This window comes from Epilithonimonas hispanica, from assembly GCF_003385395.1.
Lineage (GTDB): Bacteria > Bacteroidota > Bacteroidia > Flavobacteriales > Weeksellaceae > Epilithonimonas > Epilithonimonas hispanica.
This window is the reverse complement of sequence record NZ_QNUG01000020.1, coordinates 1-57,671: the sequence shown is the minus strand read 5'-3', so window position 1 is coordinate 57,671 and position 57,671 is coordinate 1. Positions and strand designations below refer to the sequence as shown.

Sequence of the window (57,671 nt, the reverse complement as noted above, 5' to 3'; positions counted from 1 at the left end):
AGGTGAAAGTTCAAATTGGCTTCAAAGGTTCTTTGGAAGAGTTTCTAAATTATGTAAAAACCGACCCAAAAGCAATGCCTTTCAAAACTTCGCAGAAAGTTCTGGGAGCTTTTCAATCAATTCTTGATAAAATCACTCCGAAGTTGAATACGATGTTCAATGTAACACCAAAAACGCCTTTTGAAATTCGTCAAACAGAAAAATATCGTGAAGCCAGTGCTAGTGCAGAATATATCCAAGGAAGTCCGGATGGAAAACGTCCCGGGATTTTTTACACGCCAATTCCTGACCCAGAAAAATTCAATGTGACTTCTGGTATGGAATCTCTTTTCCTTCACGAAGCGATTCCCGGTCATCATTATCAGATTTCTCTTCAGCAGGAGAATTTGAATTTGCCAAAGTTTATGAGATTTGGTTGGATTGGTGCTTATGGCGAAGGCTGGGCTTTGTATTGCGAATCGCTCGGACCAGAGTTTGGACTTTATACAGACCCGTATCAAAAAATGGGTTCTTTGAGTGATGAGATGTTACGCGCAGTTCGTTTGGTTATCGATACAGGAATTCACACAGGACAGATGTCTCGCGAAGAAGCGATTAAATATTTCTTGAGCAATGTGGCTTATGACGAAGCTGGAGCAACGGCAGAAGTGGAGCGATATATGGCTTTGCCTGGACAAGCATTGAGTTACAAAACCGGAGCGATGAAAATCCGAGAATTAAGAAACAAATATCAAAATGAGCTAGGTAAAAAGTTCAACTTAGCATCTTTTCATGATGAAGTTTTGAGTCAGGGTTGTCTTCCATTGGAGGTTTTGGAAAGAAAAATGAATCTTTGGGCGAAAGGCGTGAAATAATGAGAAAACATATCAAAAGAAGACTGAGACACACCAAGTATATCTTTTATCAGGAAACGCTAATTGATTTCAAAGACCACTTTTGGTCATTTCTTGGTGCTTTTTTCGGAATCGGATTGATTGCTTTTTTACAGTCTCAACATTTTTCGGAGATTGAAAATGTTTTTCTAATTGGTTCATTTGGCGCATCAAGTGTTTTGATTTATGGCGCTGTTAATAGTCCTTTGGCTCAACCACGCAATCTGATTGGCGGACACGTTTTGTCTGCTTTGGTTGGTGTTACGGTTTTTAAATTTTTACCAGAAATTCTTTGGCTGAACGCCTCTGTTGCAGTCGCTTCTTCAATTGTTATTATGCAAATCACAAAGACAATGCATCCGCCAGGTGGAGCGACCGCTTTAATTGCGGTTCTTCCTTCAGATAAAATTCAGGAATTGGGATATTGGTATGCTTTGTCGCCTGTTTTAAGTGGCGCATTGATTTTATTAATTGTAGCCTTGATTTTCAACAACATTCCGAAAGGTCGAAAATATCCGCACCAAATTCGTCAATCCAAATATGTTCATATGAGGAGAATGATGAAAAATAAAGATTAAAATTATGATAATAGAAAGTCTAAAATCGCTTTACAATAGAGATTTGAATAAATTAAAATTTGAAAATTGAGTCATATAAAAGTGAAGATTCAATCTAGAAAATCGATAAAAATATTTCGAATTCTGCAGGTAATCTTTGTCTTCATTTGGTAGAAAATCTCAATACTTACATTGGTGTAGAGTTGGGAAAAACTGATATATCAGAAATCGTGAACTCGAATTCTCTTTGAAAAATATTCCCAGAACAGAATTGATTGAAAAAGTTGAATCTACAATAAAAATGATTGATTCTGCATTGGATAAATTATCGCAAGGAGATTTAGAAAAAGATTATCAAACAGAAGCTTTAGCTTACAAAATGACAACCGGATATTTTCTAATCCATTTACTTTCTCATCTTAATTATCATTTGGGACAAATCAATTATCACAGAAGATTATTGGATTGATTATTTCTCAAACAACATTTTAGTCAAAAAATCTTTCTCCTGATTTCCTCTCGCCGGAGAATATTCTCGTCCGTAAAAGATGATTTGAAGATGTAATTTGTTCCAGACACTTTCGTTCCAAATACTTTTCGCATCACGTTCGGTTTCGACAACATTTTTCCCTGATGTCAGTTTCCATTGTGTCATCAATCTGTGAATGTGAGTGTCAACCGGAAAAGCCGGAAAACCAAATCCCTGACTCATCACAACAGAAGCGGTTTTGTGACCAACGCCAGCCAAACTTTCCAATTCTTCATAAGTTTGAGGAACAACCGAATTGTATTTTTCCACGAGGACTTCCGCCATTTTTTTAAGATTTTTCGCTTTAGAATTGGTTAATCCAATTTCTTTAATCAATTCTCGGATTTCTTCAAAGCTCAATTTTGCCATTTTTTCAGGTGTGTCAGCAACTGCAAAAAGCTTTGGTGTGATTTGATTCACTTTTTTGTCCGTTGTTTGTGCGGAAAGTGCCACTGCAACCATCAGAGTATAAGCGTCTTTGTGTTCCAAAGGAATCGGAACTTCGGGATATAATTTTTCTAATTCTTCCTGAACAATTTGGGCTCTTTGCTTTTTCGTCATTTTGATGCTAACTTTGTCGTACAAAAATAGAAATTATGTTGAAGGTTGGCGATTCTTTACCGGAATTTATCGGAACAAATCAAAACGGAGAACAAATCGATTCTCAAAAACTGAAAGGCAAAAAACTCGTTGTTTTCTTTTATCCGAAAGCGAGCACGCCCGGTTGTACGGCGGAAGCTTGTAACTTGAGAGACAATTATTCCGTTTTGAAAAAGAAAGGTTTTCAATTACTTGGAGTGAGTGCGGATTCTGTGAAACGCCAGAAGAATTTCAGTGATAAAAATGAATTGCCATTTGATGTGATTGCGGATGAGAATCACGATGTTATAGACAAATTCGGGGTTTGGCAGTGGAAGAAGTTTATGGGAAGAGAATTTATGGGAATTGTGAGAGCAACTTTTGTTTTTGACGAAAACGGAATTTGCATTCAAGTAATTGAAAAAGTAAAAACCAAAGACCACGCTTCGCAGATTTTGGAAAATTAATTTTCATAATACATCAATTCTGCGTCATCATTCGGGATTGTTATTATTTTTTGGAATTTCAAGCCTAGTTTTTCGATTAATTTTTGAGACGAGAAATTATCTTTTGTAGTAATCGCAGATAATTTTTTGACTCCGAAATCTATTGCTGCAACTTCTTTCAGTCTATTTGCTGATTCGTAGGCATAGCCTTTTCCTTCGTATTTCTCGAGAAAAGAAAATCCAATATCAAGAACATCCAAGCCTTCTCTTTCAAAAATCCCGACAGCACCGATTTTTGTGTTGTCTTCTTTTAGTATCACAACATAATTTCCGAATCCCAATTTCTGAAACTGCGGAAGGAATCTGTTCAAGATATAGTTTTCTGCATCTTCTTTGGTGCGAAGATTTCGGTCGCCGATGTATTGGATGAAGGATGGCGTATTGTAAAGTTCAAGGAAGAAATCCGCATCGTCTAAGTCTGCGAGTTTCATTATTAATCTTTCGGTTTCGAAGGTTTTCATTAATTAACAGTTTGTTTTAAATTATTAAACACATAGACACACAAGTTTTTGATTTAAGATGAAATAGATTTGAATGAATTCTATTTTACCTTTTTAAAGCTTAGTTGTATATATTTCTTCTATGTGTCTATCCAGTTTTTATCAATTCCTATAGAGAATTTAAAGATAAAATTTTAAGGAACAATCACAGTAAAAATATAAGCGAAAAGATTGACCAAAAGAACAACGCCGTAAAGAATGTTGGTTTTTCCTCGATTCAAAGAAAGCATCACAGTATAAAGTGACAATGCTAGCAAAACCATTGATTTGATATCAAGACCTAATAACAAAGGCATCTCGTAAATAATCGAAACCACAGCAACACAAGGAATCGTCAATCCAATACTTGCAATTGCAGAACCAAGCGCTAAATTCAAGCTGGTTTGGAATTGGTTTCTTCTAGCGGCTTTCAAAGCGGCCATTCCTTCAGGTAACAATACAACTGCGGCAATTATGACACCAACTAAAGCTTGTGGTGCACCAAAACTATGAACCATATTTTCTATCTGTGGAGACAGTGCTTTTGCAAGAAAAACTACGACACCCAAACAAATGATTAGAAATATCAAACTCATTGTACTTTCGAAGTTCGTTGGTGGTTCGGCGTGTTGTTCATCATCATTTTCGGGAAGGAAATAATTTCTGTGTCTCACCGTTTGAACCATCAAAAATGTGCTGTAGATGATTAAAGAAGCAATTGAGAAGAATATTAATTGAGCCTTGCTAAAGGTTGCGGAAAGTTCGGTTGTGGTATAATTAGGCAAAATTAATGTCATTACAACAATCGCAACGAGACTTATCAAAGCCATATTTCCAGAAGTTCGGGCAAAAAACTGTTCTTTGAATTTGATTCCGCCGAGAAGAAGACAAGCGCCGAGAATTCCATTTAAAATCAACATTACTGCTGCGAAAACTGTGTCTCTGGCTAGTTTGTCGGTTTCTTTTCCGCCTGCAACCATTAATGAAACAATCAATCCAACTTCCAAAACCGTAATTGCAATCGCTAAAATAATAGTTCCGAAAGGTTCGCCTACTTTATGAGCTACAACTTCGGCGTGATGAACTGCACCTAAAACAGATGATATTAATAAAGCACCTCCTAAAATTGCAAGTAAAGGACTGTTGTCAGTAATTCCGAGTGAATAGTAAACAACTGATAAAATCGGGAAAATATAGGACCAGTGAAATAGTGACTTTAAATTCATAGAAAATGATTTCTCTAATTTACAAAAAAAATATGGAAAACGATTTCCAGAAATTTGAGCAACAAAAAAGCTACCAAATCTTGGTGGCTTTCAATATATTAATGATAAATTATTTTACCAAAGTCAATTCGCTGATGATTCTTTTTGCGCCAGCATATTTGTCGATAATCCAAAGAACATAACGAACGTCAACGTTAATTGTTCTCTGTAAGTTAGGTTCGAAAACGATATCGCCGCTCAAAGCTTCGCTGTTTCCATCGAAAGCAAGACCGATAAGATTTCCGTGTCCATCGATGATTGGAGAACCAGAGTTTCCACCTGTGATGTCATTATTAGACAAGAAATTGATTGGCATAAATCCATCTTTGTCTGCATATTGACCGTAATCTTTTTTCTTAGCAAGGTCTAGGACTTTTTTAGGAAGGTCAAATTCTTCGTCGCCTTTTTTGTATTTGGCAACCATACCATTGATATCGGTATAATAGTTTTCTTTGATTCCTTTGTAGTTTCTGTCCTCTCTTACAGGAAGTGTTTCTATAGTTCCGTAAGTTAATCTCATCGTAGAGTTAGCATCAGGATAGAATTTTTTGTCTGGCTGAGCTTTTCTAAGTCCATCTAAGAATAATCTGCTGTTTTTAGCAAAGTTCTCGTCAACTTTAGAATATTTCTCGATACCCAATTTTTGGTCTTCAACAATTCCGTTGGCGAATTGTCTCAATTTATCAGCATCGATTTTCAGTCTGTCAGGATTTTCTACGAAAGTCAAAGCAGCTTTTTTATTAGCGAAAACTGAAGCATAAGCCAAGTTAGAAAGGTTTGCTACATCAGCTTCCAAAATAGTTGAAGAAGCAAATTCCTTAGCTACTTTTGTTTTGTAAAGGGAAGTCAATTGAACTAGCATATCGCCTTCTACATTATCGTGAAAACCATCATAAGCTTTTTCGATAGCCTCAAGAACTTTAGGTTTCATAGAAGCTTTTCCAGCTTCGTCTTGGTCAGCATACGTTTTGAAAAGACTTCCTAATTGATAAGCTGTAGAGATGTAGTGTGCATTTCTTTGCAAAATAGAAGCGTAATTTCTTTCTACATTTCTTCCGGAAACTTGATTGTAATAAGCTTTAATTTCAGGCAAAACGGAGTAATAAGATTGCTCGTTTGGACTTTGAGCCGCCCATTGATTATACTTTTCTTCAAGTTTTTGTTTCTCACCAACTGTTCCGTTTTTCTTTACAGCATCAATAGTTCCTTGTCTGTTTTTCCAGTAGTTAGCAACACTTGCATACTGAGAAGCATAATCCAACTGAGTTGCTTTGTCTTTATCCATATACTTCTTCATCACATCCATCGCCACTTTAGAAGCTTCTACCCAAGCTGGATAATCTTTGTCAACCATTTGCTCGATTCCATAAGAAGTCAAGTAACGGTTGGTTCTTCCAGGATAACCAAGAATCATTGTGAAATCTCCAGGCTTGTATCCTTTAAGAGAAACAGGTAAATGGTGTTTTGGTTTCAAAGGAACGTTGGTTTCAGAATATTCTGCAGGATTACCGTTTGTATCTGCGTAAGCACGGAAAACTGTGAAATCTGCAGTGTGTCTTGGCCATTCCCAGTTATCTGTATCGCCACCGAATTTTCCTAAAGATGAAGGTGGAGCTCCAACCAATCTGATGTCTTTATAGTCTTGATAAACAAAATAATAGAACTCATTCCCATTAAAGAAATCTCTTACCACAACAGTGTATTTTCCGTTTTCAGAATTTTCTGTTTGGATGGCTTTGTACTCAGCATCGATAACAGCTTTTCTGTCTGCAGCAGACATATTGTTATTCAGTTTTGCGTTGATTCTTGCAGAAACGTCATCCATTCTTACAAGAAATCTTACATAAAGACCTTTAGCATTGAATTCTTCATTCGGTTTCATTGCCCAGAATCCGTTCTTAAGATAATCTTTTTCTGGAGTAGAAGCCGCAGCAACTGCATCGTAGCCACAATGGTGATTAGTAAAAATCAAACCTTGGTCAGAAACCATTTCACCAGTACAGAAACCACCGAAACTTACGATAGCGTCCTTCAAGCTGGAATTATTTACAGAATAAATTTCTTCCGGCGTCAAGTGCAGACCTTCTTTCTGCATATCAACTCCGTTCAGACGTTTTACAAGCATCAGAAGCCACATTCCTTCGTCAGCTCTCATCTGAGCATAACCCAAAATCAGGGTTAATGCTAAAAATATTTTTTTCATAGAGAATTATTTTAATGGGCTAATTTAATCATTATTTTAAATCTAAGTGGTACGAATTTAGCTAAGAGATTGAGTAAAAATTTAGTAATGAAAAATATCAGAGTGATTGGGATTTTATTAATGACAATGTTTTTAATTTTTTCCTGCAAAGCCAATAAAACTATGACTTCAACGGAACAAAATATTCACAGAAAATGGATGCTTTTTGAATATAAAGATTTTACAAAACAAGAGCTGACTAAACTGGAAACTTATATGGATTTGACCAAAAATGCGGAAGCTCCTAGTAGATTTGGTGCAAAAATGGGTTGTAACGGAATGTTTTTCACAGCCGAATTTGATAAAGGAAAAGCAAAATTTTCTGGCGTTGGTTCAACAATGATGTATTGTGACGGAAGAATGAAGTTGGAAGAATTATTTGGAAAAGAATTACCAACAATGAATCAATACAAAATCGAAGGACATTTCTTAACTTTAACAGACGGAAAATCAACGATGAAGTTTGTTGCTGCAGATTGGGATTGATAAAGAAACAAGAGAAAAGTAAAAAGATTCAAACAATATAAATCCAAAATAAAATTAATTATGAAAAGAAGTGCAAAAGCAGTCTGGAAAGGAACAGTAAAAGACGGAAGCGGAGTTTTAACGACTCAGAGTACAACGCTTAATGAAACTCAATATTCCTTCAAAAGCAGATTCGAGGAAGGAGTTGGAACTAATCCAGAAGAATTGTTGGCAGCAGCTCACGCAGGTTGTTTTACAATGAAAACTTCGGCTTTGTTGACAGAGGCTGGCTACAATCCTGAAACTTTGGAAACAGATTGTAAAATCAGTTTGGTAGATGGGAAAATTACTTTGTCAGAATTGACATTGAATGCCAAAATCCCCGGAATCTCAGAAGAAGAATTCCAAAAAATTGCTAAAGATGCTAAAGAAAACTGTCCAGTAAGTCAGGCTTTCAGTTTTGACAAAACATTGACGGCAAATCTTATCAATTAAAACACTTGGAACTACTGATTTATTAAAGTCAGAAATTGTAAAACCAAAGAATACCTTTGGTTTTTTTGTCGAAAAATAGTACCTTGTCAAAATCAGAAATATTATAAATTTTAAATGTTAGAAAAAAAAGAACATCAGTATGAACAAGCGGTTTTGGTGGGCTTAATTACCCAAAATCAAAGCGAAGATAAACTGATAGAATATATGGACGAATTGGAGTTTCTAGCCTTCACAGCAGGAGCAACAGTTGCCAAACGTTTTACCCAAAGATTGACTCAACCGGATTCCAAAACATTTGTAGGAAAAGGAAAAATGGAGGAAATCCGAGATTATGCAAAAGAACATAATATCGGAACGGTTATTTTCGATGACGAATTGTCGCCTTCCCAATTGAAAAATCTGGAGCGTGAAATGGAAGTCAAAATCCTTGACAGAACCAACTTGATTCTCGACATTTTCGCACAAAGAGCTCAGACTTCTTACGCAAGAACTCAGGTAGAATTAGCTCAATATCAATATCTTCTTCCTCGATTGACAAGAATGTGGACTCACCTTGAACGTCAAAAAGGGGGAATCGGGATGCGTGGACCCGGAGAAACGGAAATCGAAACCGATAGAAGGATTATCCGTGACCGAATCACATTGTTGAAAGACAAACTGAAAATCATCGATAAACAGATGGGAACTCAGAGACAAAACCGAGGTAAAACTGTGAGAACGGCTTTGGTTGGTTACACCAATGTTGGAAAATCGACCTTGATGAATGCTTTGTCAAAATCTGAAGTTTTTGCTGAAAATAAACTATTTGCAACGCTTGATACAACGGTAAGAAAAGTTGTGATTGGGAATCTTCCTTTTCTTTTAACGGATACGGTTGGATTTATCAGAAAATTGCCGACTCAATTAGTAGAATCTTTCAAATCCACTTTGGATGAGGTGCGTGAAGCAGATTTGTTGATTCACGTTGTTGATATTTCTCACGAAAGTTTTGAAGACCATATTAATTCTGTGAATGAAATCCTTCAGGAAATCGATGCGCATCGTAAACCGATGATTATGGTTTTCAATAAGATTGATGATTTCAGTTATGAGAAAAAAGACGAAGATGATTTGACGCCTGGTTCAAACAAAAATATTTCTCTAGATGAATGGAAAAAAACGTGGATGGCGAAGTCCAAATTCCCAACGGTTTTCATCTCAGCTTTGACTAAAGAAAACTTTCCAGAAATGAAGAAACTGATTTATGATGAGGTTCTAAGGATTCATATTTCCCGTTTCCCTTACAACGATTTGTTGTTTGAATATTTCGATGATGAAGAGGAAAAATAAAATGTAAGCTTAATTAAATAAGTTGATTATGTTGTAGAATTTGCAACTATCAACAAAAACAATATCAAAAACAAAAATGGAGTTATATTACTCATTCTCAGTCTTAATCGTTCTCGCGTCTTTATTTGCATATATCAATTACAGAGTTCTCAAATTACCGAGTACAATCGGAATAATGGTCATTGCAATTATCGTTTCTGTAACTTTGGTTGCTTCAGGCGAAAATTTCTTACCGAAAACTACAACTCATTTAACTGAGCTCGTCCACAACTTAGACTTTACCGAAGTTCTGATGGGAGCAATGTTGAATTTCTTATTATTTGCAGGAGGAATCCACGTTAATATCAAAGATTTAAAAGAGCAATTTGGTCCAGTTGTGATATTTTCTACGGTTGGAGTCATTATTTCAACTTTTGCAGTGGCTTTTGGAGCTTATTATCTATTACCATTAGTTGGTATTCAGATGCCATTTATCTACTGTCTAGTTTTTGGTGCATTGATTTCTCCTACTGACCCAGTAGCGGTTCTCAGTATTTTGAAGCAGGCGAATGTTTCAAAATCTTTAGAAACCAAAGTTGCCGGAGAATCACTTTTCAATGATGGGATGGCTGTTGTTGTTTTCACAGTTGTTTTGCAATTAGCAATCGGAAAAGAAATCGATTTGAATGTCGAAAATGTTGGACTTCTATTATTGAGAGAAGCTGGCGGAGGTTTGCTTTTGGGAGTTCTTTTAGGATTGTCTGCATCAAGAGCAATGAGAGTTGTGGATGATTATATTATTTCCGTATTAATCACGTTGTCAGTAGTTATGGGTGGTTATTTGATTGCTCACGAGATGCACATTTCTGCACCTTTGGCGATGGTTGCGGCAGGATTATTTATGGGAAATTTCAGTGAAAGTTTCAAAATGAAATCTGAGACGCAAGATTATTTGATTAAATTCTGGGAATTGATTGACGAAATTATGAACGCTGTTCTGTTCCTTTTTATCGGTTTTGAATTGCTGTTAATCAAAGATTTAAATGAATATCTGGTTGCAGGCGGAATTTGCATTTTGATTGTTCTTTTAGCACGTTGGGTTGCGATTTTTGTTCCGACAAAATTTATGGCTTTCAAATATCGATTCAGTCCGCAGACGGTGAAAGTTCTGGTTTGGGGGGGAATCCGAGGAGGTGTTTCGATTGCTTTGGCTTTGTCAATTCCTGTGAATGAATACAGTCAGATAATCATTAGCATTACTTATTGTGTAGTTGTATTTTCAATTATAGTTCAAGGATTGACGATTGCAAAAGTTGCCAATCCGAAGAAAATTGCTACCGAAGAAAAAATAATCGAACAAACGCTTGAAGAGACTCATTAAATGAAAGTTATCGATATAAAAAACTGGAAGAGAAAAGAACATTTCGAATTTTTTTCCGGAATGAAAAGTCCTTATTTCGGAATTGTAACCGAAGTTGATTGTACAGAAACTTACAAATTAGCTAAGGAAAGCAATGAATCTTTTTTCGCTCATTATCTTCATAAATCGATGAAAGCTGTTAATTCGGTTGAGGAATTTGGTTATAGAATTGTAAATGATGAGGTTATAGCGTTCGATATTGTTCACGTTGGTTCTACAATTGCAAGAAATGACGGAACATTTGGCTTTTCTTATTTCGAATATTCTGATGATTTTCAAATATTTAACCAGAATTTGCAAAAAGAAATTGATGAAGTTCAAAACTCTTCTGGTTTGAGAATCAGAAACGAAGAACTTCCACCAAATCATATCCGACATTCTACAATGCCTTGGACGCATTTTACAGGTTTGCTTCATCCGACGAATTTCGACCCAAAAGAATCAATTCCTAAAATTGTCTTTGGGAAATTTTCTGAGAAAAACGGTCGAAAAATGTTGCCTGTTTCTGTAGAAGGACATCACGGTTTGATGGATGGTTTTCATTTGGCTCAATATCTTGAAGTATTTCAGAATCAGTTAAATTTAAAATAAATGTCTCTTTCATCAGAAATAAAACAAGCTCTCGAAATCCTTTCTATTTCTGAAAAAGCGGAATTCTTTCCCAAATTTTTCAAAACGGGAAAAGGAGAATATGGCGAAGGCGATGTTTTTATTGGTGTAACTGTTCCAGACCAAAGAAGCGTTGCGAAAGAATTTTACAATAAGATTTCTCTTGAAGAACTTAGCGAATTGTTGTCTTCAAAAATTCACGAACATCGTTTGACGGCTTTGTTGATTTTGGTTTATAAATTTGAGAAAACCAAAGATAAAATCGAACAAAAAAAAATCATTGATTTTTATCTGAAGCATTCAAAACATATCAACAATTGGGATTTGGTTGATACATCCTGTTATAAAATTTTAGGTCGATATTGTTTTGAAAATCAAGATTCCAAAATCTTAGAAAAATTATCTGATTCCAAAAATATGTGGGAAATGCGAATGGCGATTGTCGGAACAATGCATCACATCAAAAAAGGACAATTTGAATTAACGAAAAACTTCGCTCTCAAGAATCTGAAACATCCACACGATTTGATGCACAAAGCTAACGGCTGGCTTCTTCGAGAAATGGGAAAAATGAACGAAAAAGAATTATTAGATTTCCTCAATCTTTATTACAAAGAAATGCCAAGAACTTGTCTCCGTTATGCGATAGAAAAACTTGACGAGGAACTTCGACAAGATTATTTAAAAGGAAGGATTTAAAATTATAAAGATTATCTTTGTTAACAACCAACTTCAATTCCTGTGAAAAATCTGATTAAATATCTCGCTCTGTTCATCACTTTCATTAGTTTGACAAGTTGTTTTGATATCATTGATAAAATGAGTCTGAAAGCTGATGGAAGCGGAGAATATTCCATCATTTTGAATGCGAGCAAAAGCAAAACCCGATTGCAATCTATCTCAAAAATGGAAACGATTAATGGTAAAAAAGTTCCTAAAAAATCGGAGATAGAAAGTAAGCTGAAAGAAGCTTCGGAAATATTTAAAACTGTTCCGGGAATCAGTCAAGTGAAAACGTCTTTTGATGCTGAGAATTATATTATTAAGCTCAGCTGTAATTTCAAAAAGATTGAAAATATCAATGCTGGTTTAGAAAAACTGAAAGCCAAAAATATGATTGGAAAAACCATTCCAACTCAATTATATAAGAATAATGTTGCTGAGAAAACATTTATAAGAAACAAGATTAATTCTTTCAAAAACGATTACAACAAACTCAGCAGTACGGATAAAGAGGTTTTCAATAATGCGACTTACACATCTATTTTGCAATTTGAAAGTGTTATTAAGTCTCAGACTAATAACACTTACGCCATTTCTCCGAATAAAAAAGCTTTAAAAATTAATAGCAATATTTTGGATTTTGTACTTGAAAAAAAGCAGGTTCAGAATACCATTTCATTACAATAAAAACTACATATGAAAACAGTTTTACACCAATTTCAGATTCTATATTTCCTTTTGCTGGGTTTCTTTTTTGCCAGTTCTCAAAGCAAGACGGAAATTCCCAAGAATGCGTTTTTTTATATGGAAATCAATTCCAAACAGCTCAACGAAAAAGTAAATTGGAACAAACTGAATCCGATTTTGCAAGACTTGAATAAGAACAATCAGGAGAAACCAACTTGGCAAGATTTCTCCAACATCGGAATCCAAAATGATGCGAAACAATACCATTATTTTTCTAATTTCAATGATTCTGTGAAAGCTTACACAGCGCATTTTATTCTTCAGGATTCTAAGAAATTTCTAGAATTCATCAACGTTTCTGCTAAAAAAGAATTGGAAGTGACGAAGAAAGACAAGTATTCTTATGTCAATCTCAATGACGAAACTTTTGTCGCTTGGAATGACAAACGTGCGGTTATTACTGGCGTAAGTTATACCAAATCTTACCCAAAATTTTTTGATGATGATAAAGCTGTGGATAGTGTAGCATCGGCGCTTATAGATTCAATTGCAATGAAAACTGATTCGACTGCTGTTGAACTAGACTCGGCTTATACGGAAGTTGAAAAACCGTTTGATTACAAAGAAGAAATCAAATACCTAAAGGACGAAATTAAATATCAAAAAGAAGATATCAAGGAACATAATGCAGAAATTGCACGTCTCCAAAAAGATATTAAGTATCTCGAAAAACATCATCAATATCCGCCACAACCGAAAACAGAAGAAGCTGTTGAAAGCGAAGAAGTTGCTTCTGCAAAACCAACGGAAGAATATGATGAAGAAGCGGAGGATTTGGCTTACAAAAAAGAAATGGATTCTATAAAAGCTGAAAATTTTAAGATTATAAAAGCTTTTGCTGAAAGGGAATTTGATAAACATTTCGAAGCCAATATTGAGATAGAAGTTCCAAAAGAAATGGTTGCGTTTCAAGACCCCAAATCTGATATTTTCATCTACACGAATTACGGAGAAGTCTTCAAAAATGGACCTTATAAAAAGTTGTTGAGCCTCTACAGTTACGGAAGTCTTTTGGATAATCTTTACAATTCCAATTCGACTTTTAATGTTTATTTTGAGAAGAATAAATTAAGATTTGTCAACAATTATCAACATAGAAATAAGGAAGCTCAGAAGAATATTTCGGCAGTTTATCAAGGCAAAAAGGATAAGAAATTGATGTCTTTGATTCCGGATAAAAGCATTGGATATTATGCGATTAATGTTGATGGATACAAGTATTTTGATATGTTGTACAGCTTGTTCGAAAGTAGCAATGACAACGAAAAATATCAAAAAGAAATCGGATTAATTATCGAAACGGTAAAAATCGTTCTGGATGAAAAAGCTATTTCCAAAATCGCTCCAGGAAACGGAATTTTTGTGTTGAATGAACTTAATACTAAAAAAGTAGAGTACACAGATTACGAGTTTGATGAGAACTTCAACAGCAAAGAAATCAGAAAAACCAAAGATGTTGCAGTTCCGGATTTCACTTTTGCTTTTGCGACGGATAACGATGATTATTGGAAACGTATTTTTGATGTGTTGACTTCTAACAAAGAATTGGCGCAGAAATTTGGAAAAAATGGAGAAATCTATTACCTGAAAAAAGACCCGAAAAACAGCAGTTATATGGACCAAATGTTCTTCACGGTAAAAGACGGAATCGTTTACTTGACAACTTCTCTTGCAAATTTAGTTCCAAAAAAACAATCCGGAATTTCTGAAAAATGGGCAAAAGAAGCTTCCAGAAATTCGCAGTCGGGAAGTTTCAATATGCAGAGATTGATGAACGGGTTGGAAAAAGAATTCAAAACTTTGCCGGAACAAAAAGCGCTTAACCTTTTCAGGAAAAATGCGGGCGACTTTGATTTTAAAACCAATGTGAAAGGCGAAAGTATTGAAACAGAATTCAATTATACAACGCCGAATTCCTCGGAAAACAGCTTGATGTATTTCTTTGACCTTTGTAATGATTTGATTAAAATAATGGAGCCAGTGAAACCAACCTCATTTTAAATGAAGAAAAGAACAATCTTTTTTTTACTGATTTTAATTGTCGGAATTACCTTTTTTTTTCTGTGGTTTCACAAGGATAAAGAATTGAAGTCTATTCCGAAAAATGCAGATGCTGTTGTTTTAATTGATGTTAAAGAATTAAAACAACAATACTTTTTAACTTTTTTAAAGAATCCATTTATTTGGTTTGGAGATTCAAAAATAGCATCAAAAAATAATGGACTTGTTATTCCGGATTATATCCAGATTTTCCATTTGAAAGATTCTAATTTTGCTGAATGGTATAGTTTTTTTGAGATTAAGGACAAAAATAGTTTGATTGAATTTTTGATAAAAAAAGGCTTCAAAATTTCAAAAAATAATATTTATACGAAAGATAGTTTTTCAATAAAAATTGAAGCTTTCAAATGTGTTGTAGGGTTTTCGAATCCGAATTTTGAGACTAAAGTTCAGCAGATTCTTAATTCTAAAAATAAACTATTAAACGCTGACCAGTTGATTAATAATTCGGTTGCGAGCGTGTCTTATTTTGCAAAATCTAAAATTCATAAGTTTGCTATTTATCTGAATGAAGACAATATCGAAATCAAAACCAAATCCGTTCAAGATGTTTTTTCCTCACAAATCTCGGATTTAGACAGACAAACTCAATTTCTGAAGATGAAATTAGATTCCAAAAATGCTAAAATCGTCTCAAATTTATTTAATGATAATCTAAGGGATTCGATTGACATCAATTCTGTTAGTGCAATTTCAGAATTAGAATCTGTTAATGACAAGATTGTGAGTTATGCTTATGATGATGATTTTAATGAAGTGGAAAAAGTCAGTTATCAGAAGTTGGTACAGCCAAGTTACAAGATTAATGTTCAAAGTCCAGAAACCGAAAAAGTTTGGTCTTATTTTCAAGATAAAAAATGGATTAATGCAGACGATCAGTTCACAGCAATTCCTTTTCAACCGAATCTAATAGAACAAAAAGGAAATGAAATTATCATAAAATCTTTAAGAAAACCAATTGAGTCCAATCAAAATCTTTTTGGAAATTATTTCTTTCTGAAAAACAGTCAACTGTTTGAAACTTTGTTAGGAACGATTTCAAAATCTGGATTGAAAACAATTTCTGATTTGGATTATGTTTTTTATGGCAACAAAGAAAATTATTATTACCTGAAACTGAAATTCAAAAAAGAAAAATTACCAATCCTATTACGCTAGAGAATGAATGTTTCCGATTTTATCACATTAAGAACAATAATCCATTATTTTTTACACTTTGGCTTTCCGGTTGTGTTAGCTTTCTTGTTCTTCAGAAAAGATTGGAAAAAAGCTTATTTCATAATGTTGGCAACAATGTTGGTGGATGCAGACCATTTGCTCAGTACACCGATTTTTGCTCCAGACAGATGCAGTATCAATTTCCATCCGCTTCATACTTATTGGGCGATTGGCGTTTATTTTCTCTTATTATTTTTTAAAGGAATTCCAAGGATTATTGGTGTTGGATTACTGTTTCATATGCTGACAGACTGGATAGATTACCAATTGCATCATCTTGGATTTTAGAAAAATCTAATTTCTCCTTGCATTCGCCATTTTGTGATTCATAATTCTTGCGATATTTAAAGCTCGGTTGATAGCATTTTCAGCGTTTTCTCCGTCAAAATTTTCGTGAACTGTTTTCTCCCAAATCTGCAACCAACGATTGAAATGCCTCTCTTCCAAAGCCGAAACTTCATTGATTGGGAAATGTTTTGCCATTGGATGACCTTCGTAAACGGGATTTCCTAAAAGAATACTTTCCCAGAAATTATACATTTTCGGAAGATGTTTATTAAGATCAATTTTCGCAACGTCTGTGAAGAAAAATCCGATGAGGTCGTCTTTTATCACTTGGTTATAGAATTCTTTTACAAGAAATTCTACGTCTTCTCTTGTTGTAATATCTTTCATAATTCGATATTTTAATTCTACCAAAGTTATTGCTTTTTGAATCAGTTTGAAATAAGATTAATGTCAGGTTTTGTTCAGAAAACCACTAATTTTGCAGAATGGATCTTGATTTCTATAAAAAACAAGCACAACAAAAACAGAAAGACCACAAAAAATTCTTGGATGGACTCAAAAAGAAACCGCCGAAGAATCTTGATTATTTGGTTGTAGAAAAACACGAAGAAACCTTTGAGGAAATCGATTGTCTCAGCTGTGCGAATTGCTGTAAAACAACTGGTCCACTTTATACAGAAAAAGATATTGAAAGAATCTCAAAACATCTTAGGATGAAACAAGCAGATTTTGAATCCAAGTTTCTGAGAGTAGATGAAGACAATGATAAAGTCCTTCAAAATTTACCTTGCTTTTTCCTGAATGATGACAATACTTGCTCAATCTATGATGTTCGTCCCAAAGCTTGTAGAGAATATCCCCACACAGATCGCAAGAAGATTTATCAAATCAATAATCTTACCATCAAAAATACTTTGATTTGTCCGGCAACCTATGTTTTTGTTGAAAAACTAAGACAAGTTTTAGAAAAGTAAGCTGTACTAAAGTTTTCCCAAAAATCTTATAGCTTCTTAAATTTAACATAATATGGTTTGGTGTTTGAAACTAATTATCTACACTAAATAAATTGTTATGAAAAAGTTATTGATAACGGGAGCATTTCTAATGTTTGGAACATTATTAATGAACGCACAAACGACTCCCAAAAAAGATAATATGAGGTCGAAAGCAGAAAAAAATCTGAAATCTACCGAAATGAAAATGGATACATCTTCTCAGACGATGGAAATGAATAAGAAAGATACATTCAATCTTGAACAAAGACAGAAAATAGAGGATGATAAAACCAGAAAAAGAATGCAACCGCCAAAAGATGGATTGAATAACGAGTCTTTAAAACCTCAAGAACCCGCACCAGGACAATTAGAATAAAAAAAGGAGCAAATTAATTTGCTCCTTTTTTTATGGTTTCCATTCAACCACCGCTTTTATAAAAGCTTCGGCATTTTCAATAGGAATATTTGGTAAAATCCCGTGTCCGAGGTTGACGATGTATTTATCTTTTCCAAAACGGTTAATCATTTCGTGAACCATTTTTCTAATCGTTTCTGGCTTCGAATGTAACCTTGATGGGTCAAAATTCCCTTGCAAAGTCACAGCATTATTCGTGAATTGTCTAGCTAATTCCGGCGTGATTGTCCAATCCACACCAACTGCGGACGCTTTAGATTTTGTCATCTCGTCCAAAGCAAACCAACAACCTTTCCCGAAAACCACAACGTGAGTCAACGGCGCAAGCGCTTCGACAATCTGATTGATATATTGCCAAGAAAATTCCTGATAATCTGCTGGAGAAAGCATTCCGCCCCAAGAATCGAAAACCTGAACGGCAGAAACACCTTTTTCCACTTTTCTTTTCAGGTAAGCAATCGTCGTATCAGTGATTTTTTGTAATAATTTGTGCGCCGCTTCTGGCTGTAGAAAACAAAATGATTTCGCAATATTGAAATCCTTAGAACCTCTACCTTCGATGCAATAACAAAAAATCGTCCAAGGCGAACCAGCGAATCCAATCAACGGAATCTCATTGTCCAGCTTTTCCAAAGTCATTTCTATCGCATCGAAAACGTAACCCAAAGTATCATTCACGTCAGGAACAATAACGTTATCAACTTGTTCAGCAGTTCTGATAGGTTCATCCAACCAAGGTCCAACCGATTCTTTCATTTTGAAATCGATTCCCATTGCTTGCGGAACCACCAAAATATCGGAGAACAAAATCGCTGCGTCCAAAGGAAATCTTTTAATTGGCTGCACCGTGATTTCCGAAGCCAATTCCGGCGTTTGGCATCTTGTGAAAAAATCGTATTTGTCGCGCAATGCGATAAATTCTGGCAGGTATCTTCCCGCTTGTCTCATCATCCAAACTGGCGGTCTTTCTACGGTTTCTCCGCGAAGTGCCTTTAAATATAGGTCGTTTTTAATCATTTTTATATTTTAGTCTGTAATTAGATTACAAATTAATTTTATCATTAATTCTTTATCGCTTGGATTACTTTGAGCAATCAATAGCGCTAAAGCAGTCAAAGCATTGTCGTTGATTTTTTTCTCTCCAGTTTTTTTTAGAAGATGTTTGTTCTTTTCTAAAAACCAAATGAAAATAAAAGCTCCAATTCTCTTGTTTCCATCAGAAAATGGATGGTTTTTTATTATAAAATATAGTAAGTTAGAAGCTTGTTCTTCAATACTTGGATATAAATATTGATTGTCAAAAGTTTGAGTAATACTTTTTAATATTCCTTCAAAAGTTTTATCTTTTTGATTTCCAAAAAGGTCGGAAGCTTCTTGCTTTTTTATTAATTCTTTTTTTAATATTTCAATCGCAATTATTGACTCTTGATAGTCAATTTCATAAGTGATATTTTCTTCAAGATGATTGAGTTCTAGTGAAAAACTGTCAAATTGATTAAGAAGAATAAAGCTTTTAGTGTAATTGTTTAAAATATTAAGTAAGCCTTTAGCTTCTGAAAGTTGATTGACTTCCGCAGACTCTGTACTTTCAATTATATTGACGATTCTTTCTAATTCGTTTAATCTTTTCTTGTTGATGCTTACACCTTCTAATAAATAGTCCTTAAGTCTTTGGGATGCCCAAATTCTAAATTGTGTTCCTTGTTTAGAATTAACTCTATAACCAACAGATAATATAGCATCTAAGTTATAGTAATCAACCTGATAGGTTTTGCCATCTTGAGCAGTTGTTGCATATTTTGCAACAACTGAATTTTTTTCTAATTCTTGTTCTTTAAAAATGTTAGAAAAGTGTCTAGAAATTACAGATTTGTCTCTTCCAAAAAGCTCAGAAATTTGATTTAAGCTCAGCCAAACAGTATCTTTCTCAAACTGAACTTCAATTTGAGTATCGCCATTTGTGGAAGTGTAAATTTCTATAGACTTCATTATTAATTATAAGCTTGAACTATTGCATATTTGCAACAGTTGATAACTTTAAATACTTGATTTAATCAAATTTAAAATATCAGCTAAAGTGTTTTTTGAGCTTGTAATTATTTTATTATCAGTTAGTTTTTCCAATTCGGAAGTTGTGGTTTTTCCAATCGAAAAAATCTTCATACCATCCAATTGATTAAACTTTGCAAAACTACGAACTCCACTCGGACTGAAGAAAACTATCGCCTGATATTTCTCATCGATTTTCGGGTAGAGTAGTTTGGTTTTATAAACAGGGATTTTTTTGTAATAAATATTTTGTAAAGGCAATTTCTCATCTAGAATATCTAGCGCAATATTGCCACAAAAATGCAGAAACTTTTCGTTCACAGAATTTTCTGTTATGAAATTTGAAAGTTCATTAGCATTCTTACAAAGTTTAAAAGTTCCGAAATTATGTTGTCTTAATTCCTTTTTGGTTTGCGAACCAACAACGTAGATTTTGTTGTAGTTTTTTGGTTCGGCAAAGTTCTCATTTGGAGAAAATCCATTTTCGAAAAAAGCTTTTACTCCATTCACGCTTGTGAAAATCAATGAATTGTTTTTTAAACCGAAAGATTTAGTTTTTAAAATTTCAGTATGAATGACTTCAACAAAATCCACCGAAAAATCTGTTCCCAATTTCTCGGAAACTTTTTCTTTGTCCAGTGATTTTGTAAAAAGGATTTTCATTGTGTGGATTTTTTAACACAAGGTTCACAAGGTTTTTTCACAAAGAACACAATATTAAAGATTAAAGCTTAATAATTCTATTAGTGAACATTGTGTAAAATCTTTGTGCCTTTTGTGGTTTAATATTTTACAGACTTTTTCGGATTTCGTCCATCAATTCCTTGCCTCCATTTTTTAGAACTTCCAGAGCAATTTTTTCTCCAAAGTTTTCAGAGTCGTTCCAGTTAAAAATCTCATCGGTTTCGATACAGTTTTTCCCATCAAGTGAACAAAGTCTTCCAAGAAATCTGATTTGTCCGTTAACCATTTCAGCTTTTGCGCCAATTGGAGCAGTACAACCGCCTTCAAGCGTTTTCAGGAATTCTCTTTCTATCGTTACGCAGATTTCGGTTTCTTTATGAGAAATCGATTTTAAAGATTCATTCAAAATTTCATTATCAGACAAACTTGCAATGGCAACAACACCTTGCGAAGGCGCCTGTAATAAGAACGGAATTTGTTCATAATTAATATCCAGATTCATTCTTTTGATTCCTGCCAAAGAAAAAACGGTAGCATCAGCGATTCCGTCATCCAATTTTTTCAAACGTGTTTGAACGTTTCCTCGGATGTCAGTGAATTCAGTTTCAGGAAATTCTTTCAACCAAAACGCACGTCTTCTCAAACTGCTGGTTGCGATTTTCAAAACGTTTAAATCCAAAGGTTGAGCATCATTATTTCTAACCAAAACATCTTCAGGAAAATCTCTTTCCAAAACCGCAGAAATCTGAATATTCTGAGGCAATTGAGTCGGAACATCTTTCAAAGAATGAACAGCAATATCGATTTCTTTATTTAATAGAGCAATGTCCAAATCTTTCGTAAACACACCTGTGATTCCCAATGCATAAAGTGGTTGGTTAAGATTTTTGTCTCCTGAACTTACAATAGGAACAATCTCGGTTTCGAAACCAAGGTTTTGTAATTTTGATTCAACTTCGTGAGCCTGCCATAGTGCAAGTGGACTATTTCGTGTTCCTATTCTTATTTTGTTCATTGGATTCTTGTTTATGAATATCCAGTATCTCTTCCATCAATTTTGTGATTTCATTAGCACGGGACGGATTTTCTAAGATATACTTTGCAAATCGGTTTGTGATTTTCTGCACCAGTTTGTTCGAGAGTTCCATATCTTCAATTTTTGCATAATTGAATTTTTTATGGATATTGTGCATCTCATTTTCCTCAATCTGTTTCAAAGAATTTTTGAATTGATTGATGTTGGGAGCCAGCTTTCTTTTCTTTTCCCAGTCGACAAAGTCTTTCGCCATTTCTTTGATGATTTCCTCCGCTTTCGGGATTTCCTTTTTTCGCTGTTCCATCGTTGCTTTGATGGTTTGCGAAAGTTGGTCAACGTCTATCAAAGTCACATTTTCCCAATTTCCCACTTCCTTCTGAACGTTGTTTGGAATTGATAAATCGATGACTAGCATTTCTTTGTCCTTAGGAAAGTTGGATTCGTCAATAATATATTTCTGAGCTCCCGTCGCAACAATCAGAACATCAGTTTGTTTCAGTTCCTCTGGAAATTCATTAAAATCAATTTGAGGAATATTGTATTTATCGGCAATTTTCTCAGCTTTCTCAAAAGAACGGTTCGCAATTTTGATTTTTGGTTGAAAGATATGTTTAACAAGATTCTCAATCGTGTTTTGACCAATTTCTCCCACACCAAGAAGCAAAATATTTTTCTCGTGAAGATGTCTCGTGTTGTTCAATATATAATGAACCGCGGCGTAAGAAACCGAAGCAGAACCAGTACTGATTCCTGTTTCGTTTTTAATTCTCTTCGAAATTTGAATCGAGGAGTTAATTGCTCTTTCCAAATATGGATTAGAAAAATCCTTATACTTTTTGAATCTGTGATAGGCATTCTTGATTTGAGAAACAATCTCAAAATCACCAATAATCTGGCTTTCCAAACCTGCAGCAACTCGAAAAAGATGAAAAAGCGCATCTTCTCTTTGTATAACATTCACATATTTCAAAAACTCAGAAAGATGAACACCAACTGTATTACAGTAGAGTTCCGCGATATGAAGGTAGTTTTTGGTTGTAGAATAAATCTCTGTTCTGTTGCAAGTGGAAACCACGAAAGCATCACCAAAATCCTGTTCATGAATTTGGTTGACGAAAGATTTAACGTGTTCATCAAAAAATGCAAATTTGCCACGAGTTTCTGCATCAGCTTTTTCGTAACTGATGCTTAGAACGGCAAAATCAGAAGTTTGATGAAATTTATTTTTTGGACTCATTTTTCAGTTTGCAAATTTACAATTTTTAAAACTAAGACTGTTTCTGAATATCATTTTGGAAAATTGATAAAATCTATAAGTTTTCTAAAAATTATAAACAGATTTTCAACAATATATTCCTCTTTTTGAAGTTTTAATATGAGAGATTTAGTTGAAGCGAAATTTTGGAATTTTGAATGATTATTCGAAGTGAAATTTTAAGGAAATTTTAACCAAAATATTTTTAATTCAATAATTAAAATGAGACTAAATTCCTATCTTTGTCAACTTAACAATTATTGAACGGAAATGGGTATATTGGATATGTTTACGCAAGAGATTGCGATTGACTTGGGAACGGCGAACACGCTTATCATACATAACAACAAGATCGTTGTGGATCAACCTTCTATCGTTGCGATAGAGCGTTCTTCTGGCAAGCCGATTGCTGTTGGGGAACAGGCAAAACATATGCAAGGGAAGACTCACGAGGATATCAAAACAGTTCGTCCATTAAAGGATGGAGTTATCGCAGATTTCCACGCTTCCGAACATATGATTAAGGAATTTATCAAACAAATTCCAGGTATCAAAGGAAAGCTTTTTCAACCCGCACTTAGAATTGTTATTTGTATCCCATCCGGAATTACCGAAGTTGAAAAAAGAGCGGTAAGAGATTCTGCCCAAAAAGTGAATGCTAAAGAAGTTCGTTTGATTTATGAACCAATGGCTGCTGCAATAGGAGTTGGAATTGATGTTCAAAAACCAGAAGGTAATATGATTATCGATATAGGTGGTGGTACAACGGAGATTGCTGTAGTTGCGCTTGGTGGAATTGTTTGTGACAAATCTGTGAAAATTGCAGGTGATGTTTTCACTAATGATATTGCTTATTATCTTAGAACGCATCATAATTTATATATCGGAGAAAGAACTGCTGAGAGAATCAAATTAGAAGTTGGTTCTGCTGTTGAAGAATTAGATGTTCCAATTGATGATATTCCTGTCCAAGGTAGAGATTTGATTACTGGGAAGCCAAAAGAGATTATGGTGAATTATAAAGAAATTGCGAAGGCTCTTGATAAATCAATCATCAGAATCGAAGATGCAGTAATGGAGACTCTTTCTTTGACTCCTCCGGAATTGGCTGCTGATATCTATAAAACAGGTATTTACCTTGCTGGCGGTGGTGCTCTTCTAAGAGGTTTGGCAGACAGGCTTCACAGAAAAACTGGACTTCCTGTTTTCGTAGCAGAAGATCCATTGAGAGCAGTTGTAAGAGGAACAGGGATTGCTCTTAAAAATATGGATAAATTCAATTTCTTAATTAAATAATCAATTTTCTATACAATTTGAATGTTCGGACTTTTGATGATATGTTTTGAGTCAAAGTCCAACATTTAATTTATCAATTATCATTCTATAGTTTAGATGGGTGCTTTGCTGAGATTTTTTTCCAAGAATGCGTTATTTGTGTTCTTCATATTCTTACAATTGGTAGCAATTGTGCTAATCTTCAGCAAGAACTCAATGCAACAAAGTTATTTGGCGGCAAAAACGGCTGCCTTTAATTCTTGGGTTTCCGGTTATATTGATGAAGGAACATCTTATTTGAAATTAAAACAAATTAATGAAGACCTTGTTGTTCAGAACAAAGCTTTGATGAAAGAGCTTTACGGAAAAGAAAAATTGGATAAACCGGTTTTCCGAAAAGTTTATGATACAATCGGAGGCGGACAGATTTATACTTTTGTTGACGGAGAAGTTGTTTACAATACGATAAACAGAAAAGATAATTATTTTACAATTAATAGAGGTCGTCTGCAAGGTGTCAGTTCCAAAATGGGTGTAATTGCACCACGAGGAATTGCAGGAATCGTCATCAATACAACAGATAATTATTCCTTAGTTCAATCGGTTTTGAGTACTAATAAAATCAAAATCAGTGCTTCGCTTAAAAAGTCAGGTTATTTTGGAACCTTGTCTTGGAAAGGTGATGATTCTAGAACGATGACGCTTTCTGATATTCCGAAATATGTTCCGCTTAAGGTTGGTGATACAGTTGTAACAGATGGAAAATCTTCAATTTTCCCTGCAGGAATCTTAATTGGAACAGTTGCCGGTTATCAAGTTGACAGCAAAACTGGATTCTGGGATGTTTCTGTAGAACTTAGCGAAAAAGTAGGAAAACTAAGCACGGTTTATGTTGTAAGAAATCTCAAAAAAGCTGAGGTAATGAAGATTGAAGATACTTTAAAAGCTCAAATTAAAAAAGATGGTCAGTAGAAACATTGCATCAGACTTGCTTTTAATAGCAATACTTACGGCTTTTCAGATTTTCATCTTGAACAGAATTGCTTTGTTTGGGCAATACATTCCTGTACTTTATCCTGTGTTCGTGATGTTTTATCCATTTTTCAGAAATCAATTTCAATTTCTTGGATTGAGTTTTCTTTTAGGATTATGTGTGGATGCTTTTTTAGGAACTTGGGGAATCAATGCTTTTGCTACAACAGTTATCGCTTATTTTAGAACAATCATATTTAGAACATCTACGGATACAACTACGGATTTCTTTTCTTTCCAAGGTATCCAGTGGACTCAGTTCATATTTTTCATCATAACAAGTATTTTTATCCATCAATTTTTGGTACAGTTCATCGAGTTTTTTAAATTCGATAGATTTTTTGAAATTTTATTTAATGTCATAGTAACTAGTTTAATATCATTTGTTTTTATATTAGCCTATACATTAGCATTTAAAATCAAGCAAAAAGTCTGAAACTTAAAGAATGTGTATAAAAACAACAACAAAATTTTCTTTGACATTGAGGTTACATATGTCCTCTAAAAAATAGAAATGCACATATGAAATCACAATATCTCAGAATTATTCTTGCTCTTTCTGTCATTGCATTAATTTTTATTGCAAGGCTTTCTTATTTGCAGTTGTTTACAGACAGATATGCTCTTAATGCTGCTAATACGTCCATTAAAATCGAATATGTCATTCCGCCAAGAGGTGTGATTTTTGATAGAAACGGTAAAATTCTTGTTGGAAATCAACCCGCATTTGAGATTTCTTATACAGCGGCACTTCTTAAACCTGATTTTGATACTATAGGTTTTTGTAAATTATTGAATATCTCCAAACCCGATTTCATCAAAACGATGAAAAATATTGAAAAGGAAAAATATTATTCTAAGTTGACGCCAATGACTTTTATGAAAAATCTAAGTCGTGAAGATATGGCGAGAGTTCAGGAATTGATTTTCAAATATCCAGCGTTTGCGATAGTTCCGCGTCCTCAAAGACAATATGAAATCAACACTTCTGGTAACCTTTTGGGTTATACCAATCAGGTAAATGATAACGATATTAAGAAAGATTCTCTTTATTATTTACCGGGAGATATTGTTGGGAAAAGTGGAATAGAAAAAGCTTACGAAAAAGATCTTCGAGGCGAAAAAGGGATGAAATATATCCAAAAAGATATTCGCCAAAGAAGTATCGGCTCATATAAGAATGGAGAGCTTGACAAGGAGGTTGTTACAGGAAAGGATTTGACTTTGACCATCGATTATGATTTGCAAAGAATGGCAGAAGAAATGTTGGTCAATAAACATGGTGCAGTTGTTGCTCTTGATCCAAATAATGGAGAAATCCTTACAATGGCAACGGGGCCGGATATCGACCCGAATCTTTTCACTGGTCCGAACAAGTCTAGAAATCTTTACAAATTAGCCAACGATACCATCTACGAGAACAAGCCAACATTCGATCGTTCTATTCAGGCAGCTTATCCTCCGGGTTCAACATTCAAATTGTTGACAGCCCTTGCTGCGATGGAAATGGGCGTGATGACAGACCAAACAATTTATCCTTGTGGAAGAGGATTTTTTTATCGTGGGAAAAGTATAAAAGGTCACGGTGGGGCAGACCCGTTGATTCCTTCGATCCAGGTGTCTAGTAACTGCTACTTCACTTATGCTTATATATCAATCATAAAAAAATATCCCGGTAATCCGTCAAAAGGAGTTGATGAATGGAAAAAAATTATCAATAGTTTTGGCGTTGGAGAGTTCCTTAATAATGATTTAGCGGTTGGTGCAAAAGGTAGAATTCCTTCTGGTGAGTTCTATGAAAAAAGAATGAAATCCATTTATAAAGCAAGTGGTTCTAAACGGACAGATTATAAAAACTGGGACGAGATGCCGACTGGTGCTATTTATAATGGTATGGGACAAGGCGATGTGCTTTTGACGCCTATGCAAATGGCAAATTTTGTAGCGGCGATTGCAAATAAAGGTTGGTATTATACGCCACACGTTGTTAAATCGATTGATGGAAAACCAAATCCAGACCCGAGATTCAAGAAGAAACATATGACATTGGTTCAAAATCCTCATTTCTATAATGTTATTCTTCAAGGAATGGAAGCTGTAATGTTGAAAGGAACAGGGAGAAGTTTGCTTTCAAAAGATTTTACACAATTAGCAAAAACTGGAACGGCACAGGTTCCTCAAGGAAAAGATAATTCGATTTTTGTATTGATTGCCCCTGCAGATAAACCAAAGATTGTAGTTGCTGCTGTAATGGAGCACGCAGGATTTGGGGCAACTTGGGCAGGACCAGCTTGTACTACCATTGCCGAAAAATATATCACTGGAGAACTTAAAAGAGAAAATCTTTACAAGAAAATGATTACCTCTAGCTTTATGCCAGAGTATAAACGACAATATGTCTCCGAAATGAAACGAAAAGGCTGGTACAAAGAACCTCCAAAAGATTCAATCCAATTAAAGAAAATTAAAGATAGTCTTAAAGCCATTCAAGATAAAAAATTAAAAAAAGACAGTTCCAAAGTTAAATCTGTAAAATCCAAAGTAAAATGAAGTGGGCAGAAGGTATAGATAAGTTGGGAATTGGGCTTTACATCCTGCTTTGTGTTTTCGCTATTGTGAATATCAATAGTGTGGATGAGAAATTGGGAAGCAAACAATTAATGTTCTTTGGAATCTCATGTTTCGTCGGGGTGATTATATTTTGTATGAGAACCAAGTTTTTCGAAAATATGGCAGCTATTCTGTATGTAGGAGGAGTGCTACTTTTGGTTGGATTATTCCCTTTTGGAACGGAAATTCTGGGTCAGAAAAACTGGTACAAATTCGGGGGATTTACGATGCAACCTGTAGAGTTCGCGAAGATAGGAACAGCACTTATGTTGGCGAATTATGTTTCCAATCCTGACTTTAATTTAAAAAATAGAAAAGTACTTTATACAGCTTTGGCAATTGTAGCAATACCAGGGATTGTTGTTCTAATGATTCCGGATGTTGGTTCGCTTTTAGTATTTTTTGCTTTTTTAATGGCACTTTATAGAGAGGGGCTTTCTGGTTGGTTGTTTGGTGTTATCTTTATATTTGCCGCAACATTTCTAGTCTCGCTTGCTGTTGCTCCAATTTATGTTGTGATTGCCATTTTGATTATCGTTGCTATTTTTGTTTTTTTCAATTTTTATAAAATTCAGGGTAATATAATTTTGATTATCGGAATTGTATTGTCGGTAGGTGTTTTAAGCGGGTTGTCTTATTCCTCAGAATATGTACTTTCTAAATTACCAAAACATCAGCGAGAAAGAATCGAAGTTCTTTACAAAGGCGAAAAAGCTTTCCGGGATACTTCGGGTTATAACCTACTCTATTCGAAAACTGCAATCGGATCCGGAGGAATGATGGGAAAGGGCTATAAGCAAGGATCTGTAACACAGGGAAAATTTGTTCCAGAACAAGAAACAGATTACATCTTTTGTACTGTAGGAGAAGAATGGGGCTTCGTAGGAAGTACCGTATTGATTCTCTGTTATGCTATTTTTATTGGTAGAATTTACTATTTGGCAGAAAATCAAAAATCGACATTTAATCGAGTTTTTGGCTACTGTTTCGCATCTGTTTTATTAATTCACTTCGGAATCAATCTTGGGATGGTTATGGGACTTTTCCCAACCGTGGGGATTCCCTTGCCTTTTTTTAGTTATGGAGGGAGCTCGCTTTTAGCTTTTTCGATGATGACTTTCATTTTTTTTAAACTGAATTACGCGGATAAAAACAGCCTTGTTTAGAAATTTGTTTAGGGTAATTTGCTCAAAATTGATAGTGCTTTTCAAAAAAAATAAAAGTGTAATCCTAAAAACAACTATTATGAAAATAACAATTATCTCTCTTTCTTCTTTTTGGGAACGGTCGGTTTTACGAATGCTCAATTTAATCTTGGAAGCGTAACAAAAGCTGCGGGGAAGGGTGTTTCTGCTTTAACATTTACCAATGCCGATGCAATCAAGTTATCCAAAGAGTTTGTAGATTATATTTGATAAAAACAATCCGGTTGCTGGTGCAAAAGATCCATATACAGTTTGCCTAAACAAACTTTTCGCAAAACACAAATCTCAAGACGGTCTGAGCTAAATTACAAAGTTAAAGTAAAAGATATCAACGCTTTTGCTTGTGCAGATGGGAGCGTGAGGGTATTTTCTTCTTTGATGGATATTATGACAGATGATGAACTTCTTGCAGTCATTGATCACGAGATTGGTCACGTTAAGAACGAAGATACAAAATATGCTATCAAATCTGCTTATTTGAAAGCGGCGGCATTAGATGCAGCTTCCGCATCTTCAAAAACTGTGGCAACACTTAATGATAGCCAATTAGGTCAAATGGCGAATGCCATTATGGTTGCTTCTCACAGTAAAAAGCAAGAATCGGAAGCGGATACTTATTCTTACGATTTTATGAAAGCTAATGGTTACGATGTTGTAGGTGCTTACAGTGCTTTCAAGAAATTAGCTTTATTGTCTGAAGGCGGAACTGCACAATCTGGTTTTCAAAAGATGTTCAACTCGCATCCTGATAGTAATAAAAGAGCTGAGGCTATTAAGAAAAGAGCTGAGAAAGATGGTCTTTGGAAAGATCCTGGAACTGTAACTTTGCCAACTACAAAGTTGACGAAATAGGTTTTAAAAAATACAGAAATGCCCCTAAGAGTTGGGGTATTTTCATTATAATTGTAAAACATAAAAAAGACTTATGTCAAATAAATAACAAGTCTATATTAGTAAAAGTAAAATACTTAATTCAACTAAAAAGAGCACTCCAAAACTTGGAATGCTCTTTTCTTTATTTTTATGATTAAGAATACATTTGCTCTTGTAATTCTTTAATTTTTTTGTCTGATAGATACTCGTCGTAAGTCATATCTCTATCGATGATTCCTTTTGGTGTCAACTCGATGATTCTGTTACAAACAGTTCCCAGCAATTCGTGGTCATGAGAAGACAATAGAAGATTCCCTTTGAAGTTGTTCAATGAGTTATTCAACGTTGTAATACTTTCCAAATCTAAGTGGTTGGTAGGTTCATCAAGCAAAAGAACGTTAGCTTTCTGAAGCATCATTCTACTGAACATGCAACGCATTTTCTCACCTCCGGAAAGAACTTTACAAGATTTAAGCGCTTCGTCTCCAGAGAACAACATTCTTCCCAAGAAACCTCTTATAAACTCCTCGTGACGCTCTTCATCATTCTTAGTGAATTGTCTCAACCAATCTACCAAGTTATAATCGCTTTGGAAGAAACTTGTATTGTCTAATGGCATATGAGATTGATTGGTTGTTACACCCCAAGCTACATTACCTTTGTCAGCTTCTATATTTCCAGCAAGAATTTCGAAAAATTCTGTGATAGCCAAAGAGTTTCTAGAAAGAACTGCTACTTTGTCGCCTTTTTTAAGATTAAGGTCAACGTTTGTGAATAGCAATTCGCCGTCTTTTGTTTTTTCAAGACCTTTGACATCAAGAATCTGGTCTCCAACCTCTCTTTCTATATCGAAAATAATTGCTGGATAACGACGAGAAGATGGTTTGATGTCATCAATATTCAATTTGTCAATCATCTTTTTACGAGCAGTTGCCTGTTTTGCTTTTGCAACGTTGGAACTAAATCTCGCGATGAAATCCTGTAATTCTTTTTTCTTATCTTCTGCTTTTTTATTAGCCTGAGCTCTCTGTCTCGTTGCCAATTGAGAAGCTTGATACCAGAAAGAGTAGTTACCTGTATATAAGTTAAGTTTAGAATAATCCAAATCTCCAATATGAGTACAAACTGTATCCAAGAAGTGACGGTCGTGAGATACGACGATTACTGTATTCTCATAATCTGCCAAGAAATCCTCCAACCATGCAATTGTAGCGATATCCAGGTCATTAGTAGGCTCATCCAGAATCAAGACATCAGGATTACCAAACAAAGCTTGTGCAAGCAAAACTCTTACTTTGTCTTTGTTTTCCAATTCGCCCATCAATTGATAGTGCATATCTTCTGTAATACCAACATTGGATAACAAAGTTTGCGCATCGGCTTCGGAATTCCATCCACCCATTTCGTCATAGATGACACCTAATTCTCCGGCTTTGATTCCATCTTCATCAGAGAAATCTTCTTTAGCATAAAGTGCATCCATTTCTTCTTTGATTTCGAAAAGTCTTTTATTTCCTCTAAGAATGGTTTCTAATACTGTGAAATTGTCATAAGCAAAGTGATCCTGCTCAAGAACTGACATTCTTTTTCCATTCTCTAGAGATACATTTCCGGAAGTTGGTTCTTGCTTTCCACTTAATATTTTAAGGAATGTTGATTTCCCGGCACCATTTGCACCGATAATACCATAACAATTGCCTTTTGTAAATTTTATATTAACTTCGTCAAAGAGAACTCTCTTGCCGAACTGTAATGATATATTAGATACTGTTAACATATAGTTTTGTAAATTTGTGCAAAAATACGAAAATAAGTTGGGATACTGAAGTTTCCTAATTTTATATAAATTTAGACTTAATGAAAGTTAAAATAGAAAAATCTGTTAATATTCTTAACAAACGTGCCCGCTTCGAATACGAAATCTTGGATGAATATGAAGCTGGTATTGTATTAACAGGCACTGAAATAAAATCGCTTCGTTCTTCCAAAGCATCCATTACGGAAAGCTTTTGTCAGTTTATTAATGATGAATTATACATTATTAATATGATGATTGATGAGTATAAGCTAGGAACTTTTTACAATCATAAAACAAAAAGGGAACGGAAGTTGCTACTGCATAATTACGAATTGCAAAAACTTAAAAAAAAGTTAAAAGATGTTGGGAATACTATAATCCCATTGAAGCTGTACATCAATAATAATGGAAAGGCCAAATTGCTTATTTCTTTAGCTAGAGGGAAAAAACTCTACGATAAAAGAGAGGCAATAAAAGATAGGGAGAATAAAGTAAACATCCAGCGATTGTTAAAGAAAAACTAAAAAAACTTTGTTTATAAAGAAAAATTATATTTATTTTGCATTATCAATTATTTAATCATTTAATTCTATGAAAAATCTAAAATTAGGAATTTCAGCATTAGCACTTACTGTTGCTTCTACTGTTTTCGCACAGACTACATCTAACCCATGGGTTATTGGTGTAGGTGCTCATGGAGTGAATCACGTTGCTCAAAGAAGTAATTTCAGCAATACGTTCTCATTCAAAAATTTCGGAGAAAACTTATTCGGAGTTTCTAAGTATTCAATTACACCGCCACTTTCTAAGTTGACAGTTGCAAGAAGCCTTGGGAAAGGTTTGGTTCTAGACTGGCAAACAACTGTAGGGAATGTTGATAACAAGAGATTTGCTATGGAGAAGGAATTCTTCTTGATGACAGGTCTAGGTGTTCAATTCAAAGCTGCAGGTTTGTTGTGGGATGAAGAGTCTTGGTTTGATCCGTACTTGAGAGTTGGTGCTAACTACCTAAGACATGATTATACAGGTCTTACTTTCCCTGCAACAGATACAAAGTCAGGAGAAGTTTACTCTTCTTATAACAAAGATGGTGATGTGACAGGTAAAGCTAACCACTTTACAGTAAGCACTGGAGCTGGTATCAATTTCTGGGTAACTAAGAACTTTGGTTTAGGTGTTCAAGGAGATTATGTAACTACACCAGTTGATAAATCAGGTGTTGCTAACTTCTGGCAAGCTTCTGCTTCATTGTTGTTCAGATTTGGTAATACAGATAGAGATAAAGATGGTATCCCTGATAAAGAAGATGCATGTCCAGATGAGCCAGGTTTACCAGAATTCCAAGGATGTCCTGATACGGATGGTGATGGAGTTCCAGATAAAGACGATCAATGTCCAGATGTAGCAGGTCCAAAAGAGAACAACGGTTGTCCTTGGCCAGATACTGATGGTGATGGAGTATTAGACAAAGATGATGCTTGTCCAGATGTTGCTGGTCCAGCTGAAAACAAAGGTTGTCCTTGGCCAGATACAGATGGTGACGGAGTATTAGACAAAGATGATGCTTGTCCTACAGTTCCAGGTCTTCCAGAATACCAAGGTTGTCCTAAGCCAGCAGGAGCTTATGCTACTGAAGCTACTGGAGCATTGACAAACATCTTATTTGATTTTAACAAAGCTACTTTAAGAGCAGAATCTGCAGGTAAAATTTCTCAAGCTGCAGAAATTCTTAAAGGTGCTAAAGATGCTACTTTCTTAGTAACTGGTCATACAGATGCTAAAGGTGCTGAAGCTTACAACTTGAAACTTTCTAGACAAAGAGCTGCTTCTGTAGTTGCTGCTTTAGAGGCTAAAGGTGTATCTCCAAGCCAATTGAAATCTGTTGGAGTTGGAGAAAGAGATGCTAAAGTTTCTGAAAAAGCGTCTGATGCTGAAAGACAAGCTGATAGAAAAGTTGTTGTAGAAGCTGTAAATGGTGCTGCTTGGGAAGCGCTTCAAAAATCAGATCTTCCAGTAGTTAAGAAGAAAACTGTAAAAAAAGCTCCAGCTAAAAAAAGAAGAAAATAATTAAACATTATTTCTAAATATAAATACCTCCAATTTTATTGGAGGTATTTTTTTTGTTTCTATAATTCAGTATTTTTGTAGAAATAAATTAATCACAAAATGGGAAGAGCGTTCGAATATAGAAAAGCTTCAAAAATGGCCAGATGGGATAAGATGGCCAAAACATTTTCAAAGATTGGAAAAGACATTGCTTTGGCAGTGAAAGCTGGTGGTCCTGATCCAGATTCCAATCCAGCACTTAAAAGATGTATCCAAAATGCCAAAGGTGCTAATATGCCAAAGGATAATGTCGAAAGAGCAATCAAAAAAGCAAGCGGTGCTGATGCTGAAAACTATGAAGAAATCACTTACGAAGGATATGGACAAGGTGGTGTTGCTTTCTTTGTAGAATGTACAACAAACAATCCTACGAGAACTGTGGCTAACGTAAGAGCTATTTTCAATAAGTTTGATGGAAATCTTGGTAAGAATGGTGAATTAGCTTTCATCTTTGATAGAAAAGGTATTTTTACAATCGATTTAGCTCAAATCAAAATGGATTGGGATGATTTCGAAATGGAAATGATTGACGGTGGAGCAGAAGATGTTGAAAAAGATGATGAAGAAGTAATGATTACTACGGCGTTCGAAGATTTTGGTTCATTGTCTCATAAGTTGGACGAACTTGGAATCGAGGCAAAAAGTGCCGAATTACAAAGAATTCCAAACAATACAAAAGGAATGACAGAAGACCAATTCAAGGCTAATATGAAAATGTTGGAGCGTTTTGAAGAAGACGATGATGTTCAGAATGTTTTCCATAATATGGAGTTCACAGCAGAACAATTAGAAACACTTTAAATTTCTAAAAATATAAACAATAAAAAATCCCAACTGAAAAGCTGGGATTTTTTATGTTATAAAACGCTGTTGATTATGCGTTTGGTTCAACAGAAACAAAAGATCTGTTGTTTGCTTTCTTTCTGAAAACTACAGTACCGTCAACAAGAGCGTGCAAAGTGTGATCTTTACCCATTCCTACGTTTTCACCTGGGTGGTGTTGCGTACCTCTTTGTCTGATGATGATGTTTCCTGCGATTGCAGTTTGTCCTCCGAAAATCTTAACACCTAGTCTTTTAGAATGAGATTCTCTACCGTTCTTGGAACTACCGACTCCTTTCTTGTGTGCCATTTTATTTTAAGCTTTTTGGGTTAAAAATTACTCAGCAGTTTCGCTGGTTTCTGTTACTTCAGCTTTAGCAGCTTTCTTAGGAGCAGCTTTTTTAGCATCTTTTTTCGCACCGTCAAAACCAGTGATAGAAACAATCTGGATTTGAGTTAATTGTTGTCTGTGACCATTTTTCTTAGCATAACCTTTTCTTCTTTTCTTTTTGAAAATGATTACTTTGTCAGCTTGAACGTGGTCAAGAATTTCTACTTCTACGGCGATACCGTTTACAGCCGGGGCACCAACAGTTACTGCACCGTTTACAGTAAGAAGAACTTTATCAAAAGAAACTTTCGCTCCTTTGTCTCCTTTCAAACGGTTCACAAACAACTTTTGGTTTTGCTCAACTTTGTATTGAAGCCCTGCTATTTCTACAATTGCAAACATTGTTTATAAATTTTTATAATTATTCGAGGTGCAAAAGTAAACATTTTATTTAAAAAACACAACACAATTTATATTTTTTTAAATATTTGAATATCAGAATCTTTTAATATTAATTTCACTCGTCGAATATTAAGATTTGGGCGCCTTTTCCGTGCTTCGTTCCTGCTTTTTTGCTCGTCGTGCCTCCTTACAAAAAGAGCTCCACTCAGCCCGGGGCGCAGATTTGCCACAAAACAAACTTCCAATATAAAAATAACATTTGTATATCCAACTTATCTAAGCGAAGCGCCTTTGTGAACTTAAAACATTTTGATGGAGAAGAATCTTTGTGACCTTTGTGTTCAAAAACTATAACCTAAAGTAACTTATATACAAGATAAACTCTAAATTTGACAATTGAAAATTTTATCAATGCTAAATTTCATCAAGAAAAACATCGCTCTCATCTGGGCAAAAAAACATATCGGAAAATCCAAAAATTTTAAAACCAATGCGATTCAGAATCAGCAGGAATTGCTTTTAGATTTGGTAAAAACTGCGGAGAAAACATTATTCGGAAGAGAACATCAATTCGAAACCATAAAATCAATTGAAGACTTTCAAAAAAATGTTTCTGTTGCGGATTATGAAGATTTAAAACCATATATCGAGAAAGTAAAAAAAGGACAATCCAAGATTCTTTGGCCAGACCTACCTGAATATTTTGCAAAAACTTCTGGAACTACTTCCGGCTCCAAATACATTCCGATTTCCAAAGATGCAATGCCTTTTCAGATTGCAGCAGCTCAAAGTGCCATTTTCCATTATATCGAGAAAAAAAATAATGCAGATTTCGTCAACGGAAAAATGATTTTTCTTCAAGGTTCTCCAGAATTAGAAGAAGTCAATGGTGTAAAAACTGGAAGACTTTCAGGAATTGTCGCTCATCACATTCCGAATTATCTTCAGAAAAATAGACTACCAAGTTGGGAAACCAACTGCATCGAAGATTGGGAAACCAAAGTCGATAAAATCGTAGAAGAAACCGAGAAGGAAAATATGGCTTTGATTTCCGGGATTCCGCCTTGGTTGATTATGTATTTTGAAAAGCTGATTGATAAACACGGAAAAAAAATCACACAGATTTTTCCAAATCTTCAATTGATTATCACAGGAGGAGTTAACTACGAACCTTATCGCGACAAGATGAACGAGTTATTAGGGAAACCTGTCGATATCGTTCAGACGTTTCCTGCTTCTGAAGGTTTTTTTGCGTTTCAGGATGATTATCGAAAAGAGGGATTATTGCTTCTGACCAATCACGGGATATTCTACGAATTCATTCCGCTCGAACAATATGGAAAACCTAACGCAGAACGATTGACTCTGAAAGATATTGAGCTGAACAAAGATTATGCTCTGATTCTGACGACTAATTCCGGACTTTGGGCTTACTCGATTGGAGATGTTGTGAGGTTTATTGATAAAAATCCTTACAGAATTTTGGTTTCCGGAAGAACAAAACATTTCACTTCAGCTTTTGGAGAACACGTGATTGCATTTGAAGTAGAAGAAGCTTTGAAAGCAACCGTTGAAAAATTCCCAGCTCAGATTACAGAATTTCATCTCGCTCCAGAAGTGAATCCAACAGAAGGTTTGCCTTATCACGAATGGTTCATCGAGTTTGAAAAAGAACCAGAAAATTTCGAAGCTTTCAAATCTGAATTGGATTGTCAACTCAGACAACGTAATACTTACTATGATGATTTGATTTCCGGGAATATTCTGCAACCTTTAGTGATTACAAAATTGAAGAAAAATGCTTTTCAGGATTATGCGAAATCTGAAGGTAAATTAGGGGGGCAAAATAAAATTCCAAGGCTTGCAAATGACAGGAAAATTGCGGTATATTTGGCAAAACTAAATTTATAATGAAAACTTTTTCTTGTCTGATTGCACTTCTTCTGCTTTTGCAATCTTGTACCACAACAATCTATAGCACAAATAAAAACAAAAATGATTTCTCTGTAATCCAAGCAGGCAAGAAGTACACGTTTTATGAAACAGGCAAACGTAAATATAAAGCCAGGGTTTCTGTTGTAGAAGAGGAAAAAATCGTGGGAATTTCCAACAGTCAAGAAGTAACTATTGCAAAAGATAATATCAGAGTGATTAAAAAAAATAATCCTACTGGAACGGCTGCTATTGTAGTCGGCTCAGTTGTCGGAGTAACTGCTTTTGCTGCATTGATTGCATCATTGTTTAGAGTTTCTTCGAATGATAATTATTACTATTACTAAAATTCTAAGAATTTTATAATACAAAATAGAGAAGGTTTCAGTCTTGTAAAGGTTGAAAGTTTTTTTATAACAAAGTTTTCTCACTAGCCCCGATTGCAGTGGAAATCCTTTTGCTTTTCTTAGAAAAGGAAAAGATTGTAACGGAAAGCGGGATTAAGCTCCTAAAAATTTATGGTGTTATTTGAAAGTAATTGGCTTACAACGATTATTTTTGCATAATGATTTCTTTTACACCACTTCGAGTTTTAAAAAATATAGAATTTCGTCATCTTTTAACAGGCAGATTTTTTCTTATCATCGCGTTCCGAATGCTGGCAACTTTGCTAGGATGGTGGGTGTATCAGTTGACAAAAGATCCTTTTTCCATCGGATTAATTGGGCTTTCTGAAGTAATTCCTGCGGTTTCTTGTGCGCTTTACGCGGGATATATTATCGATATGAACGAGAAGAAAAGATTGCTTTTGATTTGTAATTATGCTTATGTGATTCTGATCAGTTTGCTTCTAATTCCGGCTTTTTTTGGTCACAGGATGCATTTTACTGGCCACGAAATTACCTATTTCATTTATGGTGTGATTTTTTTTACAGGAATCTGTCGTTCTTTTCTCGGGCCTTTGGTTCCGTCTATGATTCCTAGAATTGTGAAACAGGAAAATTTGCCTTATGCTGTGACGCTGAATCAGGCGACTTTTCTAATTGCTTCGGTCTCAGGTCACGCTTTAGGAGGTTTTTTGATTGCTTTGATTAGTATCAAATGGACTTTGATTGTGATTATATCGAGTATGGCTGTTGCTTCTTTGTTTTTCTGGACTGTAAACCAACAACAATCCGAGAATACGAAAAAAGATGTGAAAGTCTTTGAAAGTATGAAGGAAGGTTTGAGTTTTATCTATCGAACTAAAGAGATTCTGGGCGCACAAATGTTGGATATGTTTGCTGTTCTTTTTGGTGGGGTAGTAGCGATGATTCCTGTTTTTGCGAGTGATATTCTAAAAGTTGGTTCGGAAGGTTTTGGATTGCTGAACGCAGCGTCTGATATTGGTTCTATGATAATCATTATTACGTTGTCATTAGTTCTATTAAGAAAAAATCAAGGTAAGATTCTGTTGTTTGTAGCTTCCGGATTTGGATTGTGTATTATAGGATTTGGATTGTCAAAAATGTATTGGCTATCTTTTGGATTCTTAGTTTTAAGCGGAATGTTGGACGGAATCAGTGTTGTGATTAGAGGAACAATTGTCCAGCTGAAAACACCTGAAGAAATCCGTGGAAGAGTTTTGAGTGTGAATTCGATTTTCATTATGTCGAGTAATGAATTGGGACAATTTGAAAGTGGATTGACGGCGAAACTGATGGGTATTGTCCGTTCAGTAGTTTTTGGTGGAACGATGACGGTTCTCACGGCGTTGTTCATTGGAACAACTTCTAAGAAGTTGAGGAAGATGGAGTATTAATTAAAATCTCTGGAGGTTTGAAACAAGCTTGTTTGTAACCGAAGAAGAACTCCGGAAGTCTCCCGCAACTTGTTTGAAACAAAATACATTTGCAGGAAGTCTAAAACAAGGGTGCTTGTAACCAAATGCAGTAGAAAGGAGTTTAAAATAGGGGTGTTTGTAACAAAATACAATTGCAGGAAATCAAAAACAGGGTTGTTTGTAATCAAATACGTTTTACATTAGTTACAATCACTATTATTTATAACCAAATGCAAATTATTTTATAATTGTCAATAAATAAAAAAGGAAGCAAAATTTGCCTCCTTCAATATTATATCAAACTTCTGATTTTCGCAATCATATCATCTCCCAATTTATCGGCTTCTTTTTGTGAAAAAGCTTCGGTGTAGATTCTGATAATTGGTTCTGTATTGGATTTTCTCAAATGAACCCAATTTTCAGCAAAATCGATTTTCACACCGTCAACAGTTGAGATTTCTTCATTTTTATATTCTTCCTGAACTTTTACAAGCAAAGCATCAACATCGATTTCCGGCGTCAATTCAATTTTCTTTTTACCCATAAAATAAGCCGGATAACCTGCTCTAAGCTCAGAAACTGTTTTGTTTTCTTTGGCTAAATGTGTCAAGAACAAAGCAACACCAACCAAAGAATCTCTTCCATAATGCGAATCCGGATAGATGATTCCGCCGTTTCCTTCACCACCGATTACAGCATTTTTTTCTTTCATTAAGTTCACAACATTCACTTCTCCAACAGCACTTGCAAAATATTCGGAATTGTGAGTTTTCGCAACGTCTCTCAAAGCTCGGCTCGATGAAAGATTGGAGATTGCCACACCATTTTTATTTTTCAAAAGATAATCTGCAACGGCAACCAAAGTGTATTCTTCGCCAAACATTTCGCCTTTTTCATCAATCAAAGCCAATCTGTCAACATCTGGATCAACCACGATTCCAAGGTCAGCGCCTTCTTTTTTTACCAATTCACAGATGTCGCCAAGATGTTCTTTTAAAGGCTCAGGATTGTGAGGGAAATGTCCTGTTGGTTCGCAATATAATTTCACCACTTCAACGCCCAATCTCTCCAAGAGTTGAGGAATTGCAATTCCTCCAGTTGAATTAACAGCATCCAAAACTACTTTGAAATTTTTAGATTTAATAGCTTCTGCATCCACCATTTCTAAATTCAAAACCTGTTGAATATGAATATCAAAAGCATCGTCTCTTGTTTCATATTTCCCCAAATCATCCACTTCAGCATAATTGAAATCTTCACTTTCTGCCAAAGCCAAAACTTCTGCGCCATTTTCTCCGGTGATAAATTCGCCATTTTCATTCAGTAATTTTAAGGCGTTCCATTGTTTTGGATTGTGAGAAGCAGTTAGGATAATTCCTCCGTCAGCTTTCAGTTCAGGAACCATTATTTCGACAGTTGGAGTAGTTGAAAGTCCTAAATCAATCACGTTGATTCCAAGACCTTGAAGAGTTGCGGTTACCAAAGAAGAAACCATTTGACCAGAGATTCTTGCGTCTCTTCCGATGACTAAGGTTAAATCTTTTTTATTTTTATTATTCTGAAGCCAAGTTCCGAATGCCGAAGCAAATTTTACAACATCAAGCGGCGTCAAGTTATCATTTACTTTTCCGCCAATGGTTCCTCGTATTCCTGAGATTGATTTTATTAATGACATTTTATAGTTTTTAAGGTTTGACAAAAATACGATAATCTCGCAATCGGAAAAAAATAAAAGTGTTCGGTGTGAACACTTTTTGATTTAAGAATAATCGTAATTTTTTCCTTTTTTCTTTAAAAAAATGTTTGCGATTAATTACATATTACTGAATTTAAGAACATCCGCAATCCGAACCGCAACCTTTCCCATTTTTCTTCTTAGAAAACGTTTTTGAAAATTTACGGATAATAGCATACAAAGATGTCAGAACCAAAAGCCCGACAATCACATATTGCAGAATTAATGAACTGTCCATAATTTTTCTACCTTTAAGATAAATTTATTTTAAAATCTGATAAATAATCAATGCCGAAAAATATGCCAAAAATGTCATCGAAACGGTTTGTAACATTGTCCATTTCAAACTTTTGGTTTCTCTGTAAACTACTGCAATCGTGGAGATACATTGCATTGCAAAAGCATAGAAAAGTAAAATTGAAACACCAGTCGCAAAACTGAAAACTTTGTCACCGTTTGGATGAACGTCCAATCTCATTTTCTCAATCAATTTTCCTTCGGGAGCTTCATCGTCAAGACTGTAAAGCGTTGATAATGTTCCTACGAAAACCTCTCTTGCTGCAAAACTTGTCAGGATTCCGATGCCCATTTTCCAATCGTAACCTAGTGGCGCAATTGCTGGTTCCATCGTTCTACCAATTCTTCCAAGATAAGAATGGTCAAGGGAAGATTCTGTTGCTACCAATTCATCTTTATGTTGTGGCGGGCCAAAATAGCTCAAAGCCCAAAGAATAATACTAACCGTGAAAATTACTTTTCCGGCTCCGGAAATAAATTCCCAAACTTTACCCAAAACTAATTTGAAATCATATCCGAACAAGGGCATTTTGTAAGTCGGTAAATCCATTACCAAGAAACTCTTGATTTTGGTTTTGATGAAACTTTTCAGAATAAAGGATGATATCAACGCCATTAAAAAACCTAATAGATACATTATCATTAAAGCAATTGCTCTGTATTTGATACCTAAAAAATTGTTATCAGGAATAATCAATCCGATAATAATACTGTAAATAGGAAGTCTGGCAGAGCAAGTCATAAATGGTGTTACTAGAATAGTAATCAACCGTTCTTTAACATTTTCGATGTTTCTGGTAGACATAATCGCAGGAATTGCGCAAGCTGTTCCGGAAATCAATGGAACAATACTTTTTCCATTCAAACCGAAAGGTCTCAGCATTCTGTCCATCAGGAAAACAACTCTCGCCATATATCCGGAATCTTCCAAAAGATAAAGGAAATAAAGAAGAATCCCAATCTGCGGTGCAAAAACCAAAATCCCTCCAATTCCCGGAATAATTCCGCTTGAAACCAAAGAATTAATTGGGCCTTCCGGAAGATGTTCTCCTGAAAATTCTGATAACCAAGTGAAAAGATCTTCAATCCAAGTCATCGGATATTCTGCAAGGAAGAAAACGCTCTGAAAAATTAATAATAGAATCAATAAGAAAACAACATAACCCCAAACTTTATGAACCAGAACTTTGTCTAGTTTTTCAGTCAATAATTCTTTTAATTGAGGTTTTTTCTCTGTGATTTCGGAAGTGATCTTATCAATATTCTGATAACGTCTTACGGTTTCAGTAATTTGTAAACGTTTTGGAACACTGCATTTTGAATCTTCCTGAGTAATAATCTCGTGGATGTTTTCAATTTTTCCGAGATAAGTATCTGCGGCTAAAAGTGTCCAGATTTTGTAAAGATTCTTTTCTGAAGTATTAGATGAAACTTTATAAACCAAAGATTTTTGTTCTAATGGAATTTCGAAAGAATTGGTTTCGGAAATTTTAAATTCATTATTAAAAACTGCTTCACGGACTATTTCTATTCCAAGATTTTGTTTTGCATTGGTCTCAAAAACCGGGATATTCAGAATCTCTGAAAGTTTGGAAATGTCAATTTTGATTCCTCGCTTTTCGGCTTCATCCACTTGGTTGACAACCAAAATCACAGGAATTCCCAAATCCAGAATCTGCTGAAAAAGAAGCAAGCTTCTTCTCATATTAATGGCATCAGCAATATAAACAACACCAGAATAATCTTCCTGAATTAGATAACGAGAAAAAATAGCTTCATCTTCCGAAGTTGGATAAATGCTGTAAGAACCAGGTAAATCGATAACTTCGACTTCCTCATTTTTGTAAATATAATTTCCGGAATGGCTGGCAACAGTTACACCAGCATAATTTCCCGTTTTTTGTTTTCTGTTACAAAGGATATTGAAAAGTGTAGATTTCCCGACATTGGGATTTCCTACCAATAGAATTTGTTTTTGTTTTTTGTCCTGCATCATTCCGAAACTTCTACCTTAATAAATCTTGCTTCTGCTTCTCTTAGGGCGATTCTGGTTTTATCCGAACCATATTCTATATAAAGAGGTCCATTGAAAGGCGCCTGATAAAGAACTCTGAAAGTGGTTTCCGGAAGCAATCCCATTTCGATTATTTTGGTTGGCATCTGAAGGTTTTCGTTGTCGTAACCAAGAATTTTCCCGATTTTATTTTTCGGAAAACAACAGAGTTTATCGGTGTGTTTTGTTTGCAAGACTAAAATTTTTGGACTACAAAGATAACCTATTTTAAATTAATCTAAATAAGATGTTGTCATAAAAAAACCGGAAACTAATTTCCGGTTTTATATTTATTTTTTCTTTTTCTCCGTTATTTGCGGAACTTCTATTGGATTGTCTGTAGATTTGAAGAAATCGTTGAGCATTTTCTCTTGATTCTTCAGCATTTCTCCAATAGTAAGATCGCTTCCTGGCATTTTCATTGAAAGCATATTTTGTGGAACTTGAGTTCTTACTTCTGCCATTGGGTCTTGTTTGAAAGCAGCGTAAGCTTTTTCGAATTTATCTTTGGCAATCGTTTTCTTTTCATTACTCATTCCGAATTTTGCATTCACTTCTTCCGCATAAGTGAATTCTTTCCAGTCTTTCACGGTTTTGTTACCAGATAGTAACCAAGAATAATTTTTCTCGTCATCTTCAATTTTTACGATTAATCCAGGTAATCCGTAGAATTTATAAGGTCCGTCTTGGAAAGGAATATCAGTTGAGAACCAAGCTGTCCATTTTCTTCCTCCAAATTCAGTTGTAGCTTTCTGTGTGTTATAAGTTCCGATTTTTTCTTGTTCTGTAAGAATTTTCCAATCGAATTTAATTGTTTCATCGTATGCAAAAAGATTTCTGTTGATTCTGTCAACATACATTTCTGTCATTGCAGGATAGTTTTTGTAGATTTTATAGGAGAACTTTGGCCATTTTATAATTTTGGACATATCCTTAAAAGTCTTTGTTTTCTCCATTTCTTCAACTGCAGATTTGATGATAGAATCTTGTGCAGGCAAAGTGAAATCCTGATAAATTGATTTGTCTTTAGCAATGTCAAGCGTTGTCATTACTTTGTCCAATCTTGCAGAATCCTTTTTGGGTTTATATGTTAATTCATAAAAGAAACGGTTGGCTGTTTCTTGTGCAGAAACCATTAATCCTAATAATAACAAAGGAAGAATGACTAATTTTTTGAGAGATTTCATATTTTTATTTTCTTGTTTATGACTAATTAGTGCAAGATTCTGAAAAATGTTACAGAATTATTGATACATTTTTTTTATCGATTCATTCATCAATTGATATATTTTCAAATGTTCTTCATCAGTAATCAGATCTTCGTGAAGTTTTAGAACTCTTTCATCTCCTCTTACGGCCGGTCCGGTTTGAGCAGATTTTGGTTCTAAATGATGAATTTTCTCAACAGTTTCATCAATCAAAGGAATAAAATAATTAAAGTCTAAATTCTGAGAATCTGAAATTTCTTTAGCTCTTGCAAAAAGATGATTCACAAAGTTGCAGGCGAAAACGGCTGTCAGATGGATGTATTTTCGTCTTTCGTAATCCGAAGTTTCAACATTTTCAGAAATAATCGAAGCCAATTCAAATAATGATTTTTCATCAATCTGATTTTCTGCTTCTATGAAAAAAGGAATTTTTGAATAATTGAGATTCTTAGTTTTCGAGAAAGTCTGCAAAGGATAAAAATTTGCTTTTCTATAATTACCTTTCAAAATTTCCATCGGAAGCGAACCAGAAGTATGTGCAACTAAAGCATCTTCTTTTTTAATTAATTCCGAAACTTGTTCAACGGAAGAATCCGAAACAGAAATCAGATAGAAATCTGCGTCTTCCAATTTTTTTGCAGAAAAAGGAATGTTGAATTCTTCTGAAATTTTTTTTAATTCAATTTCATTTCGTCCAAAAATCTGATGAACTTCGATATTATTTTGAGTAAAAGCTTTCGCGAGGTGATAAGCGACGTTTCCAGAGCCGATGATAACTGTTTTCATACAACAAAGATAAAGTTTTGATTAATCTTGAAATAGTTGCGTCTAATATAAATTCAAAGAAAATTCAAAAAAAAATTTAACTTTGGTCTTATTTTTTAATCAAAACTACGAAACATCTTAATGAAGCTCAAGGATGAGGAAATTGTAAAGCTTTTAACTGCACCTCAAACTGTAGAGAAAGGTCTGCGTGCGATGATGGATATCTATCAGAGTCGTCTTTATTGGCATATCCGACGGATGATTGTTGACCACGATCAGGCTCAAGATGTTTTACAGGATACATTTATCAAGGCGTATCAGAATATTCACCAGTTCAAGAGTGATAGCAAGTTGTATACTTGGCTCTACAGAATTGCAACCAACGAATCTTTGCAACAACTCAACAAAATGAACCGGATGAAAAAAACAGACGAAGATGCTGAATATTATATGCAGAATCTAGTTGCTGATAATGCTGGAAAGGATGCTGAAGAAATACAGATTCTACTACAGAAAGCAATCCAAACATTGCCGGAAAAGCAGAAATTGGTTTTCAATATGCGGTATTATGATGATTTGCCTTATGAGGAAATTTCGAAGATTCTGGATATGTCGGTCGGAACTTTGAAGACCAATTATCATTATGCCAAAGATAAAGTTGAGCAATATATAAAGGACAATTACTCGGAAGAGTTTTAAAAATAATAAGAGAAGAAATAATTATGAAACGTTTTTGACGTTGCATTTGACAAATGAAAAATTAAATAAGAGCAAATGAAAATTGATATAGAAAAACTGAACAGAAAAAATCCTTATCCGGAACCTTCGGATGAGTTTTTCAAGATGCTTCAGGATAATGTGATTTCAAAAACAATTGGAGAGAAAAATCCTGTTGTTCAGAAAGAAGCAAAAGTTTTCTCTCTGAATTTTAAATGGGTTGCTGCCGCAGCAGTTGTTATGATTGCTGGGATTACTGCATTTTTAGGCCTTAATTATAATCCTGAAATGCAAATGGCTCAACAAAAACCAATTGTTGACAGTGTTTACGAAATCCATTCTACAGAACAAAAATTTACAAGTGCAATGGCTGATAATAATATGAATATGGTTTCAAATCCATCTCAATCAGCTGAACATAAAGTTGAGCATTTGAAATTGCATCCGGCGATTGCTAATTTGTCAAAGTCTGATAATCGAAAAAACAATGGATTTGATAATACAGACAGGCAAGATTATGCAGTAGAAACGAAAAGAAAATCTGAATCGGAAGTTGAAAAGGTTCTTGCAGCTTTCACACCTGATCAGATAAAAGATATTGATAGAAACAGTGAACAAGATGTTTATCTTGACCTTTATAATTAATAACAAAATATTAGAGAGATGAAAAAATTGTTATTGACTATTCTGATTGTGGGATTATTTTCTGCACATACGGTAAGAGGACAAGAACGTAGAACAGGAAATACAGCTACAACTCAACGAAGTAATACCAATTCTGCTTTAAGAAGTGGTTCTGCGCCATCTTTGTCTCCATCCGGAACTTATCAAAGACAAACTACTACAACTATTCCTAGAGCATCTGAATGGAGGACGATGAATATGGATGAAAAAAGATCTGCGGTTAGCAATATGTCTGTGAAAGAACGTTCTGTTTTTCTTCAAAAAATGAAAGAAAATATAGCTATTGATGACCTTGGTATTCCGGAAGAGAAACAAGATGAATTTAAAAGTCTCTTTGCGGAGTATCAGAGTAATCAGAAACAGATAAAGGAAAAATTCCATTCTGATAAGAATTTTGAAAAACTATCAGATGAGGAGGCAACCAATAGACTGAATCAGAGTTTTGATGTTGGTCAGCAATTGCTTAATAATAGAAAGATTTATGCGGATAAATTTTTAAAAATTCTTACACCTCAACAAGTTTTGAAGCTTTTCCAAAATGAGGGAAAAATGCGAGACAAAATACTTGATAAGAAAAACGATAAATAGATTAACGAACCTCTAATTTTTAGAGGTTTTTTTTATTTTATCTTTCACATTTGCAATTGTCTGCAAATAATTTTCCTATTATGTTAAAAATATGTATTTTCGCACACTATTATAAACATATAACATAAAATGGCAATTTTAGGTGAAATTAGAAAAAGGTCTTGGCTACTATTAGGTGTAATAGCACTAGGATTGGTATCATTTCTTTTCAATGCGGATACTTTTGATAAGATGTTTTCAAAGAATCCGAACGTTTTTGGTAAGGTGAATGGTGAAGATATTACCAGAGACGAGTTCAACGACCAGCTTTTCATAATGCAACAACAGGCTCAGCAACAAGGTCAACCTACAAAAGGTCTTGAAGAGCAAGCTTGGCAGATTCTTGTACAATCAAAATTGATTAAACAACAATTTGAAAAAATGGGGCTTAAGTTGACAGACGATATCTTCTGGAGCCAATTACAATATGATCCTATTTTTGCGCAGAATCAACAATATTTTGATGAGAAAGGAAACTTCAAACTTCAGGAAATTAAATCTGAGATAGAAAAATCTCAGGCTACGAATCCTGAAAATTATAATTTCTGGTTGAAAAACAGAAAAGCAATCGAGTACAGAATGATGGCGAGAATGCTTTTTGGTAACATCACGTCTGGAATTACTACAAGCAAAAAAGAAGCGGAATTGATGATCAAATTCCGTGATGAGATGGCCAACATCGATTTTGTAAAAGTAGATTATTTAGAGTTTTCTAAGAAAAATGATGTAAAAGTGACTACTCAGGATCTTGCGGATTACATCAAATTGCATCCTACCAGATTTAAAGCAACTGCAAGCAGAAATTTAGCTTACGCTTATTTCCCGGCTACACCAAGTCCTCAGGATGATGCTGCAACTTTGAACGAGTTGAACAAACTTTACCTTAAAGGAACAGACGCTTCTGGCGGAACTGAAAACTTCCAGAATACAAAGAACGATTCTATGTTTGTAGAGCTTAATTCTGATGTGCCATTTATTCCTCAATACGTAACACCTTCCCAATTGCCAACGGAAATTAAAGATAAAGTTGCTACAGCTACTATCGGACAAGCTTTTGGACCATATAAAGAACAGAATCTTTATGTTGTTTCTAAAGTTTTGGATAAACAGATGAAACCTTCGGATTCAGTTAGTTCTAGTCATATTTTGATTGGTTATAAAGGAGCGGAGAGATCTACGGCAACTAGAACTAAAGAAGAAGCAAAAGTTTTGGCAGATAAAATTTTAGCAGAAGTTAAAGCAAATCCAGCAAAATTTGAAGAAGATTTGAAGCAATCAGATGAACCCAATGCTGTTGAGAGAAAAGGAAGTGTGGGTTGGACGACGCCTTCTTCTCCTTTTGCGCCAGGATATCTTAGCTTTTTAGCTTCGCACAGAAAAGGTGATATTGGTTTAGCTGAAACCAATTTTGGTTTTCACATTATTAGAGTTGACGAAAGACCAGAAGCTTTAAAATATAAAATTGCTCACTTAGCTAAAAACATCAAAGCTTCTGATAAAACAGAAAATCAAGTGTTGACTCAAGCTACAAGATTTATTCAGCAAACAGAAGGTAAAACTTTTAATCAGTTCAAAACTCTTGCTGAGAAAAATAAATATCAATTCCAAAATCCTAAAACTGTAGGCCGTTTCCAAGGAACACTTCCAGGAATTGGAACGGATAAAGATGCTGATGTTATTGCTTGGGCATTTGACAAAAAGAGAAATATTGGAGATACAGATATCTTTACAGTAGAAGGAACTGGTGATAGAATCGTAGCTTATGTTGTAGGAAAACAAGATGAAGGTCTTGCAGATCCAGAAACTGTAAGAGATCAAATCGAGCCAATTGTTAAAAATAAAGTTCTTGCTAAGAAAATCATTGATAAAATCAATGCTGGAAAATATACTTCTCTAGATCAAGCTGCAAAAGGTCTTGGCGTAACTAAGGCTAGTGCAACAGTTAATCTATTCAATCCGAGTGTAAATGGTGCAATGGAACCAAAAGTTGCTGGTGCTGCATTCGGAAACGGAGTTAACAAACTGTCTCAACCAGTTGAAGGTATGACAGGAGTTTATCTTGTAGTTAAGAAATCTGTGACGACAAACAAATTGCCAGGAGATATCAAACAGATTACAGAATCAATAACTCAGCAAGCTTCTCAGCAGTTTACAGGAGCATTTTTGAAGAGTCTTCAGGATAATGCAAAAATCAAAGATTTCAGAATTGAAGTTTGGGACAGAAATCCTCAACAATAATTCTTAATTAAATATCAGAATAAGCAAAAGCGGCATAATTGTCGCTTTTGTTGTTTTTTATTTATATCAATTATAAATCCAATATTCATATATTTGCTAATTAGTTAAAACAAAAAAACGTGAAGTTAAGTAAAGAATTAAAAACAGGGCTGATAGCTATTTTTACGATTGTCAGTTTTGTTGTTCTATATCAATTTATGAAAGGTAAAAACCTTTTTACAACAGATAATGTGTTCTATATAAAATATGATAATGTAGAAGGGCTTTCGGTTTCTAATCCAGTTTCTATCAATGGACTGAAAGTAGGTCAAGTAGATGAAATAAAACCAATTACCAATGGAGGGAAATTACATTTTGTAGTGAAATTGACAGTAGATGATAAGTACGAATTTTCTAAAAACTCTACAGTCGAGATTTTTGAACCAGGATTGATGTCTGGGAAAGAAATGAAAATCAATCTTTTTTATGGTGGAGAAACTGCAAAAGATGGAGATACTTTGAAGGGTAATTATCAACTATCTATGCTCAATAATCTTTCTTCTCAAGTAGGCCCAGTGAAAGATCAATTACAAAGTGTTTTAAAAAGAGTGGATTCTTTGACAAACAATGCCAATAAAATGTTTGATGACCGTAATCGTGCTGAAATTGCAATGTTACTAAAAAGCCTAAACCATACAATTGCTTCTTATGATCGTACTTCGCAAGGGATTAATTCGCTTTTGTCTAATAACGATCCTCGTTTGCAAAAAGTATTGGATAATGCCAATCAGACTATGATTTCTGCAAATTCGGCAGTTGATAAATATGGTAATCTTGCACAAAGTATTGATACTAAAAAACTGAATGAAACTATCGCTAATCTTGATGCTACAGTTTCTAGCTTGAATACCGTTATTTCCAGCATACAAAAAGGCGAGGGAACACTTGGTAAAGTGATGAAAGATGAACAACTTTACAACAATCTAGAACAGACATCAAAAAATCTGAATGAATTGATTTTAGATTTAAAAGCTAATCCGAAACGTTACATCAACTTCTCGGTTTTTGGTAAGAACTCAGATAAAAAATAAACTATGCAATATATTGATAATGCTGTTTTTCTAATTCTTTTAATTGCTGGTTTCGGGCTGTTTTTTAAAAGTCTGAAAGAGATCTATCGCAATATCAAATTAGGAAAAGAAATCAACAGAACCGATAGGAAATCGGAACGCTGGGCAATTATGACCAGAGTCGCTCTCGGACAAAGCAAAATGGTAAAACGTCCTATCGCTGGAGTTTTGCATATTTTTGTTTATGTTGGTTTTGTAATTATCAATATTGAGTTATTAGAAATTATTATCGATGGAATCTTCGGAACACATCGTTTTCTTCAAAGCGTTTTAGGAAGTTCTTTCTATGCATTTTTCACATCGATTTTAGAAGTTCTAGCGGCTTTGGTAGTTTTCGCTGTAGTTGTGTTTTTCATCAGGAGAAATTTCTATGGTGTTAAAAGATTGACGATGAAAGAGCTTTTCGGTTGGCCAAAACAAGATGCCAACTGGATTCTGATTATAGAATTTGCTTTAATGGTCGCTTTCTTCACAATGAATGGAGCTGATTATTTTGCTGATGCCAATCGCTTTGATTCTAATTTTCCAATCTCAAAACATCTATTTCCTTTCTTTGGGAATTTCAGTTTAGAAACACTTCATGTTGTTGAAAAATCAGCTTGGTGGTTTCACTTTGTTGGGATTCTGTTCTTTATGAATTATCTCTATTATTCCAAACATCTTCATATCATTTTAGCTTTTCCAAATACTTGGTTTGCTAATCTCGAGAAAAAAGGAAAATTCAATAATCTGGATTCTGTAACCAAGGAAATCAAATTAATGATGGATCCCAATGCAGATCCTTACGCCGCTCCCGCCGAAGGTGAGGCAGAAGTTCCTTCGAAATTCGGAGCAGAGGATGTTTTTGATCTCAACCAGCATCAGTTAATGAGTGCGTATTCTTGTACAGAGTGTGGAAGATGTACGTCGTCTTGTCCTGCAAATATTACAGGAAAAAAATTGTCTCCGAGATTGATTATGATGAAAACCAGAGATCGTCTGGAAGAAGTAGGAAGAAATATTAACAAGAACGGAGGTAAGTTTGTTGATGATGGAAAAAAATTATTAAACGATTATATTACCAAAGAAGAACTTTGGGCTTGCACAACTTGTAACGCTTGCGTAGAGGCTTGTCCGGTTCTGATTGATCCTTTATCAATTATTTTCGAAATGAGAAGATTCTTGGTAATGGAACAATCTGCAGCGCCTACAGAATTAAACTTGATGATGACAAACGTTGAAAACAATGCAGCACCTTGGCAATATAATCAAGCTGATCGTTTGAATTGGGCTAATGATAATTAATCTAACAATGTAAAAAATGTAACAATGTAACAAAGATTGGTAAATTGTTCCACTGTTATATTGGTAAATTGAAACTAATATGGATTTCACTATAAAAACAATGGCAGAATATGCAATGGAAGGCAAATCTCCGGAAGTTCTCTTTTGGGTTGGTTGTGCTGGAAGTTTCGATGACCGTGCGAAAAAAATCACGCGTGCATTCTGCAAAATCCTTAATAAAATCAATGTTGAATTTGCTGTTCTAGGACAAGAAGAATCTTGTACTGGAGATCCAGCAAAACGTGCCGGAAACGAATTTGTTTTCCAGATGATGGCTTTGACTAATATCGAAGTTTTGAATGCTTACGAAGTCAAAAAAATCGTTACAGCTTGCCCACATTGTTTCAATACTTTGAAAAATGAATATCCAAGTTTAGGCGGAAATTACGAAGTATTACATCATACTCAATTTCTTAAAAACTTGATGAATGAAGGCAGATTGAAAATTGAAGGTGGAAGTTTCAAAGGAAAGAAAATCACATTCCACGACCCTTGTTATCTAGGAAGAGCGAATGACGAATACGAAGCGCCAAGGATGCTTCTTGAAAAACTAGATGCAGAATTGGTGGAAATGAAACGTTGCAAAACCAACGGCTTATGTTGTGGAGCTGGTGGCGCACAGATGTTCAAAGAACCGGAAAAAGGTAATAAAGATATCAATATAGAAAGAACAGAAGAAGCACTTTCATTCGAGCCAAAAGTGATTGCAACCGGTTGCCCATTTTGTAATACTATGATGACAGATGGTGTAAAACACTTCAACAAAAATACAGAAGTAGAAGTAAAAGATATTGTGGAGCTTTTGGCAGAAGCAGAAGATCTTTAAATCATCTTTACAAAAAAAATTAAAGCCTCAGAATTTCTGGGGCTTTTCATTTTACGGATTTAGATAAAAAATCCGTAATTTTATATCTTTAAATTCAAAAAAGAACTCGTCAACAGCGATTCCTTAAGACAAATAAAAATCAATAAATATCTTCTTATGAAAATCGAAGAATCAAGTATTGTAGAAACGAACGATTATCGTGTCATTATATATCCCGCTTCAAGACCTTTCACAGCTAAAGAAAGCAAAACAATTGCAGAAAAATTGTATGATTTTTTAGGTGGTTGGGCTGCTCACGGAAAAGAATTGTCGTCTTCTTTTAAGATTGAAAAAAATCAGTTTATCATCATCTGTGTAGATGAGGAAAAAGAAGTCGCTTCTGGTTGCAGTATCGATGCACTTGGAAAAATAATGAGAGAACTGGATGCAGAGTTTGACCTTGGATTATTTGACAGAATGAAAGCCAGCTTTGTTGAAAATGGAGAAGTGAAAACTTTGAAATTATCAGACTTCAAAGCTAAAATTAGAAGTGGAGAATTGTCCAAAGATATCGAGGTTTTTGATTTTTCAAAAAATACTTATCTCGATTTCTTGAGTCATTTTTTACAACCTTTTGCAAGAAGTTGGGCTTCTTCAATATCTTAGTCTTGATTAATTCAAGATTCTTATAATTTCAAAAATGTAATTTTGAAAGTACTTTTCATTTCTTCTTGGTTTCCCAATAGATTAGAAACTACGAATGGCAATTTTGTACAACGCCATGCAGAAGCGGTTTCTACTTTGCATGATGTGGAAGTCCTGCATGCAATCGGAGATTTTAATCAAAAGGAAATTTTTGTTTTTGATGAGAAGGTCATCAATGGAATTAGAACTTTGATTATCTATTACAAGAATTCAAAGAATCCAATTCAGAATTTTATTAGAAGGATGAAGGCTTACAAAATGGGATTTGAAAACATGAGAACTCCTGATATTGTACACGCCAACGTGCTTCATAATAATATGCTTTTTGCAATCTATATTAAACGGAAATATAAGATTCCTTATGTAGTGTCTGAGCATTGGTCTGGTTTTCTGAAAATTAATAGAAGCAAACTTTCTTTTACAACTTTATTTATTGCGCGGACTATTGCCAAAAAGGCATCTTATTTATTGCCTGTAAGTAGAGATCTGAAAGAAGATTTAGAAAAACTAGAACTAGGAAAAAATTTTAAAGTTGTTGGGAATGTAGTAGACACGAAGGTTTTTTATCCCGCAGTCTCTCAGAGGAATGTTTTTACGTTTCTTCATATATCGAATCTTATCCCGCTTAAAAACCCGGATTTGATGATTGAGGCGGCTATTCGACTTAGAAAAGAATATGAAAATTTCGAATTTCATATTGGCGGAGATGGTGATGTAGCAAGGCTTAATAACATCATTGAAAAGCATAATGCTCAAGATTTTATCAAAACATTTGGAGAAATTTCCCATAAAGATGTTGCTGAAAAGATGAGAAATAGCGATTGTTTTATCCTCTTCAGTGATTATGAAAATTTGCCTTGTGTGTTGCTTGAATCCATTTCTTCTGGAACTCCCGTTATTGCAACTCGAGTAGGTGGAATTCCGGAAATTATAAATGAGAATCAAGGGATTCTGATTAATAGATCTACAGAAGAATTATATTTGGCAATGAAAAATATGCTGACTAGAAATATTAACATAGATTCTCCGGAACAACTACATCAATACATTTTAGATAATTTTTCGGTTTCAACAGTAGCAAAGGATTTTAGTGAGGTTTACAATAGCGTGTTATAAAATCTGATAATTATTTAAAGAATGATTAAAAGGCATTTATCAAACTAAAATGAAAAGTTTAGCGGATTTTATCAAAGCATTCTTTGCTAATAAGGGACAACATGTTTTTTTGTCATTATTAATAACCAAAATCTGTGCATTTGCTGGCTCTCTTTTTATGATTAGGATTCTACCTGAAAAAGAGTTTGGACTATTAAGTATTGTGACTTCTTTTTTTGTGGTTTTTGTCTCTTTTAGCGGGCTTGGAAGTTTTCAAAGCTTGATTAGATTTGGCTCATTGAGTAATGCTGATGAGGAGAAAAGAGAGCTGGCGGAATATCTTTTGAAGAAAGGTTTTCTTAATCAGGTTATCCTAAGTGTTGTGTTTTTTTTGATTTCGTTTTTATATGTAAGTCATTATTATTACATTTTTTATATTTTCTTTTTTTTTACAATTAGACTGATTGGGTTTTATTTTTTTAGCCACATCCAGGCAGAGCGACGTATTTATCTGAAGAATGACGAGTTCGCGATGATAAACAACGTTGTTAATATTTCTGGATTAGTCCTTATGGTTGTATTTTCAATCTTTTGGGGATTATATGGTTATTTGATTGCCAATGCTATTGCTCCGTTTTTTTCACTTTTTTGGTATAAGAAATCCAAGAAGCCTACAAAACCATTATTGAGATATAACAAAAAAGAAATCTGGAGTTTTGCTCTGTATGCTTCATTAACAGCGCTATTGTCAGACGCTTTTTTTTCGGCAGATATATTACTATTGAATTTTTTTAAGGACGAATCTGCAGTTGCTAACTATAAAGTTGCATTATTAATTCCTGCAAATATTACTTTTTTAGCCCTATCTTTCATGCAAAGCGATTATCCAGTGTTGGCTAAAAACCACCTTGATAAAAACTTTTTAATTAATTATATAAAGAATTATTATAAGATTTTCATTCCTATATCCTTTATTATATTGATAGTTGGCTGGTTTTTCAACACGATGATACTGAAACTTTTTTTTGGTGCATCTTATTTAGATAATTCGGTAGAATTTTCAATCTTATTAGCAACTTTTTGTGCGAGTATGCTACTTAGGAATTTATATGGAAATATGCTCTCTGCAGTAGGTTTGATGAAACGAAATACATTTTATTCAATCCTTTCACTCATTCTTTTAGCTATTTTCTCTTATTTCTTAGTTCCCAAATTTGGAGTGCTGGGAATGGCAATTTCCTTAGCAGTTACATTAACGATTATTGGATTTTTAATGATGTTTTCATTTCTTACCTATCTTCGAACTTTGAAATAAAGTATCTTTGTCATAATGAAACTCAAGATATCAATCATATTATCTTCCATTTTTCTCTTGCTCTCTTGCCAAAGAGATGAGGGAGAAACACAGGTTATAGATCAAGTTTTAAAGCTTTATATGAGTAGTGCAACTACAGGACAAGACTTACTGAATTCAAATATTGATGGATCCTATTCTGCAGTTGTTTTGCAAGATCTTTTAGGAACAAGAGATTTGCAGACAATTTCGGGCTATACATTTCCGAAAGATGCTGATACAGTTGTCTATATGGATTATCCAGCGGGTGCAGTTCGATTAAAAATCGATGCTCTCAGCAATGATACAGAGCAAACTTATTATTCCAAATTTGTGATTAAGTTGTCAACAAAAGATGTAGTGCTGCCTGATGATTACGATACAATCAGGATAGAGTACACTTCAGCACCTTCTCTTTTCCAAATATCCAAACTTTGGTATAATGATGAGCTGAAATTCACAAAAACGAAAGGGCAACCAAACATTGTCAAAATCGTGAAATAAAATCCTTAAATTTGCAATCGTCAGAGAATTAATATTGATTTTCTGATTATTAAATACTATCAACCAACAACCAAACTATGTTACAGGTTAATTTTTTGCGCGAGAACAAAGAGCGCGTTTTGGAAGGCTTGAAGAAAAGAAACTTCAAGGAATTAGATTTGGTCGATGCAGCCGTGAATGCTGACGACGAAAGAAAAAGATTACAGTTTGAGCTAGACTCACAACTTTCCGAAATGAACAGAATTTCCAAAGAAATCGGAATTCTGATGAAAGACGGAAAAAAAGAGGAAGCAGAAGCTGCTAAATCCCAAACGTCGCAATACAAAGAGTCCAGCAAAGAATTACAAAATCAATTGAATGAAGTTGAGAAATCTCTTCTCGATATTCTATATCAAATCCCAAATATCCCTTACGAGAAAGTAGTTGCCGGAGTTTCTGCTGATGACAACGAGATTGTTTACGAATCTACAACAGTGGAAGGTCTTGGCGAAGGTGCAATTCCTCATTGGGAATTAGCAAAAAAATATAACCTGATTGATTTTGAATTAGGTGTTAAAGTAGCTGGTGCTGGTTTTCCTGTTTATTTCGGAAAAGGTGCAAGATTGCAGAGAGCTTTGGTTCAATATTTCTTGGACAAAAATACAGATGCAGGTTATCAGGAAGTGAACGTTCCACACGTTGTGAACGAAGCTTCTGGTTATGGAACTGGACAATTGCCTGATAAAGAAGGACAAATGTACTATGTTGGTGCAGACGATTTGTACCTGATTCCAACTGCGGAAGTTCCAGTGACCAATATCTACAGAGATGTGATTATTGACGAGAAAGATTTGCCAATCAAAAACACAGCTTTTTCTCAGTGTTATAGAAGAGAAGCGGGAAGTTACGGAGCGCACGTGAGAGGTTTGAACAGACTTCACCAATTCGAAAAAGTGGAGATTGTAAGAATCGAAAAACCTGAAAATTCTTATGCTGTTTTGGAAGAAATGGTAGAGCACGTTAAATCTATTTTGGAAGATTTGGAATTGCCTTACAGAATCTTGAGATTGTGTGGTGGCGATACAGGTTTTGCATCAGCAATGACTTACGATTTCGAGGTTTGGAGTGCAGCGCAAGAAAAATGGTTGGAAGTAAGTTCTGTTTCCAATTTTGAAACGTTCCAGGCAACTCGTTTGAAATGCCGTTACAAAGGCGATGGAAAAACACAGTTGGTTCATACATTGAACGGTTCTGCAATGGCTTTGCCAAGAATTATGGCAGCTTTGTTAGAAAATAACCAAACGCCAGACGGAATCAAATTGCCAAAGAAAATTGCAGAATATGCAAGATTCGAATTGATTAATTAATTTGAAGAAATTAGAATTTATCGCAAAGATTTCTATGTTAAAGAGCAAATATTATTTGAATTTTTTATTGATAAAAATTCTTCTTTTGGTAGAAATGGCAGCTTTCGTTTGATGACAGCTAT

60 protein-coding genes (1 of these 60 running past the window's edge) are annotated in these 57,671 nt (G+C 34.7%); 41 read left to right on the top strand and 19 right to left on the bottom strand.

Translation table 11 applies throughout. The features are described from left to right. The 3 genes from DRF58_RS10815 to DRF58_RS19025 all read left to right on the top strand — a co-directional run. A protein-coding gene (locus tag DRF58_RS10815) for a DUF885 domain-containing protein (protein WP_116035379.1) crosses the window boundary here: on the top strand, window positions 1-854 show its 3' portion. Its footprint begins 952 nt before the window's first position; 854 of the gene's 1,806 nt are visible here — the last part of the coding sequence; its start codon lies off the left edge, out of view; it ends in the stop codon at window positions 852-854. Continuing rightward, a complete protein-coding gene (locus DRF58_RS10810; protein WP_116035377.1) occupies window positions 854-1,450 on the top strand; it encodes an HPP family protein in 597 nt (198 codons plus the stop codon). Before DRF58_RS10815 ends, DRF58_RS10810 begins: the two co-directional genes overlap by 1 nt. A gap of 226 nt (window positions 1,451-1,676) precedes the next feature. After that, on the top strand, window positions 1,677-1,898 hold the full coding sequence (locus tag DRF58_RS19025; RefSeq protein ID WP_317124861.1) for a DinB family protein: 222 nt from the start codon (window positions 1,677-1,679) through the stop codon (window positions 1,896-1,898). Here the strand turns inward: DRF58_RS19025 and DRF58_RS10800 are convergent, their stop codons facing one another. Further along, complete coding sequence (locus DRF58_RS10800) at window positions 1,899-2,519, bottom strand: endonuclease III domain-containing protein (RefSeq protein WP_116035375.1); 621 nt, start codon at window positions 2,517-2,519, stop codon at window positions 1,899-1,901. A 35-nt stretch (window positions 2,520-2,554) separates the two neighbouring features. Between DRF58_RS10800 and bcp the strand changes: the two genes are divergently transcribed. After that, window positions 2,555-3,004, top strand: coding sequence for a thioredoxin-dependent thiol peroxidase (gene bcp, locus DRF58_RS10795; RefSeq protein ID WP_116035374.1), 450 nt, complete (start codon window positions 2,555-2,557; stop codon window positions 3,002-3,004). On the opposite strand, the gene DRF58_RS10790 is transcribed toward bcp, so the two are convergent. From DRF58_RS10790 to DRF58_RS10780, 3 genes are all read right to left on the bottom strand, one after another. After that, window positions 3,001-3,504 (bottom strand): GNAT family N-acetyltransferase, encoded by a 504-nt coding sequence (locus DRF58_RS10790; RefSeq protein WP_116035372.1) that lies wholly within the window; start codon window positions 3,502-3,504, stop codon window positions 3,001-3,003. The genes bcp and DRF58_RS10790 overlap by 4 nt on opposite strands. A gap of 173 nt (window positions 3,505-3,677) precedes the next feature. Then, window positions 3,678-4,748 carry a calcium:proton antiporter gene (locus DRF58_RS10785; RefSeq protein WP_116035370.1) on the bottom strand — a complete coding sequence of 357 codons (1,071 nt, stop codon included), beginning with the start codon at window positions 4,746-4,748 and terminating at the stop codon, window positions 3,678-3,680. Window positions 4,749-4,857: 109 nt separating this feature from the next. After that, window positions 4,858-6,990, bottom strand: a complete 2,133-nt coding sequence (locus DRF58_RS10780) for a S46 family peptidase (protein ID WP_116035369.1) — start codon at window positions 6,988-6,990, stop codon at window positions 4,858-4,860. Window positions 6,991-7,077: 87 nt separating this feature from the next. Between DRF58_RS10780 and DRF58_RS10775 the strand changes: the two genes are divergently transcribed. From DRF58_RS10775 to DRF58_RS10730, 10 genes are all read left to right on the top strand, one after another. Further along, window positions 7,078-7,515, top strand: a complete 438-nt coding sequence (locus DRF58_RS10775; protein WP_116035367.1) for an META domain-containing protein — start codon at window positions 7,078-7,080, stop codon at window positions 7,513-7,515. Window positions 7,516-7,575: 60 nt separating this feature from the next. Continuing rightward, complete coding sequence (locus DRF58_RS10770) at window positions 7,576-7,989, top strand: OsmC family protein (RefSeq protein WP_116035366.1); 414 nt, start codon at window positions 7,576-7,578, stop codon at window positions 7,987-7,989. 114 nt (window positions 7,990-8,103) lie between these two features. Further along, window positions 8,104-9,318 (top strand): GTPase HflX, encoded by a 1,215-nt coding sequence (gene hflX, locus DRF58_RS10765; RefSeq protein ID WP_116035364.1) that lies wholly within the window; start codon window positions 8,104-8,106, stop codon window positions 9,316-9,318. A gap of 76 nt (window positions 9,319-9,394) precedes the next feature. Further along, window positions 9,395-10,678, top strand: a complete 1,284-nt coding sequence (locus tag DRF58_RS10760; RefSeq protein ID WP_116035362.1) for a cation:proton antiporter — start codon at window positions 9,395-9,397, stop codon at window positions 10,676-10,678. Then, the gene (locus DRF58_RS10755) at window positions 10,679-11,308 is read left to right on the top strand and encodes a chloramphenicol acetyltransferase (protein ID WP_116035360.1); all 630 of its coding nucleotides are present in this window, start codon (window positions 10,679-10,681) and stop codon (window positions 11,306-11,308) included. Next, on the top strand, window positions 11,309-12,025 hold the full coding sequence (locus tag DRF58_RS10750; protein ID WP_116035359.1) for a DNA alkylation repair protein: 717 nt from the start codon (window positions 11,309-11,311) through the stop codon (window positions 12,023-12,025). A 42-nt stretch (window positions 12,026-12,067) separates the two neighbouring features. Beyond that, window positions 12,068-12,736, top strand: coding sequence for a hypothetical protein (locus tag DRF58_RS10745; protein ID WP_116035357.1), 669 nt, complete (start codon window positions 12,068-12,070; stop codon window positions 12,734-12,736). A 9-nt stretch (window positions 12,737-12,745) separates the two neighbouring features. Next, entirely contained in the window at window positions 12,746-14,797 is a 2,052-nt protein-coding gene (locus DRF58_RS10740; RefSeq protein ID WP_116035356.1) for a DUF4836 family protein, read from the top strand. Beyond that, a complete protein-coding gene (locus DRF58_RS10735; RefSeq protein ID WP_116035354.1) occupies window positions 14,798-16,015 on the top strand; it encodes a hypothetical protein in 1,218 nt (405 codons plus the stop codon). Between the two features lie 3 nt (window positions 16,016-16,018). After that, entirely contained in the window at window positions 16,019-16,363 is a 345-nt protein-coding gene (locus DRF58_RS10730; protein ID WP_116035352.1) for a DUF6122 family protein, read from the top strand. Window positions 16,364-16,369: 6 nt separating this feature from the next. On the opposite strand, the gene DRF58_RS10725 is transcribed toward DRF58_RS10730, so the two are convergent. Beyond that, window positions 16,370-16,750: a group III truncated hemoglobin gene (locus DRF58_RS10725; RefSeq protein WP_116035350.1), complete on the bottom strand. Its 381-nt coding sequence runs from the start codon at window positions 16,748-16,750 to the stop codon at window positions 16,370-16,372. A 98-nt stretch (window positions 16,751-16,848) separates the two neighbouring features. On the opposite strand from DRF58_RS10725, the gene DRF58_RS10720 reads away from it, so the two are divergent. Then, complete coding sequence (locus tag DRF58_RS10720) at window positions 16,849-17,337, top strand: YkgJ family cysteine cluster protein (RefSeq protein ID WP_116035348.1); 489 nt, start codon at window positions 16,849-16,851, stop codon at window positions 17,335-17,337. A gap of 97 nt (window positions 17,338-17,434) precedes the next feature. Then, window positions 17,435-17,734 (top strand): hypothetical protein, encoded by a 300-nt coding sequence (locus DRF58_RS10715; protein WP_116035347.1) that lies wholly within the window; start codon window positions 17,435-17,437, stop codon window positions 17,732-17,734. A 30-nt stretch (window positions 17,735-17,764) separates the two neighbouring features. On the opposite strand, the gene hemE is transcribed toward DRF58_RS10715, so the two are convergent. The 5 genes from hemE to hemA form a co-directional block, all read right to left on the bottom strand. Continuing rightward, window positions 17,765-18,790: a uroporphyrinogen decarboxylase gene (hemE, locus tag DRF58_RS10710; RefSeq protein WP_116035345.1), complete on the bottom strand. Its 1,026-nt coding sequence runs from the start codon at window positions 18,788-18,790 to the stop codon at window positions 17,765-17,767. A 9-nt stretch (window positions 18,791-18,799) separates the two neighbouring features. Continuing rightward, the gene (gene rhuM / locus DRF58_RS10705) at window positions 18,800-19,762 is read right to left on the bottom strand and encodes a virulence protein RhuM/Fic/DOC family protein (protein ID WP_116035343.1); all 963 of its coding nucleotides are present in this window, start codon (window positions 19,760-19,762) and stop codon (window positions 18,800-18,802) included. A gap of 48 nt (window positions 19,763-19,810) precedes the next feature. After that, window positions 19,811-20,485, bottom strand: a complete 675-nt coding sequence (locus DRF58_RS10700) for a uroporphyrinogen-III synthase (RefSeq protein WP_116035341.1) — start codon at window positions 20,483-20,485, stop codon at window positions 19,811-19,813. Window positions 20,486-20,612: 127 nt separating this feature from the next. Beyond that, window positions 20,613-21,521, bottom strand: coding sequence for a hydroxymethylbilane synthase (gene hemC, locus DRF58_RS10695; RefSeq protein WP_116035340.1), 909 nt, complete (start codon window positions 21,519-21,521; stop codon window positions 20,613-20,615). Next, window positions 21,490-22,779, bottom strand: a complete 1,290-nt coding sequence (gene hemA, locus DRF58_RS10690; protein WP_116035338.1) for a glutamyl-tRNA reductase — start codon at window positions 22,777-22,779, stop codon at window positions 21,490-21,492. The genes hemC and hemA overlap by 32 nt, the downstream gene beginning before the upstream one ends. Window positions 22,780-23,067: 288 nt before the next feature. On the opposite strand from hemA, the gene DRF58_RS10685 reads away from it, so the two are divergent. The 7 genes from DRF58_RS10685 (at window position 23,068) to DRF58_RS10660 (ending at window position 29,771) form a co-directional block, all read left to right on the top strand. Further along, complete coding sequence (locus DRF58_RS10685) at window positions 23,068-24,093, top strand: rod shape-determining protein (protein ID WP_027383133.1); 1,026 nt, start codon at window positions 23,068-23,070, stop codon at window positions 24,091-24,093. A 96-nt stretch (window positions 24,094-24,189) separates the two neighbouring features. Next, the gene (gene mreC, locus DRF58_RS10680; protein ID WP_116035336.1) at window positions 24,190-25,044 is read left to right on the top strand and encodes a rod shape-determining protein MreC; all 855 of its coding nucleotides are present in this window, start codon (window positions 24,190-24,192) and stop codon (window positions 25,042-25,044) included. Next, window positions 25,034-25,540 (top strand): rod shape-determining protein MreD, encoded by a 507-nt coding sequence (locus DRF58_RS10675; protein ID WP_116035335.1) that lies wholly within the window; start codon window positions 25,034-25,036, stop codon window positions 25,538-25,540. Before mreC ends, DRF58_RS10675 begins: the two co-directional genes overlap by 11 nt. An 86-nt stretch (window positions 25,541-25,626) precedes the next feature. Beyond that, a complete protein-coding gene (locus DRF58_RS10670) occupies window positions 25,627-27,654 on the top strand; it encodes a peptidoglycan D,D-transpeptidase FtsI family protein (RefSeq protein WP_116035333.1) in 2,028 nt (675 codons plus the stop codon). Next, window positions 27,651-28,880, top strand: a complete 1,230-nt coding sequence (gene rodA / locus DRF58_RS10665; protein ID WP_116035332.1) for a rod shape-determining protein RodA — start codon at window positions 27,651-27,653, stop codon at window positions 28,878-28,880. The genes DRF58_RS10670 and rodA overlap by 4 nt, the downstream gene beginning before the upstream one ends. Window positions 28,881-28,991: 111 nt before the next feature. Further along, on the top strand, window positions 28,992-29,129 hold the full coding sequence (locus DRF58_RS19235; RefSeq protein ID WP_262510762.1) for a hypothetical protein: 138 nt from the start codon (window positions 28,992-28,994) through the stop codon (window positions 29,127-29,129). Between the two features lie 42 nt (window positions 29,130-29,171). Further along, a complete protein-coding gene (locus tag DRF58_RS10660) occupies window positions 29,172-29,771 on the top strand; it encodes a M48 family metalloprotease (RefSeq protein WP_262510761.1) in 600 nt (199 codons plus the stop codon). A 175-nt stretch (window positions 29,772-29,946) separates the two neighbouring features. Here the strand turns inward: DRF58_RS10660 and DRF58_RS10655 are convergent, their stop codons facing one another. Beyond that, window positions 29,947-31,569, bottom strand: a complete 1,623-nt coding sequence (locus DRF58_RS10655; protein WP_116035330.1) for an ABC-F family ATP-binding cassette domain-containing protein — start codon at window positions 31,567-31,569, stop codon at window positions 29,947-29,949. Between the two features lie 80 nt (window positions 31,570-31,649). On the opposite strand from DRF58_RS10655, the gene smpB reads away from it, so the two are divergent. From smpB to DRF58_RS10640, 3 genes are all read left to right on the top strand, one after another. Then, the gene (gene smpB, locus DRF58_RS10650) at window positions 31,650-32,114 is read left to right on the top strand and encodes an SsrA-binding protein SmpB (protein ID WP_116035328.1); all 465 of its coding nucleotides are present in this window, start codon (window positions 31,650-31,652) and stop codon (window positions 32,112-32,114) included. A gap of 67 nt (window positions 32,115-32,181) precedes the next feature. After that, window positions 32,182-33,657: an OmpA family protein gene (locus tag DRF58_RS10645; RefSeq protein ID WP_116035327.1), complete on the top strand. Its 1,476-nt coding sequence runs from the start codon at window positions 32,182-32,184 to the stop codon at window positions 33,655-33,657. Between the two features lie 99 nt (window positions 33,658-33,756). Then, window positions 33,757-34,497: a YebC/PmpR family DNA-binding transcriptional regulator gene (locus DRF58_RS10640; RefSeq protein WP_116035325.1), complete on the top strand. Its 741-nt coding sequence runs from the start codon at window positions 33,757-33,759 to the stop codon at window positions 34,495-34,497. A 73-nt stretch (window positions 34,498-34,570) separates the two neighbouring features. Here the strand turns inward: DRF58_RS10640 and rpmA are convergent, their stop codons facing one another. Both rpmA and rplU read right to left on the bottom strand, forming a co-directional pair. Further along, the gene (rpmA, locus tag DRF58_RS10635) at window positions 34,571-34,828 is read right to left on the bottom strand and encodes a 50S ribosomal protein L27 (RefSeq protein WP_116035323.1); all 258 of its coding nucleotides are present in this window, start codon (window positions 34,826-34,828) and stop codon (window positions 34,571-34,573) included. Window positions 34,829-34,855: 27 nt separating this feature from the next. Next, window positions 34,856-35,251: a 50S ribosomal protein L21 gene (rplU, locus tag DRF58_RS10630; RefSeq protein ID WP_116035322.1), complete on the bottom strand. Its 396-nt coding sequence runs from the start codon at window positions 35,249-35,251 to the stop codon at window positions 34,856-34,858. 411 nt (window positions 35,252-35,662) lie between these two features. Between rplU and DRF58_RS10625 the strand changes: the two genes are divergently transcribed. The 3 genes from DRF58_RS10625 (at window position 35,663) to DRF58_RS10615 (ending at window position 38,984) form a co-directional block, all read left to right on the top strand. Next, window positions 35,663-37,162, top strand: coding sequence for a GH3 auxin-responsive promoter family protein (locus DRF58_RS10625; protein ID WP_116035320.1), 1,500 nt, complete (start codon window positions 35,663-35,665; stop codon window positions 37,160-37,162). Next, complete coding sequence (locus tag DRF58_RS10620; RefSeq protein WP_116035318.1) at window positions 37,162-37,530, top strand: hypothetical protein; 369 nt, start codon at window positions 37,162-37,164, stop codon at window positions 37,528-37,530. Before DRF58_RS10625 ends, DRF58_RS10620 begins: the two co-directional genes overlap by 1 nt. Window positions 37,531-37,748: 218 nt before the next feature. Further along, entirely contained in the window at window positions 37,749-38,984 is a 1,236-nt protein-coding gene (locus tag DRF58_RS10615) for an MFS transporter (protein ID WP_116035316.1), read from the top strand. A 313-nt stretch (window positions 38,985-39,297) separates the two neighbouring features. On the opposite strand, the gene glmM is transcribed toward DRF58_RS10615, so the two are convergent. From glmM to DRF58_RS10585, 6 genes are all read right to left on the bottom strand, one after another. After that, window positions 39,298-40,680, bottom strand: a complete 1,383-nt coding sequence (gene glmM / locus DRF58_RS10610) for a phosphoglucosamine mutase (RefSeq protein ID WP_116035315.1) — start codon at window positions 40,678-40,680, stop codon at window positions 39,298-39,300. Between the two features lie 154 nt (window positions 40,681-40,834). After that, complete coding sequence (locus tag DRF58_RS10605; RefSeq protein ID WP_116035313.1) at window positions 40,835-40,978, bottom strand: FeoB-associated Cys-rich membrane protein; 144 nt, start codon at window positions 40,976-40,978, stop codon at window positions 40,835-40,837. 24 nt (window positions 40,979-41,002) lie between these two features. Continuing rightward, entirely contained in the window at window positions 41,003-43,033 is a 2,031-nt protein-coding gene (feoB, locus tag DRF58_RS10600) for a ferrous iron transport protein B (RefSeq protein ID WP_116035311.1), read from the bottom strand. Next, window positions 43,030-43,284 carry a FeoA family protein gene (locus DRF58_RS10595; protein WP_116035309.1) on the bottom strand — a complete coding sequence of 85 codons (255 nt, stop codon included), beginning with the start codon at window positions 43,282-43,284 and terminating at the stop codon, window positions 43,030-43,032. Before DRF58_RS10595 ends, feoB begins: the two co-directional genes overlap by 4 nt. 96 nt (window positions 43,285-43,380) lie before the next feature. Next, on the bottom strand, window positions 43,381-44,277 hold the full coding sequence (locus tag DRF58_RS10590; RefSeq protein ID WP_116035308.1) for a GLPGLI family protein: 897 nt from the start codon (window positions 44,275-44,277) through the stop codon (window positions 43,381-43,383). A 57-nt stretch (window positions 44,278-44,334) separates the two neighbouring features. Then, complete coding sequence (locus tag DRF58_RS10585; RefSeq protein WP_116035306.1) at window positions 44,335-45,084, bottom strand: Rossmann-like and DUF2520 domain-containing protein; 750 nt, start codon at window positions 45,082-45,084, stop codon at window positions 44,335-44,337. A 120-nt stretch (window positions 45,085-45,204) separates the two neighbouring features. On the opposite strand from DRF58_RS10585, the gene DRF58_RS10580 reads away from it, so the two are divergent. From DRF58_RS10580 to serS, 12 genes are all read left to right on the top strand, one after another. Then, on the top strand, window positions 45,205-45,762 hold the full coding sequence (locus DRF58_RS10580) for an RNA polymerase sigma factor (protein WP_116035304.1): 558 nt from the start codon (window positions 45,205-45,207) through the stop codon (window positions 45,760-45,762). 75 nt (window positions 45,763-45,837) lie between these two features. Further along, the gene (locus tag DRF58_RS10575; RefSeq protein ID WP_116035303.1) at window positions 45,838-46,425 is read left to right on the top strand and encodes a hypothetical protein; all 588 of its coding nucleotides are present in this window, start codon (window positions 45,838-45,840) and stop codon (window positions 46,423-46,425) included. Window positions 46,426-46,443: 18 nt separating this feature from the next. Next, on the top strand, window positions 46,444-47,052 hold the full coding sequence (locus DRF58_RS10570; RefSeq protein WP_116035301.1) for a hypothetical protein: 609 nt from the start codon (window positions 46,444-46,446) through the stop codon (window positions 47,050-47,052). Window positions 47,053-47,181: 129 nt separating this feature from the next. Further along, window positions 47,182-49,329, top strand: a complete 2,148-nt coding sequence (locus DRF58_RS10565) for a peptidylprolyl isomerase (RefSeq protein ID WP_116035300.1) — start codon at window positions 47,182-47,184, stop codon at window positions 49,327-49,329. Between the two features lie 119 nt (window positions 49,330-49,448). Then, a complete protein-coding gene (locus DRF58_RS10560; RefSeq protein WP_116035298.1) occupies window positions 49,449-50,399 on the top strand; it encodes an MlaD family protein in 951 nt (316 codons plus the stop codon). A gap of 3 nt (window positions 50,400-50,402) precedes the next feature. Beyond that, window positions 50,403-51,722 carry a (Fe-S)-binding protein gene (locus tag DRF58_RS10555; protein WP_116035297.1) on the top strand — a complete coding sequence of 440 codons (1,320 nt, stop codon included), beginning with the start codon at window positions 50,403-50,405 and terminating at the stop codon, window positions 51,720-51,722. A 79-nt stretch (window positions 51,723-51,801) separates the two neighbouring features. After that, window positions 51,802-52,587, top strand: coding sequence for a (Fe-S)-binding protein (locus tag DRF58_RS10550; protein WP_116035295.1), 786 nt, complete (start codon window positions 51,802-51,804; stop codon window positions 52,585-52,587). A 156-nt stretch (window positions 52,588-52,743) separates the two neighbouring features. Then, a complete protein-coding gene (locus DRF58_RS10545; protein WP_116035293.1) occupies window positions 52,744-53,232 on the top strand; it encodes a hypothetical protein in 489 nt (162 codons plus the stop codon). Between the two features lie 42 nt (window positions 53,233-53,274). Beyond that, window positions 53,275-54,387 (top strand): glycosyltransferase, encoded by a 1,113-nt coding sequence (locus DRF58_RS10540; RefSeq protein ID WP_116035291.1) that lies wholly within the window; start codon window positions 53,275-53,277, stop codon window positions 54,385-54,387. A gap of 49 nt (window positions 54,388-54,436) precedes the next feature. Then, window positions 54,437-55,681, top strand: coding sequence for an oligosaccharide flippase family protein (locus tag DRF58_RS10535; RefSeq protein ID WP_116035289.1), 1,245 nt, complete (start codon window positions 54,437-54,439; stop codon window positions 55,679-55,681). A 120-nt stretch (window positions 55,682-55,801) separates the two neighbouring features. After that, window positions 55,802-56,203: a hypothetical protein gene (locus tag DRF58_RS10530; protein ID WP_123902392.1), complete on the top strand. Its 402-nt coding sequence runs from the start codon at window positions 55,802-55,804 to the stop codon at window positions 56,201-56,203. Window positions 56,204-56,280: 77 nt separating this feature from the next. Next, complete coding sequence (gene serS / locus DRF58_RS10525; protein WP_116035286.1) at window positions 56,281-57,549, top strand: serine--tRNA ligase; 1,269 nt, start codon at window positions 56,281-56,283, stop codon at window positions 57,547-57,549. Window positions 57,550-57,671 lie beyond the last annotated feature (122 nt).

What these genes read in the sequence shown, in the direction of transcription:
- DRF58_RS10755 (WP_116035360.1), top strand. Translation starts at nt 10,679, where the DNA reads ATGAAAGTTATCGATATAAAAAACTGGAAGAGAAAAGAACATTTCGAA.
- feoB (WP_116035311.1), bottom strand. Translation starts at nt 43,033, where the DNA reads ATGATGCAGGACAAAAAACAAAAACAAATTCTATTGGTAGGAAATCCC.
- hemE (WP_116035345.1), bottom strand. Translation starts at nt 18,790, where the DNA reads ATGATTAAAAACGACCTATATTTAAAGGCACTTCGCGGAGAAACCGTA.
- rodA (WP_116035332.1), top strand. Translation starts at nt 27,651, where the DNA reads ATGAAGTGGGCAGAAGGTATAGATAAGTTGGGAATTGGGCTTTACATC.
- DRF58_RS10790 (WP_116035372.1), bottom strand. Translation starts at nt 3,504, where the DNA reads ATGAAAACCTTCGAAACCGAAAGATTAATAATGAAACTCGCAGACTTA.
- DRF58_RS10580 (WP_116035304.1), top strand. Translation starts at nt 45,205, where the DNA reads ATGAAGCTCAAGGATGAGGAAATTGTAAAGCTTTTAACTGCACCTCAA.
- DRF58_RS10645 (WP_116035327.1), top strand. Translation starts at nt 32,182, where the DNA reads ATGAAAAATCTAAAATTAGGAATTTCAGCATTAGCACTTACTGTTGCT.
- DRF58_RS10720 (WP_116035348.1), top strand. Translation starts at nt 16,849, where the DNA reads ATGGATCTTGATTTCTATAAAAAACAAGCACAACAAAAACAGAAAGAC.
- DRF58_RS10685 (WP_027383133.1), top strand. Translation starts at nt 23,068, where the DNA reads ATGGGTATATTGGATATGTTTACGCAAGAGATTGCGATTGACTTGGGA.
- DRF58_RS10760 (WP_116035362.1), top strand. Translation starts at nt 9,395, where the DNA reads ATGGAGTTATATTACTCATTCTCAGTCTTAATCGTTCTCGCGTCTTTA.
- DRF58_RS10780 (WP_116035369.1), bottom strand. Translation starts at nt 6,990, where the DNA reads ATGAAAAAAATATTTTTAGCATTAACCCTGATTTTGGGTTATGCTCAG.
- rhuM (WP_116035343.1), bottom strand. Translation starts at nt 19,762, where the DNA reads ATGAAGTCTATAGAAATTTACACTTCCACAAATGGCGATACTCAAATT.
- DRF58_RS10565 (WP_116035300.1), top strand. Translation starts at nt 47,182, where the DNA reads ATGGCAATTTTAGGTGAAATTAGAAAAAGGTCTTGGCTACTATTAGGT.
- DRF58_RS10810 (WP_116035377.1), top strand. Translation starts at nt 854, where the DNA reads ATGAGAAAACATATCAAAAGAAGACTGAGACACACCAAGTATATCTTT.
- DRF58_RS10715 (WP_116035347.1), top strand. Translation starts at nt 17,435, where the DNA reads ATGAAAAAGTTATTGATAACGGGAGCATTTCTAATGTTTGGAACATTA.
- glmM (WP_116035315.1), bottom strand. Translation starts at nt 40,680, where the DNA reads ATGTCATTAATAAAATCAATCTCAGGAATACGAGGAACCATTGGCGGA.
- DRF58_RS10575 (WP_116035303.1), top strand. Translation starts at nt 45,838, where the DNA reads ATGAAAATTGATATAGAAAAACTGAACAGAAAAAATCCTTATCCGGAA.
- DRF58_RS10605 (WP_116035313.1), bottom strand. Translation starts at nt 40,978, where the DNA reads ATGGACAGTTCATTAATTCTGCAATATGTGATTGTCGGGCTTTTGGTT.
- DRF58_RS10615 (WP_116035316.1), top strand. Translation starts at nt 37,749, where the DNA reads ATGATTTCTTTTACACCACTTCGAGTTTTAAAAAATATAGAATTTCGT.
- DRF58_RS10590 (WP_116035308.1), bottom strand. Translation starts at nt 44,277, where the DNA reads ATGAAATCTCTCAAAAAATTAGTCATTCTTCCTTTGTTATTATTAGGA.
- DRF58_RS10700 (WP_116035341.1), bottom strand. Translation starts at nt 20,485, where the DNA reads ATGAAAATCCTTTTTACAAAATCACTGGACAAAGAAAAAGTTTCCGAG.
- hemA (WP_116035338.1), bottom strand. Translation starts at nt 22,779, where the DNA reads ATGAGTCCAAAAAATAAATTTCATCAAACTTCTGATTTTGCCGTTCTA.
- hflX (WP_116035364.1), top strand. Translation starts at nt 8,104, where the DNA reads ATGTTAGAAAAAAAAGAACATCAGTATGAACAAGCGGTTTTGGTGGGC.
- smpB (WP_116035328.1), top strand. Translation starts at nt 31,650, where the DNA reads ATGAAAGTTAAAATAGAAAAATCTGTTAATATTCTTAACAAACGTGCC.
- serS (WP_116035286.1), top strand. Translation starts at nt 56,281, where the DNA reads ATGTTACAGGTTAATTTTTTGCGCGAGAACAAAGAGCGCGTTTTGGAA.
- DRF58_RS10740 (WP_116035356.1), top strand. Translation starts at nt 12,746, where the DNA reads ATGAAAACAGTTTTACACCAATTTCAGATTCTATATTTCCTTTTGCTG.
- DRF58_RS10535 (WP_116035289.1), top strand. Translation starts at nt 54,437, where the DNA reads ATGAAAAGTTTAGCGGATTTTATCAAAGCATTCTTTGCTAATAAGGGA.
- DRF58_RS10785 (WP_116035370.1), bottom strand. Translation starts at nt 4,748, where the DNA reads ATGAATTTAAAGTCACTATTTCACTGGTCCTATATTTTCCCGATTTTA.
- DRF58_RS10750 (WP_116035359.1), top strand. Translation starts at nt 11,309, where the DNA reads ATGTCTCTTTCATCAGAAATAAAACAAGCTCTCGAAATCCTTTCTATT.
- DRF58_RS10725 (WP_116035350.1), bottom strand. Translation starts at nt 16,750, where the DNA reads ATGAAAGATATTACAACAAGAGAAGACGTAGAATTTCTTGTAAAAGAA.
- hemC (WP_116035340.1), bottom strand. Translation starts at nt 21,521, where the DNA reads ATGAACAAAATAAGAATAGGAACACGAAATAGTCCACTTGCACTATGG.
- DRF58_RS10655 (WP_116035330.1), bottom strand. Translation starts at nt 31,569, where the DNA reads ATGTTAACAGTATCTAATATATCATTACAGTTCGGCAAGAGAGTTCTC.
- DRF58_RS10800 (WP_116035375.1), bottom strand. Translation starts at nt 2,519, where the DNA reads ATGACGAAAAAGCAAAGAGCCCAAATTGTTCAGGAAGAATTAGAAAAA.
- DRF58_RS10625 (WP_116035320.1), top strand. Translation starts at nt 35,663, where the DNA reads ATGCTAAATTTCATCAAGAAAAACATCGCTCTCATCTGGGCAAAAAAA.
- DRF58_RS10730 (WP_116035352.1), top strand. Translation starts at nt 16,019, where the DNA reads ATGAATGTTTCCGATTTTATCACATTAAGAACAATAATCCATTATTTT.
- DRF58_RS10585 (WP_116035306.1), bottom strand. Translation starts at nt 45,084, where the DNA reads ATGAAAACAGTTATCATCGGCTCTGGAAACGTCGCTTATCACCTCGCG.
- DRF58_RS10770 (WP_116035366.1), top strand. Translation starts at nt 7,576, where the DNA reads ATGAAAAGAAGTGCAAAAGCAGTCTGGAAAGGAACAGTAAAAGACGGA.
- bcp (WP_116035374.1), top strand. Translation starts at nt 2,555, where the DNA reads ATGTTGAAGGTTGGCGATTCTTTACCGGAATTTATCGGAACAAATCAA.
- DRF58_RS10640 (WP_116035325.1), top strand. Translation starts at nt 33,757, where the DNA reads ATGGGAAGAGCGTTCGAATATAGAAAAGCTTCAAAAATGGCCAGATGG.
- rplU (WP_116035322.1), bottom strand. Translation starts at nt 35,251, where the DNA reads ATGTTTGCAATTGTAGAAATAGCAGGGCTTCAATACAAAGTTGAGCAA.
- DRF58_RS10775 (WP_116035367.1), top strand. Translation starts at nt 7,078, where the DNA reads ATGAAAAATATCAGAGTGATTGGGATTTTATTAATGACAATGTTTTTA.
- DRF58_RS10620 (WP_116035318.1), top strand. Translation starts at nt 37,162, where the DNA reads ATGAAAACTTTTTCTTGTCTGATTGCACTTCTTCTGCTTTTGCAATCT.
- DRF58_RS10570 (WP_116035301.1), top strand. Translation starts at nt 46,444, where the DNA reads ATGAAAAAATTGTTATTGACTATTCTGATTGTGGGATTATTTTCTGCA.
- DRF58_RS10545 (WP_116035293.1), top strand. Translation starts at nt 52,744, where the DNA reads ATGAAAATCGAAGAATCAAGTATTGTAGAAACGAACGATTATCGTGTC.
- DRF58_RS10530 (WP_123902392.1), top strand. Translation starts at nt 55,802, where the DNA reads ATGAGTAGTGCAACTACAGGACAAGACTTACTGAATTCAAATATTGAT.
- DRF58_RS10550 (WP_116035295.1), top strand. Translation starts at nt 51,802, where the DNA reads ATGGATTTCACTATAAAAACAATGGCAGAATATGCAATGGAAGGCAAA.
- DRF58_RS10555 (WP_116035297.1), top strand. Translation starts at nt 50,403, where the DNA reads ATGCAATATATTGATAATGCTGTTTTTCTAATTCTTTTAATTGCTGGT.
- DRF58_RS10735 (WP_116035354.1), top strand. Translation starts at nt 14,798, where the DNA reads ATGAAGAAAAGAACAATCTTTTTTTTACTGATTTTAATTGTCGGAATT.
- mreC (WP_116035336.1), top strand. Translation starts at nt 24,190, where the DNA reads ATGGGTGCTTTGCTGAGATTTTTTTCCAAGAATGCGTTATTTGTGTTC.
- DRF58_RS10670 (WP_116035333.1), top strand. Translation starts at nt 25,627, where the DNA reads ATGAAATCACAATATCTCAGAATTATTCTTGCTCTTTCTGTCATTGCA.
- rpmA (WP_116035323.1), bottom strand. Translation starts at nt 34,828, where the DNA reads ATGGCACACAAGAAAGGAGTCGGTAGTTCCAAGAACGGTAGAGAATCT.
- DRF58_RS10675 (WP_116035335.1), top strand. Translation starts at nt 25,034, where the DNA reads ATGGTCAGTAGAAACATTGCATCAGACTTGCTTTTAATAGCAATACTT.